The 57,671-nt window shown below is 38.8% G+C and carries 60 protein-coding genes, 1 tRNA gene and 1 other RNA gene (2 of these 62 running past the window's edge); 48 read left to right on the top strand and 14 right to left on the bottom strand.

What is annotated here, in order from left to right; all coding sequences use genetic code 11:
- Positions 1 to 301 carry the 5' portion of a hypothetical protein gene (locus U5921_RS03115; RefSeq protein ID WP_324825020.1) on the bottom strand. 5 nt of this gene lie to the left of the window's left edge, so the window shows 301 of its 306 coding nt (coding positions 1-301); its start codon is at positions 299 to 301; the stop codon falls past the left edge of the window.
- A 405-nt stretch (positions 302 to 706) separates the two neighbouring features.
- Between U5921_RS03115 and U5921_RS03110 the strand changes: the two genes are divergently transcribed.
- Entirely contained in the window at positions 707 to 1,636 is a 930-nt protein-coding gene (locus U5921_RS03110; protein WP_324825019.1) for a stalk domain-containing protein, read from the top strand.
- Positions 1,637 to 1,733: 97 nt separating this feature from the next.
- Here U5921_RS03110 and U5921_RS03105 read toward each other — a convergent pair.
- Positions 1,734 to 1,821 (bottom strand) — tRNA-Ser (locus U5921_RS03105).
- 138 nt (positions 1,822 to 1,959) lie between these two features.
- Between U5921_RS03105 and U5921_RS03100 the strand changes: the two genes are divergently transcribed.
- Positions 1,960 to 2,511 (top strand): hypothetical protein, encoded by a 552-nt coding sequence (locus tag U5921_RS03100; RefSeq protein ID WP_324825018.1) that lies wholly within the window; start codon positions 1,960 to 1,962, stop codon positions 2,509 to 2,511.
- 72 nt (positions 2,512 to 2,583) lie between these two features.
- On the opposite strand, the gene U5921_RS03095 is transcribed toward U5921_RS03100, so the two are convergent.
- The gene (locus tag U5921_RS03095; RefSeq protein ID WP_324825017.1) at positions 2,584 to 2,904 is read right to left on the bottom strand and encodes a putative heavy metal-binding protein; all 321 of its coding nucleotides are present in this window, start codon (positions 2,902 to 2,904) and stop codon (positions 2,584 to 2,586) included.
- Between the two features lie 167 nt (positions 2,905 to 3,071).
- Here U5921_RS03095 and U5921_RS03090 point away from each other — a divergent pair, with 167 nt between their 5' ends.
- The gene (locus tag U5921_RS03090; RefSeq protein WP_324825016.1) at positions 3,072 to 3,728 is read left to right on the top strand and encodes a hypothetical protein; all 657 of its coding nucleotides are present in this window, start codon (positions 3,072 to 3,074) and stop codon (positions 3,726 to 3,728) included.
- A gap of 76 nt (positions 3,729 to 3,804) precedes the next feature.
- Complete coding sequence (locus U5921_RS03085; protein WP_324825015.1) at positions 3,805 to 5,256, top strand: sensor domain-containing diguanylate cyclase; 1,452 nt, start codon at positions 3,805 to 3,807, stop codon at positions 5,254 to 5,256.
- Between the two features lie 18 nt (positions 5,257 to 5,274).
- On the opposite strand, the gene ansA is transcribed toward U5921_RS03085, so the two are convergent.
- The 3 genes from ansA to U5921_RS03070 all read right to left on the bottom strand — a co-directional run bounded on the left by ansA (position 5,275) and on the right by U5921_RS03070 (position 7,527).
- Positions 5,275 to 6,288, bottom strand: coding sequence for an asparaginase (gene ansA / locus U5921_RS03080; RefSeq protein WP_324825014.1), 1,014 nt, complete (start codon positions 6,286 to 6,288; stop codon positions 5,275 to 5,277).
- Between the two features lie 98 nt (positions 6,289 to 6,386).
- A complete protein-coding gene (locus tag U5921_RS03075; RefSeq protein WP_324825013.1) occupies positions 6,387 to 7,019 on the bottom strand; it encodes a GntR family transcriptional regulator in 633 nt (210 codons plus the stop codon).
- A gap of 304 nt (positions 7,020 to 7,323) precedes the next feature.
- Positions 7,324 to 7,527, bottom strand: a complete 204-nt coding sequence (locus U5921_RS03070) for a DUF378 domain-containing protein (RefSeq protein WP_324825012.1) — start codon at positions 7,525 to 7,527, stop codon at positions 7,324 to 7,326.
- A 119-nt stretch (positions 7,528 to 7,646) separates the two neighbouring features.
- On the opposite strand from U5921_RS03070, the gene U5921_RS03065 reads away from it, so the two are divergent.
- On the top strand, positions 7,647 to 9,311 hold the full coding sequence (locus U5921_RS03065; protein ID WP_324825011.1) for a nucleoside kinase: 1,665 nt from the start codon (positions 7,647 to 7,649) through the stop codon (positions 9,309 to 9,311).
- 52 nt (positions 9,312 to 9,363) lie between these two features.
- Complete coding sequence (locus U5921_RS03060; RefSeq protein ID WP_324825947.1) at positions 9,364 to 9,909, top strand: GrpB family protein; 546 nt, start codon at positions 9,364 to 9,366, stop codon at positions 9,907 to 9,909.
- 62 nt (positions 9,910 to 9,971) lie between these two features.
- On the opposite strand, the gene nhaC is transcribed toward U5921_RS03060, so the two are convergent.
- Complete coding sequence (gene nhaC / locus U5921_RS03055) at positions 9,972 to 11,402, bottom strand: Na+/H+ antiporter NhaC (protein WP_324825010.1); 1,431 nt, start codon at positions 11,400 to 11,402, stop codon at positions 9,972 to 9,974.
- A gap of 309 nt (positions 11,403 to 11,711) precedes the next feature.
- Between nhaC and rbr the strand changes: the two genes are divergently transcribed.
- The 4 genes from rbr (at position 11,712) to U5921_RS03035 (ending at position 17,632) form a co-directional block, all read left to right on the top strand.
- Positions 11,712 to 12,251, top strand: coding sequence for a rubrerythrin (gene rbr, locus U5921_RS03050; RefSeq protein WP_324825009.1), 540 nt, complete (start codon positions 11,712 to 11,714; stop codon positions 12,249 to 12,251).
- A 157-nt stretch (positions 12,252 to 12,408) separates the two neighbouring features.
- A complete protein-coding gene (locus U5921_RS03045; protein WP_324825008.1) occupies positions 12,409 to 14,610 on the top strand; it encodes an ATP-dependent helicase in 2,202 nt (733 codons plus the stop codon).
- Positions 14,611 to 14,628: 18 nt separating this feature from the next.
- Positions 14,629 to 16,623, top strand: a complete 1,995-nt coding sequence (gene ligA / locus U5921_RS03040; RefSeq protein WP_324825007.1) for an NAD-dependent DNA ligase LigA — start codon at positions 14,629 to 14,631, stop codon at positions 16,621 to 16,623.
- A 4-nt stretch (positions 16,624 to 16,627) separates the two neighbouring features.
- A complete protein-coding gene (locus U5921_RS03035; protein WP_324825006.1) occupies positions 16,628 to 17,632 on the top strand; it encodes an AIR synthase family protein in 1,005 nt (334 codons plus the stop codon).
- Positions 17,633 to 17,783: 151 nt separating this feature from the next.
- Here the strand turns inward: U5921_RS03035 and U5921_RS03030 are convergent, their stop codons facing one another.
- A complete protein-coding gene (locus U5921_RS03030) occupies positions 17,784 to 19,514 on the bottom strand; it encodes an AraC family transcriptional regulator (RefSeq protein WP_324825005.1) in 1,731 nt (576 codons plus the stop codon).
- Between the two features lie 391 nt (positions 19,515 to 19,905).
- Here U5921_RS03030 and U5921_RS03025 point away from each other — a divergent pair, with 391 nt between their 5' ends.
- The 8 genes from U5921_RS03025 to U5921_RS02990 all read left to right on the top strand — a co-directional run bounded on the left by U5921_RS03025 (position 19,906) and on the right by U5921_RS02990 (position 28,172).
- Positions 19,906 to 22,281 (top strand): glycyl radical protein, encoded by a 2,376-nt coding sequence (locus U5921_RS03025; RefSeq protein ID WP_324825004.1) that lies wholly within the window; start codon positions 19,906 to 19,908, stop codon positions 22,279 to 22,281.
- Positions 22,282 to 22,303: 22 nt separating this feature from the next.
- Positions 22,304 to 23,239, top strand: coding sequence for a glycyl-radical enzyme activating protein (locus U5921_RS03020; RefSeq protein WP_324825003.1), 936 nt, complete (start codon positions 22,304 to 22,306; stop codon positions 23,237 to 23,239).
- Between the two features lie 104 nt (positions 23,240 to 23,343).
- On the top strand, positions 23,344 to 24,756 hold the full coding sequence (locus U5921_RS03015) for a Na+/H+ antiporter NhaC family protein (protein ID WP_324825002.1): 1,413 nt from the start codon (positions 23,344 to 23,346) through the stop codon (positions 24,754 to 24,756).
- Positions 24,757 to 25,091: 335 nt separating this feature from the next.
- An RNA gene (gene ffs / locus U5921_RS03010) (signal recognition particle sRNA small type) lies at positions 25,092 to 25,191 on the top strand.
- 113 nt (positions 25,192 to 25,304) lie between these two features.
- Positions 25,305 to 26,897: a DNA polymerase III subunit gamma/tau gene (gene dnaX, locus U5921_RS03005; protein WP_324825001.1), complete on the top strand. Its 1,593-nt coding sequence runs from the start codon at positions 25,305 to 25,307 to the stop codon at positions 26,895 to 26,897.
- A 25-nt stretch (positions 26,898 to 26,922) separates the two neighbouring features.
- Complete coding sequence (locus U5921_RS03000) at positions 26,923 to 27,282, top strand: YbaB/EbfC family nucleoid-associated protein (protein ID WP_417765035.1); 360 nt, start codon at positions 26,923 to 26,925, stop codon at positions 27,280 to 27,282.
- Positions 27,283 to 27,321: 39 nt separating this feature from the next.
- Positions 27,322 to 27,921: a recombination mediator RecR gene (gene recR / locus U5921_RS02995; protein ID WP_324825000.1), complete on the top strand. Its 600-nt coding sequence runs from the start codon at positions 27,322 to 27,324 to the stop codon at positions 27,919 to 27,921.
- On the top strand, positions 27,921 to 28,172 hold the full coding sequence (locus U5921_RS02990) for a GIY-YIG nuclease family protein (RefSeq protein WP_324824999.1): 252 nt from the start codon (positions 27,921 to 27,923) through the stop codon (positions 28,170 to 28,172). The genes recR and U5921_RS02990 overlap by 1 nt, the downstream gene beginning before the upstream one ends.
- Before the next feature lie 274 nt (positions 28,173 to 28,446).
- Here U5921_RS02990 and larC read toward each other — a convergent pair whose 3' ends face one another.
- The 5 genes from larC to U5921_RS02965 form a co-directional block, all read right to left on the bottom strand.
- Complete coding sequence (larC, locus tag U5921_RS02985) at positions 28,447 to 29,805, bottom strand: nickel pincer cofactor biosynthesis protein LarC (protein ID WP_324824998.1); 1,359 nt, start codon at positions 29,803 to 29,805, stop codon at positions 28,447 to 28,449.
- Between the two features lie 42 nt (positions 29,806 to 29,847).
- The gene (larB, locus tag U5921_RS02980; RefSeq protein WP_324824997.1) at positions 29,848 to 30,594 is read right to left on the bottom strand and encodes a nickel pincer cofactor biosynthesis protein LarB; all 747 of its coding nucleotides are present in this window, start codon (positions 30,592 to 30,594) and stop codon (positions 29,848 to 29,850) included.
- A 7-nt stretch (positions 30,595 to 30,601) separates the two neighbouring features.
- Positions 30,602 to 31,423, bottom strand: a complete 822-nt coding sequence (gene larE, locus U5921_RS02975; RefSeq protein ID WP_324824996.1) for an ATP-dependent sacrificial sulfur transferase LarE — start codon at positions 31,421 to 31,423, stop codon at positions 30,602 to 30,604.
- A 164-nt stretch (positions 31,424 to 31,587) separates the two neighbouring features.
- Positions 31,588 to 32,250 (bottom strand): peroxiredoxin, encoded by a 663-nt coding sequence (locus U5921_RS02970; RefSeq protein ID WP_324824995.1) that lies wholly within the window; start codon positions 32,248 to 32,250, stop codon positions 31,588 to 31,590.
- 90 nt (positions 32,251 to 32,340) lie between these two features.
- Positions 32,341 to 33,105 carry a helix-turn-helix domain-containing protein gene (locus U5921_RS02965; RefSeq protein WP_324824994.1) on the bottom strand — a complete coding sequence of 255 codons (765 nt, stop codon included), beginning with the start codon at positions 33,103 to 33,105 and terminating at the stop codon, positions 32,341 to 32,343.
- A 276-nt stretch (positions 33,106 to 33,381) separates the two neighbouring features.
- Here U5921_RS02965 and U5921_RS02960 point away from each other — a divergent pair, with 276 nt between their 5' ends.
- The 30 genes from U5921_RS02960 (at position 33,382) to U5921_RS02815 (ending at position 56,810) form a co-directional block, all read left to right on the top strand.
- Positions 33,382 to 33,819: a hypothetical protein gene (locus U5921_RS02960; protein ID WP_324824993.1), complete on the top strand. Its 438-nt coding sequence runs from the start codon at positions 33,382 to 33,384 to the stop codon at positions 33,817 to 33,819.
- Positions 33,820 to 34,028: 209 nt separating this feature from the next.
- Positions 34,029 to 34,412 (top strand): hypothetical protein, encoded by a 384-nt coding sequence (locus tag U5921_RS02955; protein ID WP_324824992.1) that lies wholly within the window; start codon positions 34,029 to 34,031, stop codon positions 34,410 to 34,412.
- Entirely contained in the window at positions 34,409 to 34,825 is a 417-nt protein-coding gene (locus U5921_RS02950) for a phage tail terminator family protein (RefSeq protein ID WP_324824991.1), read from the top strand. Before U5921_RS02955 ends, U5921_RS02950 begins: the two co-directional genes overlap by 4 nt.
- 2 nt (positions 34,826 to 34,827) lie before the next feature.
- Positions 34,828 to 35,013: a hypothetical protein gene (locus U5921_RS02945; RefSeq protein WP_324824990.1), complete on the top strand. Its 186-nt coding sequence runs from the start codon at positions 34,828 to 34,830 to the stop codon at positions 35,011 to 35,013.
- Positions 35,014 to 36,333 (top strand): phage tail sheath family protein, encoded by a 1,320-nt coding sequence (locus tag U5921_RS02940; protein ID WP_324824989.1) that lies wholly within the window; start codon positions 35,014 to 35,016, stop codon positions 36,331 to 36,333.
- A gap of 13 nt (positions 36,334 to 36,346) precedes the next feature.
- Positions 36,347 to 36,814: a phage tail tube protein gene (locus U5921_RS02935; protein ID WP_324824988.1), complete on the top strand. Its 468-nt coding sequence runs from the start codon at positions 36,347 to 36,349 to the stop codon at positions 36,812 to 36,814.
- A 21-nt stretch (positions 36,815 to 36,835) separates the two neighbouring features.
- Positions 36,836 to 37,258: a phage tail assembly chaperone gene (locus tag U5921_RS02930; RefSeq protein ID WP_324824987.1), complete on the top strand. Its 423-nt coding sequence runs from the start codon at positions 36,836 to 36,838 to the stop codon at positions 37,256 to 37,258.
- A 284-nt stretch (positions 37,259 to 37,542) separates the two neighbouring features.
- A complete protein-coding gene (locus U5921_RS02925; RefSeq protein WP_324824986.1) occupies positions 37,543 to 39,450 on the top strand; it encodes a tape measure protein in 1,908 nt (635 codons plus the stop codon).
- A gap of 2 nt (positions 39,451 to 39,452) precedes the next feature.
- Entirely contained in the window at positions 39,453 to 40,106 is a 654-nt protein-coding gene (locus U5921_RS02920; RefSeq protein ID WP_324824985.1) for a LysM peptidoglycan-binding domain-containing protein, read from the top strand.
- Positions 40,099 to 41,061 carry an XkdQ/YqbQ family protein gene (locus U5921_RS02915; RefSeq protein WP_324824984.1) on the top strand — a complete coding sequence of 321 codons (963 nt, stop codon included), beginning with the start codon at positions 40,099 to 40,101 and terminating at the stop codon, positions 41,059 to 41,061. The genes U5921_RS02920 and U5921_RS02915 overlap by 8 nt, the downstream gene beginning before the upstream one ends.
- Positions 41,054 to 41,470 (top strand): DUF2577 domain-containing protein, encoded by a 417-nt coding sequence (locus U5921_RS02910; RefSeq protein WP_324824983.1) that lies wholly within the window; start codon positions 41,054 to 41,056, stop codon positions 41,468 to 41,470. The genes U5921_RS02915 and U5921_RS02910 overlap by 8 nt, the downstream gene beginning before the upstream one ends.
- Positions 41,471 to 41,474: 4 nt before the next feature.
- A complete protein-coding gene (locus tag U5921_RS02905; RefSeq protein WP_324824982.1) occupies positions 41,475 to 41,873 on the top strand; it encodes a DUF2634 domain-containing protein in 399 nt (132 codons plus the stop codon).
- Positions 41,873 to 42,928 carry a baseplate J/gp47 family protein gene (locus U5921_RS02900; protein WP_324824981.1) on the top strand — a complete coding sequence of 352 codons (1,056 nt, stop codon included), beginning with the start codon at positions 41,873 to 41,875 and terminating at the stop codon, positions 42,926 to 42,928. Before U5921_RS02905 ends, U5921_RS02900 begins: the two co-directional genes overlap by 1 nt.
- A complete protein-coding gene (locus U5921_RS02895; RefSeq protein WP_324824980.1) occupies positions 42,888 to 43,568 on the top strand; it encodes a putative phage tail protein in 681 nt (226 codons plus the stop codon). The genes U5921_RS02900 and U5921_RS02895 overlap by 41 nt, the downstream gene beginning before the upstream one ends.
- Positions 43,568 to 44,374 carry a hypothetical protein gene (locus U5921_RS02890; protein ID WP_324824979.1) on the top strand — a complete coding sequence of 269 codons (807 nt, stop codon included), beginning with the start codon at positions 43,568 to 43,570 and terminating at the stop codon, positions 44,372 to 44,374. The genes U5921_RS02895 and U5921_RS02890 overlap by 1 nt, the downstream gene beginning before the upstream one ends.
- A gap of 11 nt (positions 44,375 to 44,385) precedes the next feature.
- Positions 44,386 to 44,784: a hypothetical protein gene (locus U5921_RS02885; RefSeq protein ID WP_324824978.1), complete on the top strand. Its 399-nt coding sequence runs from the start codon at positions 44,386 to 44,388 to the stop codon at positions 44,782 to 44,784.
- Positions 44,785 to 44,969: 185 nt separating this feature from the next.
- Positions 44,970 to 46,424: a hypothetical protein gene (locus tag U5921_RS02880; RefSeq protein ID WP_324824977.1), complete on the top strand. Its 1,455-nt coding sequence runs from the start codon at positions 44,970 to 44,972 to the stop codon at positions 46,422 to 46,424.
- Between the two features lie 14 nt (positions 46,425 to 46,438).
- Positions 46,439 to 46,870, top strand: coding sequence for a hypothetical protein (locus tag U5921_RS02875; protein WP_324824976.1), 432 nt, complete (start codon positions 46,439 to 46,441; stop codon positions 46,868 to 46,870).
- A gap of 185 nt (positions 46,871 to 47,055) precedes the next feature.
- Positions 47,056 to 47,910 carry a hypothetical protein gene (locus U5921_RS02870; protein WP_324824975.1) on the top strand — a complete coding sequence of 285 codons (855 nt, stop codon included), beginning with the start codon at positions 47,056 to 47,058 and terminating at the stop codon, positions 47,908 to 47,910.
- A gap of 65 nt (positions 47,911 to 47,975) precedes the next feature.
- Positions 47,976 to 48,203: a hypothetical protein gene (locus U5921_RS02865; protein ID WP_324824974.1), complete on the top strand. Its 228-nt coding sequence runs from the start codon at positions 47,976 to 47,978 to the stop codon at positions 48,201 to 48,203.
- 260 nt (positions 48,204 to 48,463) lie between these two features.
- Positions 48,464 to 49,096, top strand: coding sequence for a M23 family metallopeptidase (locus tag U5921_RS02860; RefSeq protein ID WP_324824973.1), 633 nt, complete (start codon positions 48,464 to 48,466; stop codon positions 49,094 to 49,096).
- Between the two features lie 15 nt (positions 49,097 to 49,111).
- Positions 49,112 to 49,396: a hypothetical protein gene (locus tag U5921_RS02855; protein WP_324824972.1), complete on the top strand. Its 285-nt coding sequence runs from the start codon at positions 49,112 to 49,114 to the stop codon at positions 49,394 to 49,396.
- On the top strand, positions 49,386 to 49,634 hold the full coding sequence (locus tag U5921_RS02850; protein WP_324824971.1) for a phage holin: 249 nt from the start codon (positions 49,386 to 49,388) through the stop codon (positions 49,632 to 49,634). Before U5921_RS02855 ends, U5921_RS02850 begins: the two co-directional genes overlap by 11 nt.
- A gap of 256 nt (positions 49,635 to 49,890) precedes the next feature.
- Entirely contained in the window at positions 49,891 to 50,049 is a 159-nt protein-coding gene (locus U5921_RS02845; protein ID WP_324824970.1) for a hypothetical protein, read from the top strand.
- A 348-nt stretch (positions 50,050 to 50,397) separates the two neighbouring features.
- Positions 50,398 to 51,234 (top strand): pirin family protein, encoded by an 837-nt coding sequence (locus U5921_RS02840; protein WP_324824969.1) that lies wholly within the window; start codon positions 50,398 to 50,400, stop codon positions 51,232 to 51,234.
- 98 nt (positions 51,235 to 51,332) lie between these two features.
- Positions 51,333 to 51,899: an NADPH-dependent FMN reductase gene (locus tag U5921_RS02835; RefSeq protein ID WP_324824968.1), complete on the top strand. Its 567-nt coding sequence runs from the start codon at positions 51,333 to 51,335 to the stop codon at positions 51,897 to 51,899.
- 343 nt (positions 51,900 to 52,242) lie between these two features.
- Positions 52,243 to 52,623 (top strand): BlaI/MecI/CopY family transcriptional regulator, encoded by a 381-nt coding sequence (locus U5921_RS02830; RefSeq protein WP_324824967.1) that lies wholly within the window; start codon positions 52,243 to 52,245, stop codon positions 52,621 to 52,623.
- Positions 52,620 to 54,410, top strand: coding sequence for a M56 family metallopeptidase (locus tag U5921_RS02825; protein WP_324824966.1), 1,791 nt, complete (start codon positions 52,620 to 52,622; stop codon positions 54,408 to 54,410). Before U5921_RS02830 ends, U5921_RS02825 begins: the two co-directional genes overlap by 4 nt.
- Positions 54,411 to 54,495: 85 nt before the next feature.
- Positions 54,496 to 54,858, top strand: a complete 363-nt coding sequence (locus U5921_RS02820; RefSeq protein ID WP_324824965.1) for a BlaI/MecI/CopY family transcriptional regulator — start codon at positions 54,496 to 54,498, stop codon at positions 54,856 to 54,858.
- Between the two features lie 2 nt (positions 54,859 to 54,860).
- Entirely contained in the window at positions 54,861 to 56,810 is a 1,950-nt protein-coding gene (locus U5921_RS02815) for a M56 family metallopeptidase (RefSeq protein WP_324824964.1), read from the top strand.
- Between the two features lies 1 nt (position 56,811).
- Here the strand turns inward: U5921_RS02815 and U5921_RS02810 are convergent, their stop codons facing one another.
- A protein-coding gene (locus tag U5921_RS02810; protein WP_324824963.1) for a DUF2812 domain-containing protein crosses the window boundary here: on the bottom strand, positions 56,812 to 57,671 show its 3' portion. It continues 361 nt past the right edge of the window; only the last 860 of its 1,221 coding nucleotides appear in the window; the start codon falls outside the window, past its right edge — the gene reads right to left on this strand; its stop codon occupies positions 56,812 to 56,814.

The following is a 57,671-nucleotide window of genomic DNA, read 5'->3' as shown; positions in this document are numbered from 1 at the left end:
TTGAACAGCGGCGGCAGCAGCACCAGCAGCAACGATGGCAACAACAGCAACATCTTGTTGAAGTACCGGCTACACTGTTAGAACTGCACCTATTTGTCGAAGTACCAGCTACACTGTTAGAGCAACCGCACCTATTTGTCGAAGTACCAGCTACACTGTTAGAGCAACCGCACCTATTTGTTGAAGTACCGGCTACACTGTTAGAACTGCACCTATTTGTCGAAGTACCAGCTACACTGTTAGAGCAACCGCAGCTGCTTGTTGTGGCTCTGGCTACATTGTTATTAGAATTACAACACATATAATTAGACCTCCTCTGGTCACTGCTATTGTATTAAAAAGGGTTAAGATTTGTTACGATAAAGGCGAAAATATATTTATAAATTTAATTAATTATTTTAGATAACAGCCTTGCACTTGCATAAGACGAGTGGTGCAATCCTGATTACAACCAAAGACTTTATGGTTATTTATACACGTTTCGATTCCGGAGATGGAAGCACAATTATGACGAAGAAAACAAAATTATGCGTGAGCATTTGTCGGACATAGCGAACGAAGAGTACAAAGTCGCATTTAGCACATATAATAACTATGTAATAGAATGCAAGGCTAGAGCTTATACAGAAGTATATGGTAATTAAATAACCATCTTAAACAGCACGCTCGATTGCGTGTTTTTAGTTGCAAGAAAGAGGATAGCTATATGAGTTTATTTGAAATTGATGGTGCTTGCATCAAGCAAAGAGAATACGTTAATATTCCTGCGTGGCACAATAAAGGGTATACAGGGGAAGGCATTACAGTATTTTGTGATGACACAAAAACGCAGCATCATGCGGAAAAAGTAGCGGATATCATGCAGATAATTTTGCCGAAAGCAAGAGTTTTGACGGGTAATATTGGATACACAATCAAAGATGGTATTATAAAATCAGCAAGAATCTCTTGCACTCAAACAGGTGAAATATTAGCTTTTGATGAGTTCATTGAGAAATATGATATATCTTCTATCAATAATTCAAAAGGTGGAAATAAAGGAATCTACAATATGCCAGAATCCATCTTTATGGCAGAAAAAATTAAAGAATATAATCTATTGCTTACCGGAGCGGCAGGAAATATAAATGAGGGATACATTGAAAACGTTTATCTCGGAGCAGCAATTATTGTAGGTTCTGCAAATCTTATAAACAATAGACCGGTATACGGGATGAAAGCAATCGGTGAAGGGATTGACTTCGTTATGTTTCGCGGGTGGGAATCCGGCACAAGTTTTTCAGCACCGTTTTTAAATGCAATGGGTTGTTTGTTAAGATGTAAGTATGGCCGACAATTAACACAAAATCAAATATATAGTTATTTTAAAAATCACAGTAAAGACATGAGGACTGAGGAAAAAGATGTTTATACCGGATGGGGGTTGCCTATTATGGGAGATGCACAAACAGTAATTAAAATGCAGTTAGGGAAGAAAGTAATGACTGTTGACAATTGCAAAATAGAAATAGATCAAGAACCAATGCAAATCAAGAAAACAAACAGAACGGTTGTACCGATCCGTGCAATCGCAGAGGCTTTCGGAGCAGAAGTTATATGGGATGAAAAAACAAAGACAGTTACAATTATTAAATAGAAGCTGAGGAAAGTGAAATCGGTTTTTTAGTTTTTCCACCATTTTTCCACCAACATCATAGAAAAATAAAAAAACCGTTGAAATTTCAACGGTTTTTTGGCGGAGGACATGGGACTCGAACCCACGGGGCTGTTACACCTTACTCGCTTTCCAGGCGAGCTCCTTAGCCACTCGGTCAATCCTCCAAAAGTTGCTTTTTGATTTGTACTAAGCAGCGTACCTTTAATAATATAACGTATTTCGCCAAAAATTGCAACAACTATTTTTGTAATTTCAAAATTTATCGGACAGCCTTTGCATACATTGTATGGGAGGGCGTATTTATGAACATTAGGATAAAAAGAAGCTATGCATCGAGAAAACATAGACCAAGGCTGTATTCCAACAGAAATCAGGCAAGACTACTCGCGTATCTTGTTTTGCTGGGTTTTATTATCGGAGCATTACTGTACATCGTTGAATCACGAAATGAGCAGAAATTTCATGAAGTACATGAAGGGGTTGGAACATTTGATGTAATAGACGGGCTAGAAGTGCATGAAGAAGTTGCAGGTGCCTATAAGATTGATGCGCTGCTGCCTCAAGTGGTCTCTGATTTAAAAGATGCAACGAATGTAGGTGCGGAAATTGCTGCTGATTTTTACTATATATACGATCGGAATCAGGCTAACGTGGCAGAGGCATTTAGTGGATGGAAGAGCCCCGTAATCGAAGTTTCTTATGAAGTGAAAAGAAAAAATAAGATTCATGAAATAATAATTGCAACAAATGTTTCATCAATCTATGCTTATGAGCCTCTTACAATTGTCAGACATTACTACTACAATGAAAAGAAGCAGAAGGTATTGGAATCAAAAATTGAATATAAAAAATAAAACTCCTCGCGATACAATAAAACGGTGGTCTAACGACTACAATTTAAAGATCGAGAGGAGCTTTAAACAGGACTATTCACAAATTACGGCCGTTCCGGAAGCTGTAACCATAAGCATTCCATTATCGGATCCGAGTACCTCATAATCAATATCGACACCGACAACCGCATTTGCGCCTATTTCAAGGGCTCTTTGCTCCATTTCTTTCAGCGCATTTAGTCTTGCACGAATCAGTTCATCCTCATAACTATTGGAACGCCCTCCAAAAATATTGGATAAGCCCGCAGCAATATCTTTTAACAAATTGACACCGGAAACAATTTCTCCAAACACAATCCCTTTATATTGCGTAATTCGTTTCCCGTCAATGCTGGGTGTTGTTGTTATAATCATATTGATCCCCCTTTAAATTAAGCTTGAGTGAAAATAATTTCTAAATTTACAATACGCTATTCTTTTTTTCATGTCAAGAAAAAGCAACATATACGAGAATTGGTCGAAGAAACTTAGGTTCTAAAATCTAAAAAGATATCGTAAAATGGAGAGGGGGATTGTATAAGATGAAATATTTAAAAAAAAAGGTTATTCAAAACTGCATGAAGCGACTTGGTTCTGCCATACTTTGTATGGGTATTATTTTTGCGGGAATACTACTTTCATCTTGTCAATGTAAAACGTTATCGATTTCGCCCGATAATGTGGAAGCATCTAATGTAATTGTAGAATACGAGCGGCATGAAGATCTAAATGGCATTTATCGAATTGACATCGTGATTCCCAAGGTGGATGCAGCAGGGGAAGCGGCAAAAACGCTAAATGAAACAATCCATAGTGAATTCATGGATTATTATAGATTGAATGCGGAAAACGCCAATGAAATTTTGGGAGGATGGAAATATCCTCAAATCAATATTTCCTATAAAGTAATTCGATTAGAGCAGATGTGTGCGATTAGTGTCATTACTGAAATTCATTCAGAAGAAGATCAAGGAAAAGAGCTTTCTGTTCGAAATTATTATTATGATGAAATAGAAAAAGAAATATTAAGTATGGAAGAATATCTAAAAAAAGTTGGACTGACGGCTGAAGATATAACACAAGCATTTATTAGTGGTATTGGACGGGATTACCATTTGGAGCAAGTAGAATTTTCTAGTTTGCAAAACCATTTTTATATTAATGGGGAGAAAGAACCTGTTTTTTGTGTATCAGATTAAATGATGTTTTTTTAAAATAAGAATTTTCAATCTGGTTAACCTAAATGGGTAAAGTTAAAAACGATGGAGGTAGAAGATGAAATTTAATTACCATCCGGACATAACAAAGAAACAACATACGTGTGTCTGTATTGGCACTATTTTTATGATGCTATTTCAATTATACAAATCACAAAAGAACGTAAAGCATTTTTGTAAAGCATTGAAAATAAGTGAAGAGCGATTTCGAATTGTTTCAAGCCATACAGATAATATTGTGTTTGACTACGATGTCAAAAAAAAGCGGATGTACCATTGTGATCCGAGTATCCTGCGGTATGGTGTTAATACGAAAATTGAAAACGTACCGGAGAGTCTGATTGAAAAAGGAATTATTTCACCAGATTATGCGAAGGAATTTTGCCAAATCTTTTATGACATTGCGGCGGGTGCACCCAAAGCCTCTTGTGTTGTGAAGTCCAATTTATGTGACCATACGCATCGTTGGGATAAAATTATTTTAACAAATGTATTTGATGATATGGGAAAACCCATTCGCACGATAGGAATACTCTCAAATGTAACGGAACAAAAGGAAGCTGAAATTCGATTTATTCAAGAAGAGCAATACCGTAAAGCGATATGTGAGAAATCTATATTGAGCTATGAGTTTTATTTAAAAAAGGATCAAATTATCAATGGAAATGCTTATTGGAAAAAATATTTAGAAAAGGCAGAGACGAACCGCTATTCCGCTGTCCTCGAATATGCAGTTGCGCATAATGTCTTCGCAGAAGACCGGCAAAAAGTATACGAGACATTTCAATTATGTAATCTTTTGGAGATCTATAGTCAAGGACAAAGCAATATAGAGTTAGAATACCGTAGAATTAAAGAAGATGGAACCATTTCTTGGGTAAATTGCACGATGCACTTATATCGTGATTTTAAAAATAATGAAATAAAAGGGTTTGCTTATGTAAAAGATATTGATAATGAGAGAAAAGAAACCCTGCACTTGAAAGAAAAGGCACGTAAAGATTCACTAACCGGACTTTATAATCGAGCAGAAGCAGAGAGATTAATTGGAGAAATTTTGACATCAACAAAAAAGAAGAATATGATTCACGCTTTTCTGATTATTGATTTAGATGATTTTAAGGGAACGAATGATCAATATGGTCATATTGCCGGAGATACTGCTTTAAGCGAGATCGCAATTAAGATGAAAAAAGTATTTCGCAAAACAGATATATTAGGTCGACTTGGTGGAGATGAATTTGTTGCTTTTTTGAAAGATATAGGTGATTTTAAACGGATTGAAAGTAAAGTAAAAAGTCTTTGCAATTTACAGATTGATTTAGGAGAAAACCAGGGAGGTGTACTGGAAATCTTTAGTACAGTTGGAGTTGCCATGGCTTTTGAACAGGGCACCAGCTTCATGGATTTATATGATAAAGCAGACAAAGCGTTGTATTTCGCTAAAAACCAGGGAAAAGCGAGATATGCATGCTATGATGAAGCCCTTTTTCTTTATGAGCATGAATAAAAACGGTGACGTTACTAATTAGATCGTAAGTTCACCGCGAAGATTTTCTTGCATTTTAGCTTCGATTTCTATCTTTGAATAGCCTTTACTGATCAGATAATAGAGCTTTGTAACAGTAGCTTCTACAGTCATATCATATGCACTTACGACACCATTTTTTTGAAGCGGAAGGCTGGACTCATAGTCACCGATTCGTGCAGAGCCTTTAAAGCATTGTGTACAGACCGCAATAATTGTTTCATTCTTTGCGGCATTTTCTAATGTTCTTAAAAAAGCTTGGTCATAATTTGGAATATTTCCAGCACCAAAAGCCTCTAAAACGATTCCTTTTAAGTCCGCGGACACAAGGTCCTCAAAAATGCCAAACTGAAGACCGGGGAAAATTTTCAAAACAGCAATCCGATATTCTGTTAACAGTTGTAAAGAGAATGGCTCGTCAGTTTGTTTCAAAATATTATTCTTATCAATGGTAATTCTTATACCTGCTTGCGCAAGTGCAGGGTAATTTGGACTATCAAACGCAATTAATTCATCCGCACTCATCTTTGTAGAACGATTTCCACGAAATAACTTTTGGCTGAAATATAGGCAAACTTCAGGTATCGTCCCTTCAGCAGCGATGAGTAATGCTGTAATTAGATTATCTTTAGCATCATTGCGTATTTCACAAAAGGGTATTTGAGACCCGGTTATGATGACTGGCTTTTTTAAGTTTTCTAGCATAAAGGACAAAGCAGAAGCAGTATAAGCCATGGTATCTGTCCCGTGAAGAATGACAAATCCGTCAAATTGATCATAGTTTTGCAAGATAGTTTTTCCAATTAGGTTCCATTCTTTAACAGAAATATTGGAAGAATCTAAAAGGGGATTTAATTCGATTAATATATAATCAGGTATTTGACTGGATTGAAGTTCTGGCATTTGAGACAAAAGAAACGGTAAGTATCCTCTTTGCGGAGCGTAGCCGTTCTTTGTTTTTGTCATACCAATCGTACCGCCTGTATAAATGATGCAGACATTTTTTTTACTCATAACTTACACCTTACTTCATTTCTTTGTTTATGAATTCAGTAAACTGATCTTTTAATATCAATCGTTTCCTGTCATACTTCATTTATAAGAATTCTATTTTATTTGTTTGGATATAAAAAATTCCTTACACGTTCCATACAATCATCATCACCGATAAAATATAAGGTATCATGTTCTGAAAGGGTTGCATAAGGACCCGGCGACAATAGAAGATCATCTTTTCGCTTAACTGCGATGATCGTTGCGGAAGTGTGATGCCAAAAATTCATTTCTCTAATAGATTCATTTAAATGGGGTGTTTCTTTTAAGATTTCTAATTGAAATGGAATAAAAGGATTAATAGAACGAAACAGTTCTGTTTTATCAAGTAAAGATTCTAAGCAGTGAGTAAATATCTCAGTTTCTTTTTTTTGACGTTCTACACTTTTTATTAGTTCTTTTTTTAGAGAATTAATATTTTGAATATCTTTATATTGCTTTACAAAAGCAATTGCATTTTCATAAGATTTTATTATGACTCCACTGCCTTTTGTAGAATCGGCAATTCCAAGATCCGATAGTATACAAATTGCACGTCGTGCGGTTTCTGATGAGACCCCATACTGTGTAGCAAGAGCGGACCTTGCATATATTTTATCTCCGACTACGTATTTTCCTTCAACGATTTTAGCGGCAATGTCGGCCGCAATTTGTTGGTAGCGGGGAGTTGATATTTTTAATTTTAAATCCATAATATGATGCTCCTTGTTTTAACCTATCAAATAGGTTTAATTATAACATAATTAGTGTGTAATTCAATAAGCGCCGCATAAATATTTATAGAGTTTACATATTTACCTTAAAATACAATGAGTAAAACTATTTTTTTGTATTACACTACTTATGTAAAATGTTTATTATATAAATAATGAAAACGAAAAAATTTAAGCTCTCTAACATATAAAAGAAATATATGAACAAAAAAATTTACCTTCCTTATAGAAAAAGTGATTTCCGAAAATCGAAAATCACTTTTAAGGTAGGAGCTTTTTTTTATTAGGATTCTACCGTATGGCTATTGGGTCTGAAAAAGAAAGAAATTGCATAAATTCCAGCAAGTCCTACAACAGCAAATATAATTCTACTAATTAGTGCAAGTTGACCTCCGAAAATGCTTCCAACTAAATCATAACCGAAGAAACCAATGAGACCCCAGTTTACAGCACCGATGATAACTAAAACTAAAATTAAATTTCTCATTTAAAATCACTCCTTTCAATTTCTATCTTTCCCATAGCAAATGAAATTATGATATAATAAACAAAACAATTTTGTTATTTTTATGTCATAAAAAATAATATAAGGGAGAAAACAGAAGTATGAATGTTGAAATAAAAATAATTTTAAACCAGGGGAATAAAAAATTTACATTTAATACATCAACAGGTACACAAATTGAAGTGCTTGCAAAAAAATTTCAAAGCGAAACACCGTATCGCATATTAGCTGCTCGGATCAATAATACAGATGTATGCTTGAGTGAAGTCATTGAAGAAGCTTGTACTCTAACATTTTTAGATATGAGGGACCCTTCTGCAAATGCAATTTATCAGAGAAGCGTGAGCTTTTTATATTTAAAAGCAGTATATGATGTTTTAGGAAGTAATCGCGTTCAAATTGAAAATTCTCTGAATAAAGGTTTGTTTACGCAAATGAAGCAGAATGTAACGCAGGAGGAACTGGAGGCTGTAGAAGAACATATGCACCAGCTCGTGGAAGAGGATATTCCTATTATTAAGAGGAAGCATTCACGACAGAAAGCGATTGAAAAACTAAGAGAAATCGGCTATATTCAAAAGCTGCGTTTATTGGAAAATACACCGTGGCTTGAACAAGTGCCATTTTACAGCTTAGATGATTTTGAAAATTTCTTCTATGGATCAATGGTACCTTCCACAGGCTATATCGAATACTTTGAACTGCGAAAATGCCGCAGAGGTGTGCTTCTCCGTTTTCCGGAACCAAAGCTTCCTAATTTGATGCCGCCTTATCGTGACGACATAAAATTGTATCGTGCTTTCGGTGAGGCAAGAGAATGGGCAAGATTGATGGAAATCAACTATGTGCAGGATCTGAACGAAAAAGTAAGCGATGGAAGTTATAAAGAAGTTATTCAAATTTCGGAAGCCTTACATGAGAAAAAAATTGCTGAAATCGCAGATGAAATAACGCAGGATGGGAAACGAATCATATTAATTGCGGGCCCATCTTCTTCCGGAAAAACAACGTTTGCTCAGCGCCTTTGCATTCAGCTTAGAGTCAATGGATTAAAGCCGCTTTATATGGGAACGGATGATTACTTCCTAGAAAGAAACCAGACTCCGGTGGACGAGAATGGAGAATATAATTTTGAGGATATTGATGCCATAGATCTCACTCTTTTTAATCATAACATGAATGCACTTTTAGCCGGTGAAGAAGTAGACCTGCCGACTTTTGATTTTCATCAAGGGAAAAAAATCTTTGGAAAGCGGATTCTCAGAGCAAAAAAAGGGCAGCCGATCGTAATTGAAGGCATACACGGATTGAATAAAGAATTGACTTCCGAGATTCCAGAAAATGAGAAATATAAAATTTACATCAGTCCTTTGACGCAGCTGAATATCGATACGCATAATCGAATTCCGACAACAGATGCCAGATTGATTCGACGCATTGTCAGAGATAAACAATTTCGAGGCTATTCTGCACAGCATACGATAAAGCTTTGGCCTAAAGTGAGGGCAGGAGAAGATAAAAATATTTTTCCTTTTAATGGAGAAGCTGATGTGTTATTTAACTCTGCACACATCTATGAACTATCTGTATTGAAAAAGTATGCAGAACCGCTTTTAAAAGCCATTGCTCCGGAAGAAGTCGAGTATAGTGTCGCTTGCCGTCTTCTGCAATTACTCCGCTTTTTTAAAACAGTCGAAAATGACTCCATGATTGCGAACCATTCCATTATACGTGAGTTTATTGGAGGAAGCATCTTTGTTGACTAATGAAAGGCAACCGTCACAAAAGAAGGCTCCCCCAAAAAAACAGCTGTCGGAGATGACTATAGAAGAATTGTGGAGGTTGTTTCCGATTTACCTTACAGAACATAACTCTTCTTGGATGAGATGGTACGCAGAGGAACTATGTACATTGAAGCGGATACTCCCCATGAGTCAGATTAGACGTATTGCACACATTGGAAGCACAGCAGTGCATACGATTTGGGCGAAGCCGATTATTGATATTTTAATAGAGGTTCAAAATGCAGATATCGACCGTATCAGTAAAATTCTTACAGACAATGGATATCTTTGCATGTCTGAAAGCAGTGAGCGAATATCTTTAAATAAGGGATACACGATAAACGGATTTGCGGAAAGAGTATTTCATCTGCATGTAAGGAATATAGGAGACCATGATGAGTTGTATTTCAGAGATTATCTTTTAAGCCACTCGGAGGTTGCAAAAAAATATGAAGCGATTAAACTTAAGCTTTGGAAGAAATATGAATACAACCGAGATGCATATACCGAAGGGAAAACTACTTTTGTCAAAGAATATACAGATCAAGCAAAAATAGAATATAAAGGTCGATATGATTAAGAAAAAAACGGAAGAACTGGTGATACCAATTCTTCCGTTTTTTTATGCATCGTAGTTGTATTTTATGCAGCGGACGCAGCTTTTTCTTCGTCCGTCATATAAGCGATTGTAATTTTTGGAATAGCCAGAAGAAGTGTTACAATCGGCATCATATAGTTGAATATAGCAAAGCCAAAGTATTGAGAGGTAGTGACTCCTAATACGGTTGTAATATAAACACCACAGGTATTCCATGGAATCAATGCGGAAGTGACGGTACCTGAAGATTCAAGCGCATTGGAAAGTGTTTTTGGGTGAAGCCCTTTTTCTTTAAATGCCTGTGCATACATTCTGCCCGGCAAAACGATGGAAATATATTGTTCTGGCATAGTAGCATTACTTAAGATACAGGTTCCTAATACTAATGCAACAAGGCCAAATGCTGAATGAACAAGCTTTAATAGTTGCGCCACAATCACTTCGAGCTGTTTTGTCATTTCCATAATACCGCCGAACATCATTGCCAGCAAAGTTAAAGAAATGGAGCTCATCATGTTCATTAATCCACCGGCAGAAAGCAGCGAATCGAGAGATTCAATTCCTGTACTGCTTACATAACCGTTTCTTGCAACGGTAAGAATTGCACCAAAATCGGCAGTGCCTCCTTGAAAAATTGGTGCCATTATTGCTCCTGAGATGATTCCGAGCGTAATGCCGGGGATCGCAGGTACTTTCATTGCAATTGCTCCAATTACGATAATTGGAGGAATCAGCAAGAGAGGACTGATGTGAAACTGCGAATGCAGTCCGTCAATTAATGTGTCAATCGCACTGACATCGGCTGTGTTGCCGGAGGCAGAAAATTTCATACCCATGATTCCGAAAAAAATTAAAGTGATAACATAAGTAGTAATAGTGGGTTTCATCATAAATTTGATGTGTGTAAAAACATCGGTTCCTGCCATGGCAGGTGCAAGATTTGTTGTATCAGAAAGCGGTGACATCTTATCACCAAAGTAAGCACCTGAAATGATTGCACCGGCTGCGATTCCTTCTGGAATACCGAGTCCGTGCGCAATCCCCATTAAGGCAATCCCCATTGTGCCCATCGTCCCCCAAGAGGTTCCCGTTGCCAATGAGGTAATGGAGCAGATTAGTACAGCCGCAACTAGAAAAATTTGAGGAGATAAAATTTTAAGACCATAATAAATCATAGAGGGAACGACTCCGGCTAAGAGCCATACACCGATTAACATACCTATAATTGCGAGAATCATGATTGCTTGCATAGCACGTGAAATGCCGTCAATCATGCTTTGTTCAATTGCTGTCCAGTCATAACCGATATAAAGGGCGACAAGCGATGCGCCGATTACACCGATAAACATCGGAATATGTGGGTCCACTTCAAAAATCATAATGCCGACAGCCATGACTACAATGAGCATAATAAATGAAAAAAGTGCTTCGTGAAGTTTTGCAGGGCGTGGTTGTTTTTTTACTTTGTCTTCCATCATTAGGCCTCCTTTAAAATTTAGAATAGAATGAAAATTAAATATATAGGCTATTATAGAATAGATAAGAGAACGATAAAAGAATATTTTATTGTGAAATCTACAAAAAAAAGCGATTGACATTTGTGAATAATTATGTAATTAAGTGCATATATGAATAAAAATGTCTATTTACAAGAAGCGTTTAATTCGCTTGACGGAAGGGGAAAATTTATCTACAATATATATTGTAGATAAATGATTTTTGATTTTGTTTATGAGTGGTTCTGCAACAAATAGTTTTGAATCACAGAAAAATGGAGGGGAAAAATGAAAGATTTAAAAGGTACAAAGACTTTAGAAAATTTAATGATTGCTTTTGCAGGAGAATCTCAAGCTAGAAATAAGTATACATTTTATGCATCAAAAGCGAAAAAAGAAGGATACAACCAGATTTCAGATATTTTTTTAGAAACAGCCGGAAATGAAAAGGAACATGCAGAACTTTGGTTCAAGCATGCAGTAGGCATCGGCACAACGGAAGAGAATTTGATTGATGCAGCAGCAGGTGAACACTATGAGTGGACTGATATGTATGCAAAAATGGCAGAGACTGCAAGAGAAGAAGGATTTGATGAAATTGCACGTCAAATGGAAGGCGTTGCTAAGATTGAAAAACAACATGAAGAAAGATATTTAATTTTAGCTAAAAACGTAAAAGAGGGTAAGGTCTTTGAAAAAGACGAAGAAGTACTGTGGCAGTGTGCGAATTGTGGACATACCTACATGGGTAAGAAGGCATTGGAACTATGTCCGGTATGCTTACATCCACAGTCCTATATGGTTGTAAAGAACGAAAGCTACAAATAAATGACAGGGCTATCATAAAAATAGAATAAAGGAAAACCGACTGAAAAGGATGCACTTCATCCTCTTCGGTTGGTTTTTTTTTTAATAATGTGATAAAATAAGAGGAATGAAATAATGAGAAATGTATTCAATTTATAACTATGGGAGAACTCAAATTATGGACTATTTAAATAAATTAAATGTACAGCAGCGTGAAGCAGCGATGCATACGGAAGGGCCTTTGTTGATATTAGCCGGAGCCGGAAGCGGAAAGACCAGTACAATGACACATCGAATTGCATATTTGATTCGAGAAAAAGGGGTTTCTCCTTATGAGATATTAGCAGTGACTTTTACCAATAAAGCAGCAAAAGAAATGCGAGATCGAATTGAGAATTTAGTGGGAAACGGCATTAATATGTGGATTCTTACATTTCACTCTGCGTGCCTGCGCATTTTGCGATCACATGCAGATAAACTGGGATATGATAAGGATTTTGTTGTTTATGATCCAACGGATCAGAAAGTAGTGATTAAAAATTCGCTCAAACAGCAGAAAGTAGATGATAAAAAATATACACCGGCTTATGTTCTTTCCGTAATCAGTGACTGCAAGGAAAAAAATATTAGCGCAGCACAATATATGCAGAAATATGGGAATGATTATAAAGGAAAGGTAATAGCCCCTTTATATCAGGCATATGAAACGGCATTGAAGAAAAACAATGCAATGGATTTTGATGATTTGATTTTACGCACCGTACAGCTATTTGAAAAGGATGAAGAGACCTTACGGGTTTATCAAAATCGTTTTCAGTACATAATGGTAGATGAATATCAGGATACTAATTTTATGCAGTACCGCTTTATCAAGCTTTTGGCAGAGGCAAACAAAAATATATGCGTGGTTGGCGATGACGATCAGTGCATATACCAGTGGCGTGGAGCCGACATTAAAAATATCCTTGAATTTGAAAAGGATTTTTCCGGAGCAAAAGTAATTAAGTTAGAACAAAATTACCGTTCACATGAAAACATTTTAAATGCCGCACATTCCGTGATTGAGCATAATCACGGGAGAAAGCATAAAAAGCTTTGGACTGATAAGGAAAAGGGAGAAAAAATTCATTATTATCGGGCGGATGATGATAGGGAAGAAGCTCGCTACATAGCACAGGCAATTGATCGCTTAAAAACAAATGACCGTAGATATTCTGATTTTGCCGTTTTATATCGTACCAATACCCAGTCAAGAAGATTTGAGGATGCGTTCAGCGCAAAAGACATTCCTTACCGTGTTTTGGGTGGATTTCGTTATTACGATCGTAAGGAAATTAAGGATATGATGTGCTATATGCGACTGGTTTTAAATCAATCCGACGATTTAAGCTTTGAGCGTATTATAAATGAGCCGAAAAGAGGCATTGGAGACAAGACGGTAGAAAAGTTAAAAGCCTTTGCTTCTGTAAGAAACGAAAGCTTGTTTACTTTGTTGTGTGATGCACAAGTCAGGGAAGGCCTGCCTTCAAAATCTATAGAGAGTGTAAAAGAACTAGTCGAAGCGATTTGCCAGCTGGGTGAAGAAAAAGATAATCTAAAAGTATCGGATATCTATGACGGATTACTCGTTCGCAGTGGATATTTAAAAAATTTAGAAATGCAATCTACCGTAGAAGCAGAGAGCCGAATTGAGAACCTTTTGGAATTTAAATCGGTCATTTATGATGCGGAGAAAGAAAATCCAAATATTACGTTATCGGAATTTATGGAAAAAATTGCGCTGGTAGCCGAGGTAGACAACCACGATGCTGATGAAAATGCCGTCGTTCTAATGACAATGCACAGCGCAAAGGGTCTTGAATTTCCGGTGGTATTTATGCCCGGAATGGAAGATGGGTTATTTCCAAGTTGGCGTGCTTTTGAAAAACCGGATGGTGTGGAAGAAGAAAGAAGGCTTTGCTACGTAGGTATGACACGTGCAATGGAACAGCTTTATCTGACCAGCGCGGAGACTCGTACACTTTACGGAAAAACAGATTACACAAAGGAATCTACTTTTTTAAGAGAGTTAGATCGTGCTTATATGGAAGGGGATGCAGTATATAAGAAGAAGCCGCAGGCTACCGGATACAATGCGGTGGATACGTATTCTTCAGGAGAAATTTTTCGTCCGTTTGCACAGCTTAATACGATTAAACAAAATAAAACAGCGCGTCCGTCTGTAGCAGGAGTAAATTTGGTTTCCGGTGACAGAGTCAGCCATAATAAATTTGGTGAGGGGCTCGTGATTGAAGTTTTGGAAAAAACCGTTACAGTCATCTTTGATACGGCTGGAACAAAAAAATTGGCAAAGGATATTGCGCCGTTAAAAAAAATATAAAGACATTTGGAGGAATTTATGGACGTACAAGCAAGGATGCAGGAGCTTTACCGCTTGATTACGTATTATAATGATCGCTACTATAATCAGGATGATTCTGAAATCAGCGATTATGAATACGACCAGCTGTCGCTGGAACTAAGAGCGTTGGAGAAAGAATATCCCCTTTTTAAAAGGGGCGATTCTCCGACTCAAAAAGTAGGGGGGAGCACAAAGCGTGAACTGAAAAAAATGAAGCATGATGTTCCTGTAATCAGCTTGCAGGATGTATTTATAAAGGAAGATGTTTTTCGATTTGTTCAAAAAATGAAAGAAGAATTAGAAGATGCTGCCTTTGTTGTGGAGAAAAAGATTGATGGGCTTTCAATTGTACTGCGTTATTACGAAGGGATTTTAAAAGAAGCTATCACGCGAGGTGATGGTGAAATCGGTGAAAGTGTATATGAAAACGCGATGGAAATTAAGAGCGTGCCGAAAAATATCCCGCAAAAACTTCCATACCTTGAAGTGCGCGGTGAAGTATACATGTCATCAGAGAGTTTTGAAAGAGCGAACAAGAAGCAGCTTGAAACCGGAGGAAAAGTTTATCAGAATCGTAGAAACAGTGCTGCGGGAACCATGCGGCAATTAGACAGCAGCATTGTTCGTGAACGGGATTTGGATCTCTTTGTCTTCAATTTAGAGATTGCACAGGGAAAAGAATTTTCGTCTCATTCAGAAAGCTTAAAATGGATGGAAGAACAAGGTTTCGCGGTAAGCCCGGATTTTCAAATTTGCAAGACGCAAGAGGAAGTTTGGGATGCAATTTGTGAGATCGCAGATACACGCTGGAACTTGCCGTATGCCATCGACGGAGCGGTTGTAAAGGTAGACAGTCTGGCAGATCGTTCACGCCTCGGAATGACTTCCAAAGTTCCTCGATGGGCGGTAGCATTCAAATATCCGCCGGAACAAAAAGAAACGGTAATCCAAGATATTGTTGTTCAAGTAGGGAGAACCGGAAGACTGACTCCCTTAGCAATATTAGAACCCGTTCGCCTTGCAGAGACAACCGTAGGTCGTGCCACACTGCATAATCAGGATTATATGGATGAAAAGGGGATTCGCATTGGGGATACTGTAATCGTTCAAAAAGCCGGAGACATCATTCCCGAAGTTCTTTCTGTGGTGTTAGAGAAAAGACCGGAGGGAACCAAAAGGTATCTTTTACCGGAAACCTGTCCGGTCTGTGGTGCGAAAACAGTGCGGGAATCGGATGGGGCACATTTAAGGTGTACGGGAGACGAATGTGCAGCGAAGGATATTCGTTCTATGACCTATTTTGTTTCAAAGGATGCCATGAATGTCGACGGATTTGGACCGAGTGCCGTTGATGCGCTAATCAGCGAAGGCTTTCTTAAAAATGCTGCAGATATTTTTCGATTAAAGGACCATAGAGAGCGTTTGATTGAAGAAGGAATCATCGGAAAAGAAAAATCAGTGGACAATTTGCTTAAAGCGATTGAAAAAGCAAAGCAAAATGATTTAGATCGCCTGATAACCGGATTTGGAATAAAAAATATTGGAAAGCAGTCCGCAAAGACACTCGCTATGAATTTCTCCAGTTTGGATGAAGTTGTGAACGCTTCGAAAGAGGAGCTTTTGAATCTTCCTGATTTCGGTGAAATTGTAGCAAACAGCTTATTGGAATTTTTTTCGAAAGAGAAAAACAGGTATTTAGTTGAGGAACTCAGAGCAGTCGGTGTAAACTTAATTTCATTTTCAAACCAAAAGAAAAAGGATAATCGTTTTGAAGGCAAAACCTTTGTCCTTACAGGGACACTCCCAAATATGACGAGAGAGCAAGCGACTGAGATAATCGAATCTTTCGGAGGTAAAGTTTCTTCCAGCGTTTCAAAAAAGACCAGTTATGTTTTGGCTGGTGCAGAGGCAGGGAGTAAGCTTGCGAAGGCAGAAGGCTTAGGAATAACAGTGCTTTCAGAGGAAGTTTTTTTGGATATGGCAAAGGAGTAGCAAAATGAGAAAGTTAAAAGCAGGAAAATTAGACACAGAACTTTTAGAACGAATCGTTTTTAAACATGTAAAGCATAGGAGAGAAGAAGTTTTAGTTCGCCCGGGTGTCGGAGAAGACTGTGCGACTTTGGATTTTGGCCCGTATGAATGTGTCATGTCAACCGATCCCATTACTGCCGCTATTTCAGAAATCGGGCGTTTGGCTGTCCATATTACATGCAACGATATTGCGTCAAACGGCGTTGAACCTCTTGGTATTATGCTTGCGGTTATGTTACCGGTAGGAACGACAGATGAAGAAATAGAGGACATTATGAAACAGGCCGCTGAGGTCGCAGAATCCTTAGAGGTAGAGATCATCGGAGGACATACGGAGATTACACCAGCTGTGAACCGACCGGTTATTGTATCGACTGCAATCGGAAGGACCGTTTCAGGCGGATCGCAAAGAGCAAAAGCAATGCGGCCGGGAGACTGCATCTTGATGACAAAATATGCAGGGCTGGAAGGAACCGGAATTATTGCCAGTGATTTTGAGCGGCGATTAAAGGAAGTTATAACTGAAGAAGAACAGTTGGAAGCGAAGGCATTTTTAAAACAGGTGAGCGTGGTAAAGGAAGGCATTGCAGCAGGAAAGGTCGGAACTGCGGGGATGCATGATATTACTGAGGGAGGTGTTTTAGGTGCCGTATGGGAGCTCTGTGAAATTTCTAAGACAGGAGTAGAATTGAACCTGAAAGCCATTCCTGTAAAGGAAGTAACGAAAAAAATCTGCAATCATTTTGATATTGACTATTTACGACTGATTTCAAGTGGATGCATGATGATTGTCGCACATCCCGAGAAGAAGGCTGCTGTTATAAAAGCAGTGGAAGAAACAGGAGTACCGATTGCGTGTATCGGCGTTGTCAAGGAACGAGAAGAAGGCCGCATTTTGGTACAGGAAGATGGAACGAAAATTGACATTGTACCTCCTGCAAGTGATGAACTGTATAAAATCGTAAAATAATAACATGCATCATAATTTAATCAGTGCAGTCTATCTTTTCGACTACAATAATATGAATTCCTGCCCCCTTTATAGAAGAGTTTATATTCAGCTTATCTTCAACCTTTTCCAGGCTCACTTGTGCTTGCGGTTCTGTATTGAGCATGTGAACTCAAGCTTCGGATAGAGGAAACGTTTCCGGAAAACCCAGATGTGACATATGTGCAAAAATGGAATTGGAATTTGACAGCGCATATTTTGCGATAACGTATTGACCGGATTCAACAGGAATACTGAAGTCAACGTGGAGTTCATCTTTAAAGGAATTGATTATGTCATTTGCTTCGTAGACACCTGCATTACGCATATAAAGATGTTGTATGTCGTCATTGTAATTTATGACGGCAAGTGTATATGAATTTTTTGCAGAGATATCATTTTTTATTACATAGTAATATTTTCCCCAGTAGAGAAGCTTTCCTTTTATATTCTTAAGCAGGCGATAGGCGTAAAAAGAAGGCTTAGGGACAAGACAGGAAGTGATGCAGGAAGAGGCTCCTTTTAAAATACTGGACGGTTCACCCTGGTCTCTCAATCTGCATTGCAGTATGTTTTCCTTTGAAGTAAAACATGTCCGAAATATGTTTATCGCTGCTGTTATCGAATCATACCCTGCTGAAGAACCGCAGCATAAACCGTGGTCACATACCGTGGACACTTCGTATCCAATGAAATTGAGTCGGTTTGCAATCAGTGCTGTTGTTGTTTCACTTTCTCCTTGTCGGAAAGCAAGAATCACTTTGGAAACGTTAAGGTCATGGAGCAGATTGAAAAGCCGCTCACCCATTATGTGATAATCTTCTTGAGTAATGATGACTTCAAGGAAGTGATGTATATCCATAACAGGCGCCGTCTGAGGATTTACATCAACGGTGAGATGAAGGTGATTTATGACGGAAGCGCTTTTTTCCTGATCGATTACAGCTGACAGACAGCGTCTGATGAGACTGACAGCCTGGTTGTCAGAAAGCAGTTCAAGCCGTGCAGGTCTTGCAGGGCTTAGAATGTGAGACATATAAAGCTGTCGGTGTTCCAACGGCGTATGACCAAACCATTTGCTGAAGAATTTATCGTAATATGAGGTGGTTGAAAACCCGACATCTCTTGCGATTGCACTAATTTTACGGTCAGTTTCCAGCAAAAGTATTTCTGACATTTCGGCTCTGGCGAAACAGAGCAGCTCCTGGAAGTTTATGCCCATGTAATCACGAATAAGATGGGAGAGATAAAAGGTACTCAAGTGTTCTCTCTCTGCCAGGTCTTCCAGCGTGATTTTGCTTGCATGATTTGCATATACATAGTTTATAATCCGACTGATCCGCTCGACTATTACCGGATTATCATTTCTGAAATTTACTACAACCTGCTCTTCAAAAGCAAACAAGTTATAGTGCTTGTTCAGGTATTTTATTACTTCGATCATCTGATCGATGCAAGTGCTTTTATAATTAAAACTTCTTCTTGAATAATCCAGCAGAATGTGAAGAATCATTTTATGAAGAGTATCGCATTTAAGATATTTATCATTATTTACATATGTCATGAAACATGCCTTGGGCAGAGTCGGAAAATATTGCGTGAAGAAGCGATTACTCACCTGTATAATTGCTACAACATTATCCTTATCTGTTGCAGTCAAACCGTGAACTTCATGACCGCTGTTAGTAAAAATATCCCCTTCTTTCAGAAGATAATGGTGACATACATTCTTCAGGCGGATTTCACCTTTGAGAACATAGATAAAATCAACATCCTGATGATAATGGAAAGGATATTCCGTAACGTTTGCAATTCTTATGTTTATGGGGAAGTCATCAAGATACGTTGCTTTTTCAAATAACATGCTGAACACCTCTTATGGGAAACGAAACTGCCTATCTAAAACTCTTAACATATAATCCTATGCATACATTATATACTAGATTAGAAAACGGTGAAAAGCTTTTCGCTGATTTTTTTAGCAAGTTAATTAAGGTTTACAGCAAACGAATTAAGGTTTACTAGACGCAAAAAAAATCCATAACGGCTGAATTTAAGCCGTTATGGATTTTTTTGAATTCATTCCCATTGAAGTTTTAACACGATTTATTTTCCCCTTAATTATTAAAGACCATAGCATTGTAAGCCGATTTTTTTAGCAACAAAACAATTAGAAAAGTGAGCAAGTCAGTTCTTGTCTTCTGTTTTTACATAATATATCATGGCAGAAGTCGAAAAAATGGAAGGAGGACAATATGTTAACACCGAGAGTTAATAGAATGAAGGAAAAGTATTTCAATACGATTCCGGCAATCACAGCAGAGAGACTGGTGCTGGCAACGGAAGCATACCAGAAGTTTGCCGGTGATGCAGTTCCTATTTTCAGAGCAAAGGTTGTCAATTACATCATGGAAAACATGACAACACTCATTATGGAGGATGAACTGATCGTAGGAACCGCAACAAATGCATATAGAGGAGCCAACCTGCACCCTGAATTTCAGTCAAGCTCATGGTATATCAGTGATATTGACAAAATTACAACAAGAAGCAATGATCCTTATTATATTTCACCAGAAGACAGGACGACAATACTGGAAACACTGAAATACTGGGAAGGGAAGTCGATGGAAGACCTGTCACAGACAGTGCTTCCGGCACACACTCGTGAACTTGAGAAAGACGACATTATTTGCGTAGGTCTTGAAAATGGTGTTTCGGGAGAAACATTATGCGATCACGAAAAGATTCTGACGGTAGGAATCAAAGGATATATGGAAGAGTGCCAGAAAAACATCGATAACCTGTTTCCACAGAGTATGGAAGAACAGGCTAAGGTGGACTTCTGGAGGGCATGTATCATTCAGTGCGAAGGACTGATTACTTACGCACACAGGATGGCAGAGGAAGCCGAAAGAATGGCTTCGAAATGCATAGATGAGAAAAGAAAGCAGGAACTTCTTACGATTGCAGGAAATTGCAGAATTGTTCCTGAGAATCCGCCACAGAATTTTCAGCAGGCGCTTCAGTCAATCTGGTTTGTGCACGTTTATTTTCACATTGAAGTCTGTACTACAGCATGCGGATTCGGAAGATTTGACCAGTATATGTGGCCATTCTACAAGAGAGATGTCATCGACGAAAAGAAGATTACAAGAGAAGAAGCACTGGAAATGCTGGAATGTTTCTATTTGAAAGCTTGTGAAGTATATGAAGTAAGAGACGACTGGTATGCTACTTCATTCGCAGGTTATCCAATGTGGCAGATTCTGGTTGTAGGCGGACAGACCAGAGACGGTGAAGATGCAACAAATGACTTGTCATTTCTTTGCCTGGAAGCAGCAGATGAGCTTCGGGTAACACAGCCTACCATGGCAGTAAGAGTCTGGGAAGGAACACCTGAAAAGCTAATTAAATTCGGATGTAAAATGATTCAGGAAGGACAGGCAAATCCAGGATTCTTTAACGATAATGCAGCAATAAAGATGTGTCTTGGCAAAGCTAAGTGTACTATAGAAGAAGCAAGAGACTGGACGATCGTTGGCTGTATTCAGCCAGGTCCTGGTGGCGGCGGGACAGATGGTTCACCGGATGCCGGGTACGTGAACATGGGTAAAATGGTTGAATTTGTTCTGCACAACGGTGTTGATCCGGTTACGGGTAAGCTTATGGGACTTGAAACCGGAGATCCGAGAGAATTCAAGAATATTGAAGAATTTAAGGATGCGCTCAAGAAGCAGATTATCCATCATTACGAGATCATCAGAGTGAGCTATAACCTGATGCAGAGCATTCATATGAATCGGTATCCTGTAATTTTCGCATCCATGGTAACCAAAGGGTGTGTGGAAAGCGGTAAATCCGTACAGCACGGTGGAGCGCAATATTCAACAGCTGGTATGTACATTTCAGGAGCGGCTAACATGGCAGATTCTATCGCAGCAGTAGAAAAATGCGTATTTAAAGATAAGAGCATAACAATGGATGAACTGATTAGAGCATGTGATACAAACTTCCAAGGGCAGGAAAGACTTCGGCAGCTTTTGCTGAACAAGCCTGAGAAATACGGGAACAATCTAGAGCATGTAGACAGCATCTACAAGGAAATGATACACCATATTGCGGATACGGTTCAGCTATGGAAAGATGCGAGAGGCGGTGGCTACGCTTTCGGAATAGATACACAGACGTTAAACCTTTCGCATGGTCTCGTTACAGGAGCGCTACCGGATGGAAGACTTGCAGGCGAACCATTTTGCGACAGTGCTTCCCCAATGATGGGCAGAGACGTTAACGGGCCGACCGCTACCGTTAAGTCTGTTGCCGCTATGGGACAGGAAGTATTACACGAAGGGGCACTGTTCAATCTGCGTTTCGACCCTAAGGGAGTTCAGGGAGAAAGTGGGCTGAATATCATTGAAGGCGTTATCAAGACATTTTTCCAAGATGGCGGCGAACACATACAGATCAATGTAGTAGATAATGAAACGCTTAAGAAGGCACAGGAAAATCCTGAAAATTATAAGGGACTCATGGTTCGTGTAGCAGGCTACATGGCATACTTTACAGAACTTGATAAGAAAGCGCAAGATATCATTATATACAGGACTGCACATTTATCACAGAATTAGTAAAACAGGGGAGGATGTTTCAATGAGTAATACACCTGAAAGCGTTCTTGTGGGAAGCCTTCAGAAATTTTCCGTAGAAGACGGACCCGGCATCAGAACAACAATATTCATGAAAGGCTGCCCTCTCCGCTGTAAGTGGTGCCACAATCCTGAGCTGATTGATCCGCAGCAGCAGCTGATTAAATCACCGAACAACTGCATCGGATGCGGATATTGCGTCAAGGTATGCCCTCGGGGTGCAGTGACAATGATTGCGGAAAAAGGAGTTGTAATTGACAGAGAAAAATGTGACGTGTGTCTTGCATGTGCAAACGAGTGCTATGCACAGGCCTTAAGACCTGTAGCTAAGTTAATGACCATAGATGAGATACTCTGTATAGCGGAGCAGGATAAAGGCTTCTATGATAACACAGAAGGCGGCATTACAGTCAGTGGAGGAGAGATCCTCATGCACGCAGAGATTGTCAGCCAACTCATCGATGAAGCAGGTAAACGAGGTATTAATGTGTGCATAGATACCAGCGGCTTTGGAGACTCACAGGCTCTCATGGAAATGGCACGCAAAGAAAACGTCACGAACATTCTTTATGATATGAAATCAATTGATGATGAAATCCACAGTGCGTACACGGGCGTCAGTAATCACCTGATTATTGAGAATCTGAAAATGCTTGCAGCGGATATAAGCATTGTGGATAAGCTGATTATGAGAATGCCTCTTATCAAGGGAGTGAATGACAGCGATGCTATCATTAAGCGTACGGGTGAGCTGTACAGAGAAATCGGAGTGAAACGAGTGAATCTGCTTCCATACCACAGCCTTGGAATCAGCAAGAAAAGAAATGTGGGAGGTATGCAGGAGGAGTTTGAACAGCCCACAGAGGAGCGCCTGACAGAAATAGAATCTTATTTTAAAAATGAAATCAATTTAAAGGTGGAAATTTTGGGAAGAGTGTAAAAAATTACTTAATGATAATTTAGTCTCAATCTACAAGAAAATACACATTTCTTTTGCATACCGTGTATACTCTTTCAAACTGAGACAAAGAGGAAGGAAACATTATGGACGGTACTAATTTAGGAATCATCACCTTAATTCCAGCACTGGGTTTCTTAGTATTCGCACTTGTAACGAAGAAGTGTATTCTGAGTATTCTGCTATCCGGTATTCTTGGATATATATTTTATTATAAGGCAGCGTTTTTCATACCAATGATGGATGCATTACTTTCAGCATCTTGTGATGCAGATAATAACTATATCGTAATTATTTGCCTGCTATTCGGATGCTTTGTACAGCTGCTTAGACAATCAAAGGGAGCTGTAGCAGTAGGTGATTTAGCTAGAAGGTATATCAAGTCAGAAAAACAAGTACTATTCATGACCTGGTTATGCGGAATTGTAATCTTCATCGACGACTATCTCAGCATCCTGGTTACTGCAAATTGTGTACTAAGCCTTTCAGACGAGCACAAGACTCCGAGAGAAATGATTTGCTACATCATCAATACAACATCAGCTCCGGTTTGTCTGATTATACCGATTTCCGCCTGGGTAGTATTCTTCTCAGGGATCTTTGAACAGCAGAAAGAAGCTGCAGTAGTCGGCGACAGTGCAATGAGCATTTACTATCATATCATGCCATATTTCTTCTATCCATTTTTATGTGTAATCTTCGTACTACTGGTAATTTTGGGAGTCGTTCCTAAGATGGGTGGTATCAAGAAGGCATATCAGAGAGTTGAAGAAACCGGACAACTTTGGCCGCCATCCAGTAACATGCAGAATCAGGGCGATGAGCTGGGTGAAGTAATGGGTGCCATTTCTGATAATAAGGAAAAGGAAGAAAAGGAAATTACACCACATCTTTGGGCATTTATCGTACCAATGGCAGTCGTTATCATCGTAACTTTGTGGCTTGGCGATATTCTTTATGGTGTAAGCTGCGGTATTTTTGCTTGCTTTATTCTATTCGTTCCAACTAAAATTATGAGCCTCAGTAAATTCTGTGACAATTGTTATAAGGGTCTTGAAGATATGCTGTTTATAGCAGTCGTACTCGTTACATCATTATTCTATAGAGAATCGATTACTCTTATCGGCTTACCTGACTATCTGATCGACGTTGCAGGTCCGTATATGAGTGCTGCATGGCTTCCTGCAATTGCATTCATACTCGTAGGCATTGTATGTTTTGCGACAGGTAATATTTGGAGCATCCCTGCAGTATGTACTCCAATCATTCTGCCTCTAGCTGCTTCAAGCGGTGCAAGTATTCCACTTACACTGGGGGCAATTATCTCAGCAGCATGCTTCGGTGCGCAGGCTTGTTTCTATTCAGATGTAACTCTGTTGTCAGCTTCCGCTTGCAGAATTAATAACGTAGATTATGCAATTGCACAGCTTCCGTATATAGGGATTGTCACAGCGATATCGTTCATCGCCTATGTGATCTTTGGATTTGCAATGTCATAAAAAGCAATCGTAGTAGAGCAATTCGATTTTGCAAGAACCTGAATTAATGAATTCACAAGTGAGATTAGATTCAACAGATTTTCAGCTGATAAATTTTTAAAGTTTCGCGATTAGAGATATGAAAATCTGGTAAAAAGAACCGGAAAAGAAGATGGAGTAAAATCCATCTTCTTTTTATTAAGCCAAGTGCAGCTTCACCTTTGTTCGATCATTTATATTCTGACAGTATTACTTGTCTAATCACATACAAAGCACCTTATGGGTTGACAGTATGTAAAAAGATAGATATAATATTGATGTGCATGAATTGCCTTTTAGAAGCTTCGTTGGCCGTGGTTTGGGTCCTGCGCAATAAGAATCTGTGAACCTCGTCAGGTCCGGAAGGAAGCAGCGATAAGCGGAATCTCTTATGTGCCGCAGATTAGCCTTTTCCATAAGTCCGCGAAGCTCCTAAAGGGCAATTTTTTATCTAGTAAAAGCATCGGGTTCCGTGGCTTAAGTGGCGCAGCCACTTTTTTTACGTTAGTTTTTAAAATTTAGGAGGCTTCATGTATCAGGCATTATATCGTACATTTCGACCAGAAACCTTTCATGATATTCTGGGACAGGAACACATTGTTCGAATTTTGAAAAATCAAATCAGCGGTGATTCAGCCAGCCACGCCTATCTTTTTTGCGGAACACGAGGCACCGGAAAAACTTCTACCGCTCGAATTTTGGCAAAGGCTGTGAATTGTTTAGCGCCTCAGAATGAGCGACCGTGCGGAATTTGTGCAAATTGTAAGAGCATTATGAATGGAACCTTTATGGATGTCATTGAAATTGATGCGGCATCCAATAACGGTGTAGAGAACATTCGGGAGCTGCGTGAAAGCGTTAAATATCCTCCGGTAAGCGGGCGTTGCAAGGTTTACATTATAGATGAGGTGCATATGCTTTCCACAGGTGCGTTTAATGCATTGTTAAAAACATTAGAGGAACCGCCGGAAAATGTGATGTTTATTTTAGCCACGACTGAAGTACAAAAGCTGCCTGCTACGATTTTATCACGCTGTCTGCGGCTGGATTTTCATAGAGTACCAGAAAAACAATTGTTAGAGGGGATGCAGACGATCTGTAATTCTTTAGAAATTGCGGTTACAGAAGGAGCCTTGGGATTGATTGCTTCCAATGCGGATGGGTCGGTTCGTGATGCTCTGAGCCTCTTAGAACAGTGTATTGCGGCAGGAGAAAAGACGGTTGACCGTCAAGATGTGCTGACGATATTGGGAAGCAGTGGGGAAGAAATCTTTTTAGAGATTACCGATCACGTTATAAAACAGAGCGTTTCAGAGGCATTATTGCTGTTAAACCGTATCCTTGAAGACGGAAAAGAAGTAAGACAGTTCATTAAAGATTGGATCAGCCATTATCGTGCTCTTTTACTGACAAAATATATTCAAAATCCTGAAAATATGTTGAATATGTCTATAGAGAACATAGAACGCATTCAAGAGCAGAGCAAGCGGTTGGATTTAACGACGATTGATCGGTCAATTATGGCTCTTTCCAAAACATGGAACGATGCTAGATGGTCCACACAACCTAGAACTTTGTTGGAGCTTTGCATTGTAAAACTTGCAAGTGGGGGTTTTTTACAAAGGGAGGAAAGACAGCCGGTTGAGCAAAAAACAAAAACAGAATGGACCGAGAAAAATAATATAGAAGAAACGGTACGGGAGGAGCTTTTTGAGTATAAGGCAAAGCAAAAGCATCCAACAGGAGAACCGAGCATCTCACAGGAGCCACCGAAAAAGATAGAACCGCTTCAAAGAACAGCTTGTAATTTAGATCAGCTTTGGAGCTCACTTTTTACAAATCCGAATTTTGTAAAGGGAAGCTTGCATCTTTTAAAGCGAGGAACTGCTTTGCGGGAAGTGTCAGAGAAACATTTTGTTGTTGAGGTGAGCAATGAGTTGTTAAAGAAATGCGCAATGGAGAATGCAGAACAATTAGAAGTTTTGATGGAACGAAATTTTGGAAAGCATCTGCGCATGGAATGCGTTGTATCTTCAAAAGTAGAAGTGAAAGAAGAAGATCAGATCGAGCAATTGGCCAGTGCGGTTGGAAAACGTCTTGGTCTTACGATAGATATTAAATAACAAAGAAATAAAGGAGAAAAAGAAAATGGGAAAAGGTATGAGAGCCGGGAAGAAAGCAAGTGCCGGAGGCGGTAAGGCAAATATGCAAAAACAGCTACAGCAGGTTCAGCAGATGCAGAAACAGATGGAAGAAATGCAGCAGGAGCTGGACGAAAAAGAGGTGGAGGCTACTGCAGGCGGCGGAGCAGTCAGTGTAAAAGTCAGTGGAAAAAAACAGATTACTTCGATTCAAATTAAGCCGGAGGTCGTTGATCCGGATGACGTTGAGATGCTGCAGGATTTAATTATGGTAGCTGCAAATGAAGCACTTCGGCAGATCGAAGAGCTTTCACAAAATGAAATGGGAAAATTGACAGGAGGTCTGTCTATTCCGGGATTGTTTTAATGCACAAAAAAGTAAGTAAAAAGGAAAGCTGGTGATTCCATGAAACATTATGCAAGACCTTTAGCAAAATTGATCAGCGAACTTTCAAAGTTGCCTGGAATCGGCGGGAAAAGTGCACAGCGTTTAGCTTTTCATATCTTAGCAATGGAAGAAAAAGAAGTCAATCTGCTTGCAGAATCCATTATCGATGCAAAGAAAAATATGAGATATTGTTCAATTTGCGGAAATTTAACGGATATTGATCCCTGCAGTTACTGTTCGGATACAGCGAGAGATCCGAAAACAATCTGTGTCGTAGAAAGTCCGAGAGACGTTATGGCGATGGAGCGCATACGGGAGTTCCATGGTTTTTATCATGTCCTTCACGGCGCAATTTCACCGATGGACGGGATTGGCCCTGAGGACATTAATTTAAAATCTTTGATTTTACGGCTGCAAAAAAATGATGTGCATGAAGTAATTTTAGCTACAAATCCAAATATAGAAGGGGAAGCTACGGCGATGTATATTTCTAAGCTGATTAAACCTTCCGGTATTAAAGTAAGCCGAATCGCGCATGGCATTCCGGTAGGAGGAGATTTGGAGTATGCAGACGAGGTTACGTTATCAAAAGCAATGGAAGGGCGCAGAGAGCTATAGTGGAAGAAAAAAAGCATTATGTATATATGTTGAAGTGTAAAAATGGCAGTTTGTACACCGGTTGGACAACAGACCTGCAGGCACGAATCAAAGCACATAATCGTGGTGTCGGTGCGAAATACACTCGAAGTCATCGACCGGTAGAGTTAGCATACTATGAGATACTGGAAAATCGGTCAGAGGCATTGAAGCGGGAAGCACAGATTAAGAAAATGAGCCGTATGGAAAAGCTTCTTCTTATACAAAAATAATATAATTAGATCAGCATTGCTGATTCGATATTTTAGACCTAAAAAATAAGCGGTTCAAGAATGATAAGTTCTTGAGCCGCTTATGCTTAGAGTTTTATTTTACTTTATTTTGTTCTAAGCAGGCTGATAGCACTGAATATAATAGCTGTTGCGGATATTGCAGATGCGACAATACCTAATATAAGACCAGTTCTTGCGATACCTTTCATAGTAAATTCCCTCCCATTCTTTCTTACTTTAATCTTACCATTATCTTAAGATAAAAACCATGTTTTTATCTATGCTTTGATAGAAATAGATCCAATTGCCGGTATACTTCTCTTAATGGCAAGTTATGTTTTTTAGCAATTGCAGCACAATCATCAAATTCCGGCTTATATTTTTTCAGATCATCGATTGCAACTTCTTTTATGCGAACAGAACCGAGGTCAGTGTCTATTTTTTCTGTATTGCGGGAAAGAAGCAGCCGTTCTGTTCTGCGATATCGTAGTCCGATTGCAGAGGTTTCTCGGAATAAAATGTCTGCCATTTTATTTAATTCTTCTTCACGGCATAATACCGTTAAAAGAATGCCGGGTCTATTTTTTTTCATGATAATCGGAGTATGATATACATCTAAAGCACCGGATTTAAATAGAAGATTCATTGTGTAGGATAAGCATTCACCCGTTTCGTCATCCAAAGAAGTCTCAATAACGATTATGGAATCGGTATCTTCTTTGCGTTCAGAAGGAGAGGCTGAATCCGTACAATCATCTAAGGCGGAACCAAGAAAGACACGAAGTGCATTGAGCTTTCCTGTATTTTTTTTGCCAAAGCCGTAGCCAACTTGTTCAACTTTCATGTTCGGCATTTTTCCGCAAGAAGAGGCACTTGCCTTTAGAATACCAAATCCTGTAGGGGTAACCAGTTCTCCCTGCGTATCGCCGGAAATCAGAGATAGGATGCTCCCTGCGAGCATTTGAGAAACCGCAGGAACCGGAACCGGAAGGAGCCCATGCTGACATTCAATGAATCCATGCCCGTCCTGAATGACGGAACAGCAGACTCTGTCTATCTTTAAATATTCCATACAGATTGCAGTTCCAACAATGTCCACGATTGAATCGGTAGCACCTACTTCATGAAAATGGACCTCTTTAAGGCTTTTTCCATGAACGGCAGCTTCTGCTTTTGCAATTTCTGTAAAGATTGCAATGGCTTGCTCCTTTGCTTTAGTTTTTATGCTGCTTTGGTCAATGATTTGAATAATATCATATAGATTGCGAGCATTTGCATGACTATGGATCTGCTCATGTGAATGCTCGTGGCTCTGCTCGTGGGCACACGCGTGGGTAGAATGATGCGAATGATCGTGTGTGTGGCTGTGTATATGATTGTCATTATCGCCATGTGTATGCTCGTGTTCATGATGAGTAGATAAAGTTTCATCAAGGGTAAGGTGAACGCTTACATCGGTTCCATGTATGGCATTTTGTTCTGTAGCCTTAATCTCTATATCATATCCGGAAATTTTCAATTTCTTTAATTCATCTTTTACATAGGCAGGATCAATACCCAGATCAATTAATGCACCAAGTGTCATATCGCCGCTGATACCGGAAAAACAGTCAAAATATAAAATACGTTCCATAATTAGTCCTTTCTTATCTTTGAAAATAGAGTAAAGAGATTCTTACAGCCTGTTGATGTTGGAAGCTAGATAGGCAGCGCCAAAGCCGTTATCAATATTGACAACGCCGACACCTGCCGCACAGCTGTTCAACATGGTAAGAAGAGCAGAAATGCCTCCGAAGCTGGCACCGTATCCAATACTTGTGGGAACTGCAATCACAGGTTTATCTACAAGTCCGCCGATAACACTTGCTAAGGCACCTTCCATGCCTGCAACCACGATGATAACATTCGCATTGCGGATTTGCTTTATCTTTGATAATAAGCGGTGAATTCCCGCAACGCCGACATCATAAATGCGGTCTACTTGATTCCCGAGCGTTTCGGCAGTAATTGCAGCCTCTTCTGCAACCGGTATATCAGCTGTTCCGGCTGTGATGACTGCAATTGTTTTTTCTGAATATATAATTTCTGCTTGTTTTATAACGATGATGCGTGCCGATTCATGATACGTTGCATCCTGAGTGAACTGCCTGATTGCATCATAATGGCTCTGCGAGGCACGTGTAGCGAGGATATTGGTATTGTGAAGCATCATGTGCCTCACAATTTCAGCAACTTGTTGTGGAGTCTTTCCCTCGCAGAAAATTGCTTCGGGATAGCCCGTTCTGAGATTGCGGTGCTGATCGATCATTGAGAAACCTAAATCCTCAAAGGGAAGTGTTTTCAATTCTTCGGCTGCGTCAGCCGGCTCTTTTTCTCCGGATGCAACCTGATTCAGTATGTTGATTAAATAAGAGTGATCCATGATTGTTTTACCTTTCTAAGGTTTGATTTAAGCTGCCCATTTGATAGCCGCCGAGATCCAATGCAGCATAAAGAAATCCGGATTTTTTTGCGGCACGGTTTATTCGATCCATAAGGGAAAGATCAAAAAATTTGCAGCGTTCCTCAGCGGCAACTTCAATTCGTGCAATTTTTCCGTGGTGGCGTACACGATACTGTTTAAATCCAGACTGGCGAAGTTCTTTTTCTAAGTAAGCGATCGCTTCTAACTTTTCTACAGTTATTGTTTCGCCGTAAGGAATGCGGGAGGCGAGACATGCAAATGCAGGCTTGTCCCAATGTGCATCCTTTCTTTCTTTTAATAATTGACGAATTTCTTCTTTTGTAAAACCGGCATCTTTTAACGGGCTGATAATTTTAAGCTCATCCAATGCCAAAAGACCGGGACGGTAATCTTTTATATCATCCGCATTGGTTCCGTCAGCAACGAAAAAAAATTCTTCTTCTTTTGCTTTTTTTAGAATTTCGGTAAATATATTTTTTTTACAAAGATAGCAGCGATTGGGCGGATTATGTGAGAACGCTTGAAAACATTCTTCACTGAGTGCAATGCGATGGTGGGAAATTTTGTGCTCTCGGCAAAATAGAAGCGCATCTTCAAATTCTTCTTCCGAATGCATGGGAGAAGTAACTGTGATTGCAGTAACATTTTCTTTTAGTATGTCTTTTGCAGCTAATAGAAGAAAGGTACTGTCAACCCCTCCCGAAAAAGCGACTGCTATTCTCTTATATTTCTTAAAAACAGAAGCGAGTGCTTTTTGCTTTTTTTTCAGTTCATCTTGATTATACATAAAAAGAAATCCTCTTAATCCTATTTATTTTCGCTATTTTTGACTTTTTTCAAAAACCCTTGAAATTTCATTTGTTAAATGAGATTTCAAGGGTTTTATGCATACTTTATTATATTATGACGGAACTTTAATAAAACATCAAGATATTTTATTTAGTAACTCTTTTATTCCGACTCTGGGAATGGAATTGTTCTGTAACACCACCACCAGTCTTCGCATTCCAGACCGATTCTTTCCGGATCTGTCTCTCGTCGAATGAGTCCTTCGTATGTTAGAGGAGGAGGAACCATGACAGGCTGACCTGGTTCCCAGTTTGCCGGTGTCAGAACCCCGTATTCGTCAGTGGTTTGAATGGCGATTAAAAGCCGCAGTATTTCATTGATGTTTCTTCCGTTTGTTGCCGGATAAATCAAAATAGCTCGTACGGTCTGTAATGGGTCAATAATAAATACATCGCGGATTGTTTCTTGTGTTGTGACATCAGGGGCAAACATGCCGTAGGAACGAGCAATGTCACCGCTTCGGTCTGAGACAATCGGGAATGGGATGGTAATGCCGGTCGTTAAGTAAATGTCATAAACCCAGGCTAGGTGAGAGGGGTTGCTGTCGATGCTAATGCCTAAAAGTTGCGCATTGCGATCAACAAAGTCTTGATTGGTTTGTGCAAAAGCGATAAATTCCGTTGTGCAAACAGGGGTGAAATCTCCGGGATGTGAAAAGAATATAACCCATTTTCCTTTGTAATCAGACATTCGAATTGGTCCCATTGTTGACAATGCTGCGAAATCCGGAACTTGCATACCAATATTTAATTGAGAAATTTCCATGATAAAAATAAACCTCCATTTTTTTTTTACTATTTCATAGTATTCGAATTGGACGAAAATGGAACGTTGTATCATGGTTTCAAAAGGAATTTAATTTTCATTCGGAGGGGAATCCTGTTTCTTTTTTGATAAGAGATAGGATATAAAATCACCGATTTGCCTATCTTGATCTGCAGTAATATCTGATTGTTCCAGTATGGAAATGGACTGAAGTTTGTGTTGTTCACCTTGTGCTTGTTTTGCAGTGGCATTGTAATAAAATTCGCCTTCGGTTATTCCTGGCTGCTTTCCATATTTTGAAACCATCAGATGGTAAAGAGGATCACCTAAATATTGTTTCCAGTGTTTTTGAAATAGCAGCATGGACAGATACGTATGAAAAGAAACGTGGTTTAGGTCAAATTGATTGATTTCTATGCTTTCTGAAAAGTATGATTTAAAATATGGTATGCAGAAATCAATTTTGAAATCTGCTGGAATCGTTGAATCTTCTAAAATTCTTTTCGTCTTTCTTTTAATTAATTCCCTTTCTTTGTAGTCATATAATTCACCAAATTTGTGCATTGCATTTAATTTTTTTTGATGAAATTCATTATGATCCTCAGAATCTCCTGCATCAAGAGGGTCATATAGCAATCCGCAATCTTTACATGTCATCAAGTCTTCAAGTCCGAGCATAAAATCGATTGATACATGAAATCGGTTTGCAATTTTTTGTATGTTTTCCGGACCAGGTGTCTGGCCATCCAGCCAGTTTTTAATTGTAGTTTGATGTACATTTAAATCTTTAGACAGTCGGTAAGGTGTAATATTCCCGTTTTTCATCAGCCGTCTTAATATCTCAGAGAATGTCATAGTGGGTACCTCCATAAATAGTCTAATTAGTTATAATATTTTAGATTAAATGCGCTTGACATAATCTAATTTAAGTGTATATAATTAGATTATTCCAAATAATTTAAAAAATAAAAATCCAAATATAGTATATTTTATTTATTCTAATCTATAAGAATAGACTATCATGCGAAGTGTTTTTATGCAAGTTTTTTGGAATAGAAAGGAAAAACAGGGGGAGATAAAAGCAGCACAAAAATGAAGGGAAAGAAAAATTTTGGGATAAGGAGAAGGGGTATGTTTGATAAGTACATAAATTATAACCGAATTGCAGAGGATATGATTCGCAATCGGGAAGATAATCTAGCGGCTTTGGAGTCATTAAAAGAACAGTATGCGGAACTAATGCAAAAAGACGGTGTCGGTGCAGTATCCTACGAGAAAGAGCGAGTTCAGGTAAGTCTAAAAAATGATGCGATGGTAAATCATGCAATTCAAAAAGAGGCAGTGAAAAAAAAGTTGGATGAGCTGGGAACGGAGTGCAGGCTGTTCGACAAGGCGTGGACACATCTTACAGAGGAAGAGAAAGAAGTGCTTAGCGTCTTTTGCAATCAGGATATAAAAAAGCAGGATGCAATTGACTTGGTGTGTGAGCAGATGCACTGCGAGCGAGCGACGGCATATCGGAAAAAGGACGCTGCATTGGGGCGATTTAAAAAATTGCTATTTTCTTAATGAGACAAAGTTGAGATGAAAGAATCCTTTTTCGGTGCTATAGTGATATTGGTGAAAGATGCAAAGAATGATTCTTATAAAAAAAGAGCCATTAATTCAGATGGCTTTTTTTTATTGCATCTTTTATCCTTGTTGTCTAATTGCAGACGTAAAAAAACAGGAATGCGAGAAGCAACCTCGTAAAATGCGTAATCAAAGAGGGAGAGGCTATGAAAAGAAAATTTTTACAAGAGCTTAAAATTGAAGGTATGACAAAAGAGGTGATCGATCAGATCATGGCTGAAAACGGACGCGATATTGAGAGAGAAAAGGCAAAGAATAAAGAGAAAAATAAGAAGCTTATAGAAAAATACAGCTTGAAAGAGGCCATGAAATCTCTCGGTGTCATTGATCCGGACTACCTTATTTTTAAGCACGGAGGGATAGAGAAATTTTGCTTTGATGAGGAAGGGGAGCCTTTGATGGTGGAAGAGATTCTCAAAGTTTACAGAGAATCCTTCCCCTATATTTTCAATCAGGAATATCCAAATAAAATAAGCCTGGTTCAGGGGGAAAAGATGGAGTTGTCATTTACTTGGAGGTGTGTTGAATGAGAGACGAAATATTAGCTGGAATGGTACGTAAATTAGAGACACTTGACATACCTGTTTATGTAAGAGGTACAAAACAAGAAGGCGATTCGGCTTATTTTCTTGTCTTGCCGCTTACATCTTCCGTTGAAAAAGTGATTGGCAGTCGGTATCGGTTGAATCACTCGTTTGAGGTTCAGTATTATCCACCCAAAGACGGTGAAAGCGTTCAAGAAAGTGTAGAAGATGTTCTTTTTCAATTATTAGAGTACATTTTGATGGGAGAAGACTTGATTCACGGAACGAAAATGCATACAAAAAACGAAGAAGGTATATTTCATTTCTATGTTGATTACAACTTCTATTCTTATAAAGAGGTGGAAGAAAAAGTTGATATGGGCGATGTAGATATCAAGAATGGCTTAAAGGGGGATTAAGGTTGAAATTAAAAAAAGATACTTTAAAGAGCAATAAAGAAAAATTTTCAAAAGAAAAATTGGTTTCTTCGAGCAAATATATCGAAAAGCGTGATTTGCTTCAAGTATTGCTTGAGGAAAATAAAGAATATTGCTTTCAAGATGTAGATTCTTATATAAATGAATTTTTAAAAAGGAAGGTGAACTAAATGGCTTTAGGTGGTGGTGTATTTACTGCACAAAATAAATTTTACCCAGGCAGTTATATTAATTTTGTTTCTGCACAGAAAGCATCCGCAATCTTATCAGATCGCGGATATGCAGCAATGCCTCTGGAACTTGATTGGGGAAAAGATGGAGATGTTTTTTCTGTCAGTGCAGAAAAATTTCAGAAAGATTCTTTAAAGATTCTTGGATATGATTACACAGCAGATCAATTAAAAGGTCTTCGTGACTTATTCCAAAATGGATTAAGAGTTGCCTATTTGTACCGTTTAAATAGCGGAAACAAGGCGGAAAATGACTTTGCGCAGGCAACGTGCAGCGGCATAAGAGGAAACAGTATTAAGATTGTAATAGAGAAGAATGTAGATGATTCTGAAAGATTTGACATCAGCACTTTGTTTGATGCAAAGCTGGTAGACAAGCAAACGGTAAAAACTGTGGGAGAACTGACAGACAATGATTATGTAATTTGGAAGAAGGAAGCTGCCTTAACAGAAAATGCAGGTGTTTCCCTTTCAGGAGGCACAAATAAAGAGGCAGTAGCCGGAGCAGATTATGCAGACTTTCTCAGCAAGGCAGAAAGCTATTCCTTTAATGTGCTGGGCTGCTTATCAACTGATGAAGCAGTTTGTAATTTATTTACTGCATTTACAAAGCGCATGAGAGAAGAGTATGGAGCAAAATTTCAAACCGTCCTATATCGTACTGCTGCCGATCATGAAGGGGTTATCAGTGTTGAAAATACAATGACGGATTCCGCTTATCCTCAGTCAGCATTGGTGTATTGGACAGTAGGCGCGCAGGCAACCCGTTCCATCGGTGGGGGAAAAGCGACGCTATCCAATCAGGTTTATAATGGAGAATTTGAAGTGAAAGCAGATTATACACAGACTCAGCTTGCGGATGGGTTAAAGAGTGGTAAATTCTTATTCCATAAGGTCGGAGATGAAATTCGTGTGTTAGAGGATATTAATACTTTGACTTCCTTTACCAATGAGAAAAGTGAAGATTTCTCTGCAAATCAGTCCATTCGTGTGTTGGATCAGATTGCAAATGATATCGCAGACGTATTTAACAGCAAATATCTTGGCAATATTCCAAATGATGATTCTGGCAGAGTGATGCTATGGAATGACATTGTTAGACATCATCAAGAACTTCAAAAATTGCAGGCTATTGAAAACTTCACAGCAGATGATGTAAAGGTGATGGCTGGCGATACAAAGAAATCCGTTGTTGTAGAAGATCATGTCACTTTGGTCAATGCGATGAGTGAGCTGTATATGACGGTAGTTGTTCAGTAAAGGAGGGTATGTTATGAAATTTATGAACTCAAAAGATGCGGTAAGCGGTTCTTTAGCCGAGTGCTTTTTAACCATTGACGGAAATTGCTATAACTTTATGCATGCGATTAATTTAGAAGCGAAGATAGAAAAGACGAAGACGGAGGTTCCGATTCTTGGGAAAACAGGAAAAGGAAATAAAGCGACTGGATGGAAGGGAACCGGAAGTGCGACCTTCCATTACAACACGTCCATATTTAGAGAACTTCTTTATAAATACAAAGAGAGTGGTGAAGATATCTATTTTGATATTCAGGTGACCAATGAAGATCCGACTTCCGATTTAGGAAGACAGACCGTAATTTTGAAAGACTGCAATGTAGATGGTGGAATTTTGACGAAGTTTGATGCCGGTGCAGAATATTTAGATGAAGAGATGGAATTTACCTTTGAAGATTTTGAAATACCGGAAAAGTTCAATCTATTGAATGGCATGGTGTAAAGCGGAGGAGAAAGAAAAATTATGAGTAGTTTAAATGCTTTTTTAAACCCGATCAAAGAAGAAAATGCAAAGGTAGTGGCAAGTAAACGTTTTGTCGGAGAAAATGGCAAGCCTGTAGAATGGGAAATTCGTGCTTTGACTGGTGAAGAGGATGAGGTAATACGAAAAAAGTGTACAAGATCGGTTCCGGTACCGGGGAAAAGAGGACAATATACCAATGAAACGGATATCAATCGCTATCTTGGGGAGCTGGCGGCTACATGCACCGTTTATCCTAATTTAAATGATGCAACTTTACAGAAAGCGTATGGTGTTTTAGGAGCAGATTCCTTATTGAAGACAATGCTGAAAGCAGGGGAATACGCAGAGTATCTTGAAAAGGTGCAAAAAATAAGCGGTTATGACCAAACGATGGAAGATTTGGTGGATGAAGCAAAAAACTAATAGAGGAGGGTGATGCGGAAGCAAATTTCGCATATTATGCTCTCCACAAGTTAAGAATTCTGCCGAGTGTACTCTTAGCAATGAGACGGGAAGAGAAAGCATTTATTTATGCTTCCATTCAATTGCGCATGGAGGCAGAAAAAAGAGAGGAAAAAAAAGCAAGGAAAAAATAAAATAAAACGCTTTGGGGATGCAGCAAAGTGCTTCAATTTCAAAGCGTTTTTCTTATACAACTGACAGGAGTTCATTTTATTATTTGTATAAGAAAGGAAGGGAGTGAGGGAATGGCAACAATTTTAAATGCACTGAATCTTTCGAATCAATTTAATAATATTTCTAACCGAATTAACAATATTTCATTAGCTGCTACAAAGACAAAAAATGTTTTTAATACGTTAAATGTCACCATGGATCATACGGCAAGTGTCAATTTTGGTTCAGTCAATCAATCCATTGCCGCGCTGGACAAGAGTGTTCAAAAAGTGGCGGCAACGCTTGAAAGAGCCGATATGCAGCAGATCAATCTGAATCAGGATATGAAAGCAGGTCAAGGGGCTGCAGGAAAGCTGAGCGGTATGCTGTCTAAAATTGATGTGGCACAAGTTGCCATGAGTGCAGTACAGACTTCAGATAAAATGATTCAAACCAGAGCAAAATTAAACACGACAAATGATGGGAGCCAAACGACAAAGGAGTTGGAGAATAAAGTATTTGCAAGTGCGCAGAGATCGAGAACCGGATATTTTGATATGGCATCTGCAGTCACAACGATGGGAGCAAATACACAAACATTTAAAACAAGTGATGAAACAATAGCCTTTGCAGAACAGGTGAATAAGATATTTAAAATTGACGGGGCTTCCGGCGAGCGGCAGTCTACTGCAATCATGCAGCTTTCGCAGGCGATGGCAGACGGTGCTGTAAAAGCAGAGGAATTGAACTCTATTTTAGAAGTATCACCGAGTCTGGGAAGAAGTATAGAAACTGCAATGGGGTTGGCAGAAGGCTCTATCCTATCTTATGCAGAGCAGGGCTCACTGACAGCTTCCGCGGTTAAAAATTCCGTATTCCAGATGGCGGAAGATACAAATACAGCATTTTCTGCAACACCAATGACTTGGGGGGATGTGTTAAATGCAGCCATTAACGGTGTTATGAAGGTTTCACGCCCACTATTAGATTTTATTAATCTTCTGGCAAATTCATGGAGCATATTGGGACCGATAGTGATGGGGGTAGTTGCAGCAATTGTCGCATACAATGCAGTTATGGGTGTTGCATGGCTGGAAACAGTAAAAAATGCAGCAGCAATAGCGTGGAAAACAATTTGTAGTTGGGCTGAGACGGCAGCAATTATTGCTATGACGCTTGCTTCGGAAGGTTTAAATGCGGCACTTGCACTTTGTCCGATCACATGGATTATTATAGCCATCATTGCTTTAATTGCAATATTTTACGCTGTAATAGCTGCAATTAATAAATTCACAGGGTCAAGCTTGTCTGCTACAGGAATGATTATGGGTGCATTCTATGTATTGGGAGCATTTTTGTATAACACAGTTATAGTTCCATTGTATAATGCTTTTGCGATGATTGCGAACTTCTTAGGTAATGTTTTCAATAATCCTATCGGTGCGGTGAAAGTTGCATTTTATGACATGGCTATTGATATCCTAGGATATATTGAAAAATTGGCGAGTGCAATTGAAACTATTATTAATAAAATACCAGGTGTAAAAGTAAATATCACCAGCGGTTTAGATAGTTTTAAAGAGAAATTAGAGAAAGCACAGGAAAAGGTTAAGGATGAGTCTGGTTGGGTTGAATATGTTAAGAAACTCGATTATAAAGGCTATACAGATGCATGGGATAAAGGAAATAAGATGGGAGCCGGTTTGCAGAACAAAGTAACGGATCTTTTTAGTCAGGATAATTCGATCCCAGATTCCTTAAATCAAACAGCCGACAATACAGGAAAAATGGCAAACACTATGGAAATGAGCGGAGAGGATTTGAAGTATCTCAGAGACGTCGCAGAGCGTGAAGTAATCAATCGATTTACAACAGCGGACTTGAACGTTACGATGCAGACAACGGCAAACGTTAATAGTGATCTCGATATTGACGGTATCATATCACAGCTGGAAGATAAGACGTATGAAATGCTGGTTTCAACCGCAGAGGGGGTGTAATCTTGTACGAATTTATTCTTGATGATATGCAGCTTCCGGTTGCGCCGCAAAAGATGAAAATGAAGATGTCAAATCAAAATAAGACGATTAATTTGATTTCCGGACAAGAGGTGAATATTCCTAAAATTGCCGGATTGACAGAAATCGAATTCAGCTCACTGCTTCCAGCGCAACCGTACCCTTTTGCTGTATATCCAACTGGTTTTCAGTCACCGGAATTTTATTTAAAAAAGCTGGAACTATTGAAGCAGGGAAGAAAGCCATTTATATTTTTAGTAAATCGGAAACAGCTAAATGGAACGTACAGCTATAACATATCAAAGAATGTGACATTAGAAGAATATACAATTGAAGAAGATGCTGCAAACGGATTTGATATTATGGTTTCCATTCGCTTGAAGCAATATGTTACCTACGGAACGATTCTTGTCAATGTAAGTGAAAATAAAGAAACGGGCGACGTGACATTGGAAAAGCAAGTGCAAAGAGAGGCAAAGGTGACAAATAAGACGTATGCGGTACAGCCAAATGATACGCTTTGGAGTATCTGCAAAAAAGAACTGGGAGACGAAAAAGTCTACAGTAAGATACTTGTTTTAAATGGACTTACAAATCCAAATGAAATTTACCCCGGGCAGGTGATACGTTTTGAATAAGATTGAATTAATAATTGAACACAATGGATTGAATTACCAGCCCGTTGTGGAAGAACCGATTTCGTGGGAGACAGAGCGTCAGGGTGTACCTGGAAAGCTTACTTTTTCAGTGCAGAAAGATGCAGGATTAAATTTTCAGGAAGGAGATCATCTAATGTTGTATGTAAATAAAGAAAAGGTTTTTTATGGATTTATTTTTACAAAGAAACGAAATAAAGATGGTCTCATCAGTGTGACCGCATACGATCAGCTGAGATATTTGAAAAATAAAGATGTTATAAAATATAAAGAAATAACAGCCAGTGCTTTGATTCAAAAACTAGCTAAAATATTTGGCATGGAGGTTGGCGAAATCGAAGATACGAAGTATGTGATAGCAGACCGTTTGGAACAAGATAAGACCTTATTTGATATCATTAAAAATGCACTCAATGAAACACAACAGGCAAAAAAAGAGTTGTATGTTTTATACGATGATTGCAGGAAACTGACACTGAAAAATATCAAAGATATGAAACTGGATATTCTAATCAATCAAAATACTGCAGAGGATTTTGACTATGCTTCAAGTATAGACAGTAAGACATATAATCGAATTAAGCTGTTTTATGAAAGCGAAAAAACCGGTGATTTAAAAATCCATCCTCAAGAAGATGCTGCTTCCATAAAAAGATGGGGGGTTTTACAGCATACAGAAAAGGTAGATAATCCACAGAATGCGGAAGAAAAAGCGAAAAACTTACTTTCTATGTATAACCGAAAAACAAGGAATTTAAGCGTTTCTAAAGCATTTGGAGATATCAGGGTAAGAGGAGGCTCTTTGCTTTCGGTTAGCTTGGATCTGGGAGATGTAGTAGCAAATACTTATATGATTGTGGAAAAGGTAAAGCATACAATATCTGCAGATGTGCATCAGATGGATCTCTCATTGATTGGAGGTGATTTTAGTGCCTAACTTACTTCAAATTATGAAACAAGCTTCTTCTGATGCATTTGAAGAAGGAAAACCCGTAAACCTCGTTTATGGAACCGTGCAGAATACAAATCCGTTGGAAATATTGGTAGAACAGAAGTTGTTGCTGGAAGAGCCGTTTCTGGTATGTGCAAGAAATGTTACGAACTATGACGTAGAAATGGAGATGCTTCACGAGACAGAGCTGTCTGGAGCTTATGAGCATAGCCATAGTGTCAGTACTTCCGGTGGGAGCGGGACGACCAATACAAATAGGGAACCTGCACATAAGCATGAGTATAAAGGGAAAAAAAAATACCGCGTATTAAATGGACTACAAAGCGGTGAAAAGGTCATTATGATTCGTATGCAGGGCGGACAGAGATTTATTGTTTTAGATAGGATAGGGTGATGAGATGATACCAGAACGAACAGATGATTTGAGGCAGGACTTTTCCCTCGATGTCATATCAACAAGCAAGACCTATCACATTTCTAAAAATCGGATTTTTGGATTTGTAGACGGTAGGGAAGCGATGGAGCAGGCGGTTTATAAAATTCTCAGTACGGAGCGTTATAATTACATCATTTACAGCTGGAATTATGGTGTAGAGCTCACTGAATTAATTGGAAAGCCAATGGTTTATATCGCACCGGAATTGGAACAAAGGATTACAGAAGCATTGACGCAGGATCAAAGGATTCTAAGCGTAGATGCTTTTTCTTTTGAAACCAAAAGAAGCAGTATGTTAGTTTCATTTACAGTTCATACCATTTTCGGAGATGTGAAAGCGGAAAAGGAGGTAAGTTATTAATGTTTGAATCCATTACTTATGAGACCCTTTTAAAGCGCATGCTTGACCAGGTGTCAAACAATGTGGACAAGAGAGAAGGATCAATCATTTATGATGCACTTGCGCCGGCAGCGGCAGAATTAAAAAATGCCTATATTCAGTTAGATGTTATTTTAAATGAAACTTTTGCCGATACAGCAAGCCGAACGTATTTGATTAAGAGAGCAGCGGAAAGAGGTATTGTTCCATACGAAGCAACACAAGCAATACTAAAAGGAGAATTTAATACAGATATACCGATTGGACACCGATTCAGCTTGGATACATTAAATTACACTGCCATTGAAAAAATGGAAACTGGAGTTTATAAAATGCAGTGTGAAACGGCAGGAAGAATCGGCAACAGCAAAACAGGAAATTTGATTCCAATTGACTATATCAAAGGACTGACTTTTGCCAGACTAACAGAATTGTTGGTTCCCGGTGAGGATGAAGAGGATACGGAGTATTTAAGAAAAAGATATTATGACAGCCTGGATACAAAAGCATTTGGAGGAAACATTCAAGATTACAAGGGAAAAGTTTCTACAATAAGCGGAGTGGGTGGCGTGAAGGTCTATCCGGCATGGAATGGAGGTGGCAGCGTAAAATTGGTTCTGATTAATTCGGAATATCAAAAACCAAGCAGTGAATTGATTTCTATTGTTCAAACAGAGATAGATCCCATTCAAAATCAGGGGAAAGGACTCGGCATTGCACCCATTGGTCATATCGTTACTGTAGAAGGCGTTAAAGAATCAGTGATTCCTATTTCGACAGCGATCACTTATCAAGATGGATGGGAATGGAATGACGTAAAAGATTATGTGTTTGAGACAGTTGACCAATATTTAACAGAATTAGCTCAGGATTGGGCGGATAGTGATACGGTGATTGTAAGAGTCAGCCAGATTGAAACACGTCTTCTAAATATACCCGGGATTCTAGATATTTCTAAAACAGCAATCAATGGAGAAGAGAAGAATTTGGTACTGGATGCAGACAGTATTCCGAAACGGGGTGAGTTCGCTGGATAGGAAAATAAAATTAGTTAATTATTTACCGCAGATTATGGGTGAGATTTTAGAATTTAAGGAACTCACCGAAGCAGAAACGACAGAGATGGTGAAGCTGTATCATGCGATACAACTTGTCGCAGACGATCAGTATGTAGAATCTGCAACAGAAAACGGTGTAAAGCGGTGGGAATCTATTTTAAAGATTTTGCCAAAAGGTACGGACTTATTAGAAGAGAGAAAGTTTCGCATTGTAACGAGACTGAATGAAAAGCTTCCGTATAGTTATCGTATGCTTTTACAGCAACTGGAAACCATTTGCGGGAAAAGTGGCTATACGGTTGAATTAAAAGAAGATGAATATAAATTGATTGTAAAGGTAGCATTGACTGTGAAATCAAATTTCGATGATGTAGATTTATTGTTGCATAGGGTTGTACCGGCAAATTTAGTGATTGATTTGAGTTTGAAGTACAACCAGCATTCAACTTTAGAGAAATTTACACATGCAAAATTAGCATCTTACACACATGAATTTTTGAGAAATGAGGTAATTGATCTGAGTTTGGAGTACAACCAGCATTCAACTTTAGAGAAATTTACACACGCAAAATTAGCATCTTACACATATGGATTTTTAAGAAATGAGGTGATTGCATAATGGCTAAGAAAACGAAAAATTATAACCTGAAAAAGCCGGAGCCAATGGACTTTTACAATGTTGAGCTTCAAAATGATAATATGGATATTATTGACACAGAACTAAAAAATCTAAACGAAAAAGCAGATTCCAAGGCACCAATAACCGATCCTGTTTTCACAGGCACACCAAAGATAGGCGAAAAACCAATTGCAACAACAGACCAAATTCCAGCATCGGTAACGGTGGTTAATGCTCTAACTGAAACAGTACCGGGTAAGGCGTTGGATGCAGTGAGGGGAAAGGAATTAGATGGAAAACTTGTCGAGGTAACTAATAAAGTTGATAATTTAGATTCTACTGCAATGTCTGTTAGTGAAGCGGTTAAAGTAGCTTATGGACTATCTACTGATAATGCAAATGTAGACAAGGTGTTACAAGCAGCTAGGGATTTAATTACGTCAAATATAAACCTTGCAAATACCAAGACTAGGATTGCAACAGGATCATACACAGGGTTAAATGGGACATCAAGAATTATTTACGTAGGAGTAACACCGAAAGTGCTGATGGTTACAGCATGTACATTAGTGAGTGGGGATTACTTAAGTCGTGCCCTACCCGAGGACTTAGTAATAGGGGTTTATCCTACAACGCATGCCGCCACGCATGCTTCTGTATCGTCATCCGCCGACTACTACACTACGAGCGTGAAACTGCAGTGGACAAGTACTGGAATGATTATTTCACATGATAAGCCAAATGTGTCACCATCCGTCATTATGGACCATGGCAACTATCAATACAGCTGGATTGCATTTTTTTAGGAGGTTATAAAATGATTGTACTAAGCAATAAGGGGTTTGAGACACACTCAATGCACCCCAACGAAGACTGGACTGGTAAAGCTCTCTATGTGGTTGAGGATGAATCAGACTTAGCAAACAAAATACAGAGATTGTATCCCCACTATGATTTCGTAGTAGAAAATGGGCAATTAGTAGATGTGATTGAAATAGAAAAGCCACCACTGACCGATGAAGAGAAAATACAGCAGTACGATGAACTATCTATTCAGTACATACACGAAAAGTACAGTTATGACGAAGAAAATAAAACCATGAGAGAGTATTTGTCGGACATGACTAATGAGCAGTGCAAAGTCGCATTTGATACATACAATACTTACGTTGAAGAGTGTAAGACTAGAGCTTACACAGAAGTGTATGGTAATTAAATAAGCAACTTAGAAAACGCAATCAAGCGTGTTTTTGGTACGATATAAGTGTAATTGAAACACCACAAAAAAGGTAAAAACAGTTGCACTTAATTTTATATTGGACGGACATTGACACGATGATTGTACAGTTCAGTCAGATTGAAATACATACATGAAAAATTAAGAAATGAGGTTAATGTATAATGGCTAAGAAAACGAAAAATTATAACCTGACAAAGCCGGAACCAACGGACTTTTACGATGTTGAGGTTCAAAATGGTAATATGGATATTATCGATGAGGAATTAAAAAAAGCGAATGAGAATGCGGGGGATATGTCTAAGTCTACTTATGACAAAAACGGTGACGGCGTTGTAGATAATGCAGAAAAGATCAATGGAAAAACAGATGCACAAATAATGGAAGAATCAAGAAAGATATCATCTCAGCTAGCAACTGACTTAGGAATAGGAGATACACCAAATGTAGAGGCAGCAATTGGGAGGGTAAAAACATCTTTATCGGATTTACAACCCAAAACAGATAGTGCTTTAAATGCAAGTAATAAGACAGTGGTGGGAGCTATTAATGAGATTAAAGAATTAAGTACACTGTCAGAAGAAACAAAAGCATTATACGGTGGGGTAGAGTCTGTGGATGAGGCGTTACAAATTGCTGGTGGTCTTGTTATGGCTGATAATGTTAGTTATATTCAGATTAATTTGTGTTATCCAGATACTAATACACCGGTGCCACAACAATATGGATTTACGTTATCTGGAACTGGTGTAAATTTTAAGTTTACAACCGATGGAGTTAGTCAAAATAAGACGTTCTTTGTTCCTCTTGGGACTTATACATTAATACAATCTGTTGTTCCAAATATGCCATTTGAAAGAACGAATAAATCTTTTACTTTGACACTTGGAACCAAAATACTTATTGTTAATGCATTTGGTTATGTAAAAGATGTGTTTTTAAGATCCTCTGTTTCAGGTAGTCTTGATATGGGAGCTTTGAGTTATTTTAGTAATATTCAGGCTTGTGTTGTTGGTGGTGGTTCATCCGGACAAAGAGGTTTGGGAGGGGGTGGTGGAGGGTACGTAACAAATGTCACATACCCAATATCTAAAATAAAGACTAGTTATTATCGAGCTGTAATTGGTCAAGGTGGTGCGGCTGGTGAAGGTGTACGTAATGGTGGTGGTTCATCTTTGGATATAGGGACTAATTCAATCACTGCTCCGGGTGGTAATGGTATTAACGGCGGTTCTGGTGGTGGAGGATGGTTGTCTAATGGCGAAGGTGGAGCTGGTGGGTCTAATGGAGCTGGCGGTAGTGGTAAGAATGCTGGTAAAGGACAGGGAACCAGTACGCGGATTTTTGGAGATTCGTCAATGCAAGCTAGTGCAGGAGGAGGTGCGGGTGGAGCCTTCAATAGTGATAAGACACACACTCTAGGCGGTGATGGTGGACGGAAAGGTGGAGGTGCCGGTGGGGAATTAAATGATGGAAAAGAAATTGGACAAGGTGTAGGCGGTAAATCAGCAACATATTATGGTTCTGGTGGAGGTTCTGCCGGAGATAATGAATGGGGATATGATAGAGGGCAGGGAGCTGGCTATCAAGGTGTTGTTGCGTTACGCTTTAATAGATAAAGAGGGTGAATAGAATGGATTATGCAATTATAGAAAACAATAAAATAACCAACGTCATCGTATCGGACAAAGATTTTGCAAAATCAACAGGAGCGATCTGCTGTGAGGGATTACCTATTGGAATTGGTGACGAGTTTGAGAATAGAAAATTTAAAAAGCTTGTTACTGACTATGATAAAGATGGTATCAAGATTAGTGAGCATTATAAATACTATGATGCCCCATCAGACGAGCTGAAACCAACACTGGAAGAACTACAACAGAGATATGATACGTTGTCTATCCAGTACATACACGAAAAGTACAGTTATGACGAAGAAAACAAAATCATGAGAGAGTATTTGTCGGACATGACTAATGAGCAGTGCAAAGTCGCATTTGATACATACAATACTTACGTTGAAGAGTGTAAGATTAGAGCTTACACAGAAGTGTATGGTAATTAAATAAGCAACTTAAAAAACGCAATCAAGCGTGTTTTTGGTACGATATAAGTGTAATTGAAACACCACAAAAAAGGTAAAAACAGTTGCACTTAATTTTATATTGGACGGACATTGACACGATGAGTGTACAGTTCAGTCAGATTGAAATACATACATGAAAAATTAAGAAATGAGGTGATTGCATAATGAGTAGAAAAACGAAAAATTATAACCTGACAAAGCCGGAATCAACGGATTTTTACGATGTTGAGGTTCAAAATGGTAATATGGATATTATTGACACAGAACTAAAAAATCTAAACGAAAAAGCAGATTCCAAAGCACCAATAACCGATCCTGTTTTCACAGGCACACCAAAGATAGGCGAAAAACCAATTGCAACAACAGACCAAATTCCAGCATCGGTAACAGTGGTTAACAGTCTTGACGAAACTGTACCGGGTAAGGCGTTGGATGCGGTACAGGGTAAGGAATTGGCTGAACAACTTACTAATGTTTCAAATAAGATAGATAATATTCCAATTGCAACGAATATTATAAATGGGTTGATGAGCAAAGAAGATAAAACAAAGCTGGAGGGGCTAATATTACAGGGTCTATTTCAAGATTTATTTAATGCAGGACAAGTAGTTCCTTGGGAATATATAGAGTCGTATAGTCCATGTGAAGGAAGTATTACAAATGAAAAAATGTCTTCAAATACATTTATGCCTACATCAGGAACTGCATATGCTGGATTTTGCACTGCTAATAAAGTAGACTTATCTGAATTTAATTATGTGAAATTTGATAGGGGATCGGGAAGTAGTTCAAGAGCAGGTGTGGACTACTATATGGCTATATCAAATGATAATACAGCGTCAAAGAATGGAGAAGTAGCGTCCCTTTTAATATCAAAAGATGGGGGTGTTAATGCTATAAACATTTCAAATTTAACTGGTAAATATTATATAAAAGTATTAGGTTTATCTTCATATACAACATATGGAGGAACAGCAAGTTTAAATGTATATAAAGTAATCTTAGAAAATTCAAATTAAAATAAGGTAAATTATGGATATTTAAAAGATAAAACTTGAAATAGAAAATAATGGACATGATGTGAATGACTTTGAAATCAAAATATTTGAGAATGGGTCCTAAATGGTATTATGAAAATAAACAAATAGCAAAACAAGAAGATGAACCTATTATAGAAGATTTAGAATCTGTTGCTGAATTGACTACATTTACAAGTATGGATAAAGATGAGATTGCAGAAGCGTTAGTCATGGCATTGCAAAGAATTGATAAATTGGAGGAGAAAATAAATGGTCAAACTATGGGTATATAAAGTTGATTCAGGATTAAATACTATTGATGAAGTTCCTGGAAGGTATTTAGAAGCGGTGAAAAAAGAAATGAGTATTATTCAATAAACTAATTAGTTGTTAAACAGCACGCAATATGGCGTGTTTTTTATACAATTATGTAGCCTTAAAGTAATTTAGTAGAAAGATAGAGTAGTGCTTAATTAAAATTTTAAAAGAAAAAAAGCGAAGGAATTTCAATCTCCTTCGCTTTTTCTTTTCTCAAAAGGGGGAAGGAGGAAAAGTGAAAATACAGTTTAACAGCCTGCCAGTTTTTCCCTTGCGGATTACCAGCCGGTTCGGATTCAGAAATACAGGGTTAGAAGGTGCCAGTACTTACCATAGAGGTATTGATCTTGGCAGGAATTTTTCGAAGGCTGAAACAGAGATCTTGTCCGTCGCCGATGGGACGATATCGAACAATTACTGGAATAATACCCGTGGCTGGGTAGTTATCATAGATCACGGAAATTTTAAAACGCTGTATCAGCATTTAAAAACGAAATCACCGTTAAGAGTGGGGGAAAAAGTACAGGCAGGACAGCCAATCGGGCTGATGGGAGCCAGCACAAAGACAATTCGAAACATGGCGATGCATTTACACTTAGAGCTAATTGTAGGCGGGCTGCGAATTGATCCGGAGCCTTATCTAAAAAACATTGTAAAGAAGGTGGAAGATTTGACGGAAGAAGAGACGAGAAAAATTGTAAAAGAGGAAATAAAGCAAATTTTAGAGGGCAGAGAAAGCAAGGTGGCAGAATGCTTTCAAGAAGTTTGGAGCGATGCACAAGGATTAGGGTATACCGACGGGAGCAGGCCGGGCGGATATACGACCCGTCAGGAAGTCGTTTCCATGATTCAGAGGTCAAAAAAGTAAAAAGTGGGTGAATGGGTGGATATACAGACAATTTTTTTATTAATTGCAATTATAGGGTGTTTTGTTGGCTTGGCCGGATGGATTTCAGGCAGAGACAATCGGATTGGTACAGATTCGGAATGGCGGGGAACTGTGAACGGAAAATTAGATGCTCTGCTGGGAATCAGCAAAAGGGTGGACAAGCTGGAAGAAAAAGTTGAAGATCAGGGTAAAGTACTAGCCGTTGTTGAACAGTCTACAAAATCCGCACATCATCGAATCAATGAACATATCGGAAGGGAGCATTTACATGAAGATTAATTGGAAATTACGTTTTAAAAACAAGGCTGTCTTAACAGCCTTGTTTGCTTGCACGGTAACATTTATATACCAAATATTTGGTATATTCGATATCACCGTTTCTATTTCAGAAAATGAAATCATACAAATTATCAGCGTATTCTTGAATTTCCTGGCTGCTTTAGGAATATTGATTGACCCGACTACAATGGGCATGAACGATAGTGAAAGTGCACTTACTTATCAAGAACCGAAATAGGGAAACTGCATTCAGATGACGTAGCTGGGTCGAATATGCAATTCTTTGTTTATAAAAAACATACGACACGAAACTATGATATCGAACAGTTTGAGTTTCATGATATAATGAACTAACCGGTACCGGAAATATTTGAATAGGAGGATTGAAGGGTACGTAAATAAAGTGAAATTTTTACTTTAAATAAGAACATATATTCTTTCCGCAAAAAAATAATAGTAACAGCATATGTAAATGTAAAAAGGAAGGCGATTTCATGAGTAATAAAGTAAATATTCAATATACGAAGGACTCGGTGTTAGAAAAAGAGACAGAAAATCAGTTGAAGGAAATAATATTGAATAACAATAGTAAATGGGTGATTGCAATTGAATCTTATTATCTGGGCAGAGAGAGTATAGACAAAAAATCGTAAAATAAAAGTGGGCTGGTGCTTTTTTGCGCCGGCCCGTTTTTTCCGTTTGTATTGACCGCTTTATTGCGTGCAAAAATCAAGGAAGAATTATTTTTCAGATGTTTTTTAATCGAGTATGTATGGTTGTCTGGCATAAAACAAATAAGAAAAGAAGAAAAGCTACGAAAAGAGATTGAAAGATAAGAGACAGGGTATAATTAAAAAAGAAAGACTCAAATAGGAAAGGCTTAAAAAACGATAAAGTAATACTTAGACTGCACAATGGATTGCTGTGTAAAATGGTGAGAATGAAATATAAAAAAGAAAAATTTTTATGATAATCTTCTTTAAGAAAGGAATGACACGGATATGAAAAAACGTGAAATTAGAAAAACAATTCGCGGACAGAGAGCTGTTGACGGTGCGGGTGTCCATTTGGTTCGGGTACTTGGAAACAGGGATGTAAAGGACTTTGATCCCTTTTTAATGCTGGATTCTTTTGATTCAGAAGACCCTGCAGATTACACAGCCGGATTTCCCATGCATCCACACAGAGGAATTGAAACGATTACTTATTTGATTTCCGGTGAGATTGAGCATGAAGACAGCTTAGGGAACAAAGACATAATCCATGCGGGTGAAAGTCAATGGATGACAGCGGGCAGCGGTATTTTACATCAGGAAATGCCGAAGCCATCGGAACGGATGCTTGGATTCCAACTTTGGCTGAACCTTCCGCAGAAAGAAAAGATGGTAGAGCCGGCTTATTTAAGCATGACAAAGGAAATGATGCCGGAAATTGTGAAGGATAACGCTAAAATACGTGTTTTATCCGGAACTTTTGAGGATGCAAACGGTGTCGTTCCCAGACATATTCCTGCTTCTATCGTTGATATTCAGCTTCAGCGTGGCAAAACAATTGAGATTCCGACGAAGTCAGATGAGACAGTCTTTGTATTTTTCATTGAAGGCGATGCACAGATTAATGAGCAGATGATTCCATCAAAAACCGCAGTTTTGTTTGAAGAAGGCGATTGTATTTCCGTATCTGCAAAGGAAGATTCCGATACACGGTTTATTTTCTTTTCGGCAAAGGCGTTGCATGAGCCGATTGCATGGGGCGGACCGATTGTAATGAATACCGAAGAAGAATTGGAAAATGCCTTTGAAGAGCTGCGCAGAGGAGAATTTATAAAGCATAAATAAGTGGGATACTGAAAAAGATAAAAGCAGGTTCCCCTGTATGAAAAAAAGATTATTTGCGGCCGAGTTTTGCGGCTTATGAATAGAGGAAAGGAAAAAATATGAAAAAATTGAAAATAATTGCCATAATTGGCTCATTGAGAAAGGATTCCTATAACCGTCAACTCGCTTTGCTGGCTAAGGATGTGCTTGGAGAAAATGTAGATTTTGAGCTGCTGAATTATGAAGATATTCCTTTTATGAATCAGGATATTGAATTTCCGGCACCCGATTCTGTTCGACGTGTACGTGATGCGGTAAAAGCAGCGGATGGCATTTGGTTTTTTACACCGGAGTATAACCATTATTTTCCCGGTGTTTTAAAAAATCTTCTTGACTGGCTTTCAAGACCGATCAGCAAGAGTGAACCACAGGTGCTTGCAGGGAAGCCGGCAGCCGTCAGTGGAATTACTCCGGGCATGTCGGGAACAGCTATTGCACAGGATCATCTCATTTCACTGATTAGTTTTTTAAATATGAATGTAATGAATGCACCTCGCTTGACAGTACCGAATGCGATGCAGCAGCTGGACGAAGAAGGACGCCTTGTATTGAAGGAGAGCGCCCCTTACCTAAAAGATCAGGCAGAGTCGTTTGTAGCTTTTGTACAAAAGCACCAGCATGTTTAAGCAGATGAAAATTCGGATCGTTTATTCTAAATCGAGGAATTGCAGACCGTTAAAGCTGACATTTTAATAGGAAACGATTAAGAAAACAAGTATGTTGTTCGAAATGAATAATATGCTTGTTTTTACTTTTATAAAAAGTCACTACATCCTTATAGGATCATAGTTTTTGGAATACAAATTCCCTTTGAGCGGTTGCACGCTATCTGCTTGTTAAGCATTTAAACAAGAACGGAAGACGTAAAGGAAAGCATAAAATATAGGGCGCAAAAAAAGGTTGACGTATGTATACCTCGTGTGCTACTGTTAGGTAGACAGTTGTTTACTTAAGAGGGAGATTACATCAATGAAAAAGATTAATTTGTCAGATGGCGAATGGAACATCATGAATATACTATGGAATGAAGCGCCTAAAACCATTACACAGCTTACAGCGGAGTTAAAAGAATCCAAAGACTGGAGTAAGCACACGATTATTACCATGCTTGGGCGAATGGAAGCAAAGGGAGCTGTGAAATATGAGGAAGGGGTAAGAGCGAAGCAATATTATCCGATTGTCGAAAGAGTAGAAACAGCGTTAGAAGAAACGGAAAATTTCCTTGAGAAGGTGTATGCGGGAAGCTTGGGACTAATGGTCAATACGATGGTTGAAAAAAACACCTTATCAAAGAAGGAGATTGACGAGTTGTATGCCATCTTAAAACGGGCAGAGGAGGAAGCAGAATGATAGATATCATCCTATCTTCATCGGTATTGATTTTAATCATACTTGCTATAAGGTTTACATTTCTAGGAAAGATCAACCCGAAAATGCAATATGGCCTTTGGAGTCTCGTTGTTCTTCGAATGCTGCCCATCAGCTGGCTGAATTCAAAGATGCCAGAGAGCAGGCTGAGCGTAATGCATGCAGCAAAAGCAGTTGCAGGAACAATACATGGAGCATCTGAAGCAGAACAACTCATTTTTGCTCCAAAGCAAGGAACTATTTTTAATGATATGCTTTCGGAAGACAGCATAAAAACAGATGCGATGAGGAATGCAAGTGCGCTTTCTTTCATTTCGTCGATCGATTGGCAGCTTGTATTTCTGACAGTTTGGATCATTGGTGCGGTTGCTTTTGGATTGTGGTTTCTGTGGGTTAATTTTAACTTTAATCGACAGTTGATCAAAAAACGTACGTTTCTTATGTCAGTTGGATTGGACGGTGAACCAATTCTAGACACAGACACACTTGCTTTCGGCAATATGCAAACACGTAAGAGAAAATCGTTACCGGTATATATATCGGATGAACTGTGTTCTCCCTGTCTTGTGAGGCATAGGAGAGGAGCCGTCATCTATGTAACAACTGACGTTGCAGAAGATGGGAGAAAGCTTCACTATGCCGTTTTGCATGAATTATGTCATTACAGACAGCATGATTTGTTATGGTCTGCGGTGCGGGGAGCCGTATTGGTTTTCTATTGGTTCCATCCTTTGATCTGGGCTGCCGCGATTATCTCAAAGAGAGATTGCGAGCTGGCTTGTGATTATGAAGTAATGAAGAAAATGAATCAGAAAGAACGGCTGAATTACAGAAGGATTTTGGTCGATTTAATCCGTACCCAAACGAATCAAAAGAATGTGTTACAAGTGGCGTCAAGTATGCATGAGAATGCAGAGGGGATGAAGGAGAGAATGATACTGATCGCAAGAAATAAAAAGAGAAAAGCTTCTACCTTAATCATAGTAATCTTAATTGCGGCCTTGGCAGCTGGATTTACGTTTACCTCAGCACCGGAGTATGTGAAGGAGATCAGTGGGCAGGAAGAACACGCTTTCAATGATTTTACTGTAAAATGGGCGGATGCATATTCTGCAAGAGATGCAAGGAGCATTTATGAAATGTGTGAGAATGAAGAATTATTTTTAACCCTTGGAGAACATACGCAGGGTGGCGGTTATTGGATGGGCGTTTCCAGCCCTTGGCCTTGGAATAAAGATTATGTGATAAATATCCTTGATGACTCTTCTGCTGATATTTATTATTATTACAGAACCTCAAGCCCGACTGTTTTCGTGGCAAAGGAGACGATTACGGTTAATAAAGACAAAAGCGGCTATAAGGTATCACAGGACAATTGGAAGTACTTTGATGAAATTTCGTCGAAAGCAGAGTTTGAGGAAGCGTATCGATTCGGTGTACCGGAACTGATCGAATTTGCTGCGGCTTACCAGCTTCAGGCAGATGACAATTCCGACTACAATGAGGGGAGCAAAGAAATTCTTGAAGATCCGGTTACGGCTGCGATAGAGCAGCTCAATCTTGCAGGTGCGAAAGTCACAGGGATTTATACAGACCCCTATGCGAAAAAGGCAGTCATAAAATTTGCATGGGAAGATGGTGAGGTGTACGTTAATTTAAGCCAGCCAATACTCATTGATGAAGACGATGAAAGTGTAAAAAGACAGGCAACGATATGGGTTGTGGTAAATAAAAACCTTACCAAAGAATTTCGAATGAAAGGGAAATAAATCTTTCTTTTTATCTTGACAAATTTGGTTTATAATTATAGACTAATTAAGAGGTTTATAACTATAAACCAAATTGGGGGATAAAATGGAGAATTTAAAGCTTTGTGAAAGTGATTATCGTTTTATGCTGGTTGTGTGGGAAAATGAACCGCTGGCATCCGGTGAACTTGTGCGATTGTGTGAGGAAAAACTTGGATGGAAGAAGTCAACGACTTATACCGTACTTCGAAAACTGTCTGAGAAGGGACTTCTAGAAAATGAAAACACGATTGTGAGTGCAATTGTTTCAAAAGAAGAGGTGCAGGCTTTTGAAAGTGAATGCTTTGTAGAGCGGGCGTTTAAAGGTTCCCTGCCGCAGTTTCTCACTTCATTTCTGGGTGGGAAGACGATTTCAAGGAAAGAAGCAGATGAATTGAAACGCCTCATTGATGCGCACAAGGAGAGGTGAATATGGACGAACTATTTTTAAAAGTATGCAATATGAGCATTACAGCAAGCTATGTCGTTTTTGTATTACTTGCGATTCGTCTTTTTTTAAGAAAAGCTCCGAAAAAATATTCTTACGTGTTATGGTCAATTGCACTGTTTCGCTTCCTTTGCCCGGTTTCCTTTTCTTCGATGTTCAGTCTTTTTCAGATTAAGCCTTTTGATATGACGGTGGCACAGAGTGGAAGTGGTGCAGGCTTAAATTATATTCCTGCGAATATAGGGCTTATGACTACGCCGAAGGTAACGGTTGGGATTCCGGCTATGAATGCTGCTCTTAGTGAAAGCTTACCGGCTCCTGCTCCATATGCAAGTGCGAATCCTATGCAGATATGGATTTTCATTGGAAGTAGTATTTGGCTGATGGGAATCTTGATTCTTCTCACGTATAACTTTGTGTCTTATGTTCGATTAAAAAATCGTATGGATACAGCGGTATTATGGAAAGAAAATATTTATGAGTCTGATAAAATTTGCTCACCCTTCCTTTTGGGATTTATCCATCCTAAAATTTATATTCCTTTCGGATTGGGAGAAACTGAGCGCACGTTTGTTTTAATGCACGAAAGGTATCACTTAAAACGAAAAGATAATCTTATAAAGCTTTTCAGTTTTTTGGTCTTGCTCTGCCATTGGTTTAACCCTCTTGCATGGCTGGCATATCGGCTTATGGTAAAAGATATGGAGATGAGCTGTGATGAAAAAGTGCTATCAGAAGGAGGAAAGGGGATCGCATATGCGTATAGCATGTCATTATTGTCTTTTGCAGCAAATAGACGGCATTTGGCAGAAAGCCCGCTTTTCTTTGGCGAAATTGGGATACGGCAACGAATAAAAAACGTATTGAGCTTTCAAAAGCCACAGAGATGGGTATCGGTTCTTGCTGTAATTCTTTGTATCATGACAACAGTTGCCTGTGCCGCAAATCCTGTGCAGCAAATAAAAGAAGGTATGAGCGGCGGCGAGATAACGGGAAACTATATATTTGAAGAAGCGCTTTATATGAATCCACTCAGCTCTTTCATGCCTTTTAAGGACTTTAAGGAGTATTATACCTTAACACCGGATTTCCTTATCGTGACCGACGAGAATGGAGAACAGAGAAAATTTCCAGTTTCTTATAATAAAGAGAAAGTAGAGGAGCAAGCGTTTGAGGATTCTTTTTCTATAAAATTCTCAAGTCTTCCTAATATCTCCGACTATAAAGAGCGATACCGATATATGCTGACGGATCTGCCGGATGCAAGAAATTATGGGATTTATCAGATGGACGATGAGGTTTGGATTGCAAGTTTTTATAATGCTGATGATACGAAGCAAGGAGAAAGTTTTTGGAGTATTTATAAAATAAAAAACTTTGACGGAGAAATCCCTTTGCGCAGATCAATACGAGGGAAAACAGATGGCGTTGAAGCATTTCAAGCTTTACAGAAAGGATTTCAATCACAATATACGGATGACCTATGTTATAACATAACACCAGAATATATCGAGAAAAATTCAGATTACAAGATTTTTAAATATGGTGCTTCTTGTGCGTCGTTTTTACTGTATGAGGGAGAGATTTATCCTTTAGGTGAATGGTTTGGTGGGTTTGGAATAACAAGCATGGTGCTTAATGATTTGAACGAGGACGGGAAAGCAGAGCTGTATTTTACTTATTCATGGGGCTCCGGCATTCATCGGTCGCATGCGGCATATTTTGATCCGGCTATAGAACAAGTAGTGGCGTTTACTTATTCCAAGCAAGACGGAGACCTGCTTGTTACGGATAATGATAAAGGAGGTGTATCCCTTTATGATGCAGCCGTATTAACGATGGATAATTTTTCGAATTTTGATATAAAAGGAAGTAAACGGATTTCAGACATTATTTATAGGAACAATGAAATAAAACTGGATTCTTTTTATTAAATTATTTTATGCTGTCTGCAAGAATTTGAGCCCACTCATCGAGTTCTAATGTATAGGAGGGAGAGGTTTGATAAAAAGTAGCCTGCATAACTTTATTTCCCTGCTGGATAATTACAGCTGGAAAAATTTCGGTGTAAGTAACAGAAAAATCAATCCCCAAATCCTGAATCTGCTGTATGGTGCAATTCTTTGAATGCTTTGCTTCAACCACATATTCACGTGCGATTTCCCGAGCGATCCATGGGGACCTTGCATCATAATAATTGATTAGCAAACCACCGGTTATGGCTTTGTTGCCATCCAGTTTGATTGTTGCATTCTCACGGAACGTGATCATCGTCGGTGAAAGCCATCTGGAACGAGTTTTAATAACATTGTAGCGATTGTTTAGGTTCAAGTCATTTTGATGGTAAGTGCCATTAGGGGCAAAATCTCTCATGGTTGCAAAGGGGATAGGCCCCTTATAATCGTTTAAAGATTGCACGTTTGCTGCTGTATTCTCGTTGCTCCATCCAGCAAAAACGAGGACAAGCCAAGTAAAGATGAGGAGGTGGAAAACCACCTCAAGAGACTGATGGGTGCGGGCATGGCGTTTCCAATCTTTTTTGTGATTCGGCATTTCACCAAATGTTAAGCGCTTTTTTAGCTTTTTAAGGTAAAGGAATCTAGCACACGAACGCCACAAAATCCAAAAGAATAACAGAACGCTTAATAAGGCCCACCATGCTCCTATATGGACGGCTAACAGCATTAGATTTCCCCGTAAAAACAGAATTGGATACAGCATAAGCCAAAAGAAGCAAATAATCATATTGGTGCGTTCCTTCTTTTTTACCATGTTAAGTGCAATGGCTTGAACTG

Source organism: Sinanaerobacter sp. ZZT-01 (assembly GCF_035621135.1).
GTDB lineage: Bacteria > Bacillota > Clostridia > Peptostreptococcales > Anaerovoracaceae > IOR16.
The sequence above is the reverse complement of the archived record's forward strand: the minus strand, read 5'-3'. Positions and strand labels throughout refer to the sequence as shown.

Excerpts from the sequence above, each read along its gene's own strand:
- U5921_RS03110 (WP_324825019.1), top strand. The coding sequence starts at position 707 with ATGAGTTTATTTGAAATTGATGGTGCTTGCATCAAGCAAAGAGAATAC.
- U5921_RS03100 (WP_324825018.1), top strand. The coding sequence starts at position 1,960 with ATGAACATTAGGATAAAAAGAAGCTATGCATCGAGAAAACATAGACCA.
- U5921_RS03095 (WP_324825017.1), bottom strand. The coding sequence starts at position 2,904 with ATGATTATAACAACAACACCCAGCATTGACGGGAAACGAATTACGCAA.
- U5921_RS03090 (WP_324825016.1), top strand. The coding sequence starts at position 3,072 with ATGAAATATTTAAAAAAAAAGGTTATTCAAAACTGCATGAAGCGACTT.
- U5921_RS03085 (WP_324825015.1), top strand. The coding sequence starts at position 3,805 with ATGAAATTTAATTACCATCCGGACATAACAAAGAAACAACATACGTGT.
- ansA (WP_324825014.1), bottom strand. The coding sequence starts at position 6,288 with ATGAGTAAAAAAAATGTCTGCATCATTTATACAGGCGGTACGATTGGT.
- U5921_RS03075 (WP_324825013.1), bottom strand. The coding sequence starts at position 7,019 with ATGGATTTAAAATTAAAAATATCAACTCCCCGCTACCAACAAATTGCG.
- U5921_RS03070 (WP_324825012.1), bottom strand. The coding sequence starts at position 7,527 with ATGAGAAATTTAATTTTAGTTTTAGTTATCATCGGTGCTGTAAACTGG.
- U5921_RS03065 (WP_324825011.1), top strand. The coding sequence starts at position 7,647 with ATGAATGTTGAAATAAAAATAATTTTAAACCAGGGGAATAAAAAATTT.
- U5921_RS03060 (WP_324825947.1), top strand. The coding sequence starts at position 9,364 with ATGACTATAGAAGAATTGTGGAGGTTGTTTCCGATTTACCTTACAGAA.
- nhaC (WP_324825010.1), bottom strand. The coding sequence starts at position 11,402 with ATGGAAGACAAAGTAAAAAAACAACCACGCCCTGCAAAACTTCACGAA.
- rbr (WP_324825009.1), top strand. The coding sequence starts at position 11,712 with ATGAAAGATTTAAAAGGTACAAAGACTTTAGAAAATTTAATGATTGCT.
- U5921_RS03045 (WP_324825008.1), top strand. The coding sequence starts at position 12,409 with ATGGACTATTTAAATAAATTAAATGTACAGCAGCGTGAAGCAGCGATG.
- ligA (WP_324825007.1), top strand. The coding sequence starts at position 14,629 with ATGGACGTACAAGCAAGGATGCAGGAGCTTTACCGCTTGATTACGTAT.
- U5921_RS03035 (WP_324825006.1), top strand. The coding sequence starts at position 16,628 with ATGAGAAAGTTAAAAGCAGGAAAATTAGACACAGAACTTTTAGAACGA.
- U5921_RS03030 (WP_324825005.1), bottom strand. The coding sequence starts at position 19,514 with ATGTTATTTGAAAAAGCAACGTATCTTGATGACTTCCCCATAAACATA.
- U5921_RS03025 (WP_324825004.1), top strand. The coding sequence starts at position 19,906 with ATGTTAACACCGAGAGTTAATAGAATGAAGGAAAAGTATTTCAATACG.
- U5921_RS03020 (WP_324825003.1), top strand. The coding sequence starts at position 22,304 with ATGAGTAATACACCTGAAAGCGTTCTTGTGGGAAGCCTTCAGAAATTT.
- U5921_RS03015 (WP_324825002.1), top strand. The coding sequence starts at position 23,344 with ATGGACGGTACTAATTTAGGAATCATCACCTTAATTCCAGCACTGGGT.
- dnaX (WP_324825001.1), top strand. The coding sequence starts at position 25,305 with ATGTATCAGGCATTATATCGTACATTTCGACCAGAAACCTTTCATGAT.
- U5921_RS03000 (WP_417765035.1), top strand. The coding sequence starts at position 26,923 with ATGGGAAAAGGTATGAGAGCCGGGAAGAAAGCAAGTGCCGGAGGCGGT.
- recR (WP_324825000.1), top strand. The coding sequence starts at position 27,322 with ATGAAACATTATGCAAGACCTTTAGCAAAATTGATCAGCGAACTTTCA.
- larC (WP_324824998.1), bottom strand. The coding sequence starts at position 29,805 with ATGGAACGTATTTTATATTTTGACTGTTTTTCCGGTATCAGCGGCGAT.
- larB (WP_324824997.1), bottom strand. The coding sequence starts at position 30,594 with ATGGATCACTCTTATTTAATCAACATACTGAATCAGGTTGCATCCGGA.
- larE (WP_324824996.1), bottom strand. The coding sequence starts at position 31,423 with ATGTATAATCAAGATGAACTGAAAAAAAAGCAAAAAGCACTCGCTTCT.
- U5921_RS02970 (WP_324824995.1), bottom strand. The coding sequence starts at position 32,250 with ATGGAAATTTCTCAATTAAATATTGGTATGCAAGTTCCGGATTTCGCA.
- U5921_RS02965 (WP_324824994.1), bottom strand. The coding sequence starts at position 33,105 with ATGACATTCTCTGAGATATTAAGACGGCTGATGAAAAACGGGAATATT.
- U5921_RS02960 (WP_324824993.1), top strand. The coding sequence starts at position 33,382 with ATGTTTGATAAGTACATAAATTATAACCGAATTGCAGAGGATATGATT.
- U5921_RS02955 (WP_324824992.1), top strand. The coding sequence starts at position 34,029 with ATGAAAAGAAAATTTTTACAAGAGCTTAAAATTGAAGGTATGACAAAA.
- U5921_RS02950 (WP_324824991.1), top strand. The coding sequence starts at position 34,409 with ATGAGAGACGAAATATTAGCTGGAATGGTACGTAAATTAGAGACACTT.
- U5921_RS02940 (WP_324824989.1), top strand. The coding sequence starts at position 35,014 with ATGGCTTTAGGTGGTGGTGTATTTACTGCACAAAATAAATTTTACCCA.
- U5921_RS02935 (WP_324824988.1), top strand. The coding sequence starts at position 36,347 with ATGAAATTTATGAACTCAAAAGATGCGGTAAGCGGTTCTTTAGCCGAG.
- U5921_RS02930 (WP_324824987.1), top strand. The coding sequence starts at position 36,836 with ATGAGTAGTTTAAATGCTTTTTTAAACCCGATCAAAGAAGAAAATGCA.
- U5921_RS02925 (WP_324824986.1), top strand. The coding sequence starts at position 37,543 with ATGGCAACAATTTTAAATGCACTGAATCTTTCGAATCAATTTAATAAT.
- U5921_RS02905 (WP_324824982.1), top strand. The coding sequence starts at position 41,475 with ATGATACCAGAACGAACAGATGATTTGAGGCAGGACTTTTCCCTCGAT.
- U5921_RS02900 (WP_324824981.1), top strand. The coding sequence starts at position 41,873 with ATGTTTGAATCCATTACTTATGAGACCCTTTTAAAGCGCATGCTTGAC.
- U5921_RS02895 (WP_324824980.1), top strand. The coding sequence starts at position 42,888 with ATGCAGACAGTATTCCGAAACGGGGTGAGTTCGCTGGATAGGAAAATA.
- U5921_RS02890 (WP_324824979.1), top strand. The coding sequence starts at position 43,568 with ATGGCTAAGAAAACGAAAAATTATAACCTGAAAAAGCCGGAGCCAATG.
- U5921_RS02885 (WP_324824978.1), top strand. The coding sequence starts at position 44,386 with ATGATTGTACTAAGCAATAAGGGGTTTGAGACACACTCAATGCACCCC.
- U5921_RS02880 (WP_324824977.1), top strand. The coding sequence starts at position 44,970 with ATGGCTAAGAAAACGAAAAATTATAACCTGACAAAGCCGGAACCAACG.
- U5921_RS02875 (WP_324824976.1), top strand. The coding sequence starts at position 46,439 with ATGGATTATGCAATTATAGAAAACAATAAAATAACCAACGTCATCGTA.
- U5921_RS02870 (WP_324824975.1), top strand. The coding sequence starts at position 47,056 with ATGAGTAGAAAAACGAAAAATTATAACCTGACAAAGCCGGAATCAACG.
- U5921_RS02865 (WP_324824974.1), top strand. The coding sequence starts at position 47,976 with ATGACTTTGAAATCAAAATATTTGAGAATGGGTCCTAAATGGTATTAT.
- U5921_RS02850 (WP_324824971.1), top strand. The coding sequence starts at position 49,386 with ATGAAGATTAATTGGAAATTACGTTTTAAAAACAAGGCTGTCTTAACA.
- U5921_RS02845 (WP_324824970.1), top strand. The coding sequence starts at position 49,891 with ATGAGTAATAAAGTAAATATTCAATATACGAAGGACTCGGTGTTAGAA.
- U5921_RS02840 (WP_324824969.1), top strand. The coding sequence starts at position 50,398 with ATGAAAAAACGTGAAATTAGAAAAACAATTCGCGGACAGAGAGCTGTT.
- U5921_RS02835 (WP_324824968.1), top strand. The coding sequence starts at position 51,333 with ATGAAAAAATTGAAAATAATTGCCATAATTGGCTCATTGAGAAAGGAT.
- U5921_RS02830 (WP_324824967.1), top strand. The coding sequence starts at position 52,243 with ATGAAAAAGATTAATTTGTCAGATGGCGAATGGAACATCATGAATATA.
- U5921_RS02825 (WP_324824966.1), top strand. The coding sequence starts at position 52,620 with ATGATAGATATCATCCTATCTTCATCGGTATTGATTTTAATCATACTT.
- U5921_RS02820 (WP_324824965.1), top strand. The coding sequence starts at position 54,496 with ATGGAGAATTTAAAGCTTTGTGAAAGTGATTATCGTTTTATGCTGGTT.
- U5921_RS02815 (WP_324824964.1), top strand. The coding sequence starts at position 54,861 with ATGGACGAACTATTTTTAAAAGTATGCAATATGAGCATTACAGCAAGC.